Source organism: Roseburia intestinalis L1-82 (assembly GCF_900537995.1).
Taxonomy (GTDB): domain Bacteria; phylum Bacillota; class Clostridia; order Lachnospirales; family Lachnospiraceae; genus Roseburia; species Roseburia intestinalis.
In genome coordinates this window covers 320,344-378,014 of the sequence record NZ_LR027880.1, presented here as the reverse complement: position 1 = coordinate 378,014, position 57,671 = coordinate 320,344, and the positions used below count along the sequence as shown (strand labels likewise).

At 40.6% G+C, this 57,671-nt stretch carries 59 protein-coding genes and 6 pseudogenes (1 of these 65 running past the window's edge); 15 read left to right on the top strand and 50 right to left on the bottom strand.

The genetic code is table 11. The features are described 5' to 3' along the window. On the bottom strand, positions 1-74 hold the start of the coding sequence (locus RIL182_RS01885; protein WP_044999509.1) for a MerR family transcriptional regulator. 760 nt of this gene lie to the left of the window's left edge; only the first 74 of its 834 coding nucleotides appear in the window; the start codon lies at positions 72-74; the stop codon falls past the left edge of the window. Positions 75-210: 136 nt separating this feature from the next. Between RIL182_RS01885 and RIL182_RS01880 the strand changes: the two genes are divergently transcribed. Then, positions 211-1,539, top strand: coding sequence for an MATE family efflux transporter (locus tag RIL182_RS01880; RefSeq protein WP_006858882.1), 1,329 nt, complete (start codon positions 211-213; stop codon positions 1,537-1,539). On the opposite strand, the gene RIL182_RS01875 is transcribed toward RIL182_RS01880, so the two are convergent. Then, positions 1,530-1,940, bottom strand: a complete 411-nt coding sequence (locus RIL182_RS01875; protein ID WP_242655636.1) for a CBS domain-containing protein — start codon at positions 1,938-1,940, stop codon at positions 1,530-1,532. The genes RIL182_RS01880 and RIL182_RS01875 overlap by 10 nt on opposite strands. A 395-nt stretch (positions 1,941-2,335) precedes the next feature. Here RIL182_RS01875 and RIL182_RS01865 point away from each other — a divergent pair, with 395 nt between their 5' ends. Further along, on the top strand, positions 2,336-4,063 hold the full coding sequence (locus RIL182_RS01865) for an IS1634 family transposase (RefSeq protein ID WP_055195878.1): 1,728 nt from the start codon (positions 2,336-2,338) through the stop codon (positions 4,061-4,063). Positions 4,064-4,215: 152 nt separating this feature from the next. Here the strand turns inward: RIL182_RS01865 and RIL182_RS01860 are convergent, their stop codons facing one another. The 5 genes from RIL182_RS01860 to RIL182_RS01840 all read right to left on the bottom strand — a co-directional run bounded on the left by RIL182_RS01860 (position 4,216) and on the right by RIL182_RS01840 (position 9,998). Continuing rightward, a complete protein-coding gene (locus RIL182_RS01860; protein ID WP_006858883.1) occupies positions 4,216-4,584 on the bottom strand; it encodes a PBECR4 domain-containing protein in 369 nt (122 codons plus the stop codon). 608 nt (positions 4,585-5,192) lie between these two features. Next, the gene (locus tag RIL182_RS01855) at positions 5,193-6,161 is read right to left on the bottom strand and encodes a response regulator (protein ID WP_006858884.1); all 969 of its coding nucleotides are present in this window, start codon (positions 6,159-6,161) and stop codon (positions 5,193-5,195) included. Continuing rightward, the gene (locus RIL182_RS01850; RefSeq protein WP_006858885.1) at positions 6,158-8,473 is read right to left on the bottom strand and encodes a sensor histidine kinase; all 2,316 of its coding nucleotides are present in this window, start codon (positions 8,471-8,473) and stop codon (positions 6,158-6,160) included. Before RIL182_RS01850 ends, RIL182_RS01855 begins: the two co-directional genes overlap by 4 nt. Then, positions 8,439-9,674, bottom strand: a complete 1,236-nt coding sequence (locus RIL182_RS01845; protein ID WP_006858886.1) for a DNA cytosine methyltransferase — start codon at positions 9,672-9,674, stop codon at positions 8,439-8,441. The genes RIL182_RS01850 and RIL182_RS01845 overlap by 35 nt, the downstream gene beginning before the upstream one ends. Positions 9,675-9,692: 18 nt before the next feature. Beyond that, complete coding sequence (locus RIL182_RS01840; protein ID WP_006858887.1) at positions 9,693-9,998, bottom strand: hypothetical protein; 306 nt, start codon at positions 9,996-9,998, stop codon at positions 9,693-9,695. A gap of 414 nt (positions 9,999-10,412) precedes the next feature. Here RIL182_RS01840 and RIL182_RS01835 point away from each other — a divergent pair, with 414 nt between their 5' ends. Then, entirely contained in the window at positions 10,413-11,723 is a 1,311-nt protein-coding gene (locus RIL182_RS01835) for an IS4 family transposase (RefSeq protein WP_006858888.1), read from the top strand. 159 nt (positions 11,724-11,882) lie between these two features. Here the strand turns inward: RIL182_RS01835 and RIL182_RS01830 are convergent, their stop codons facing one another. The 3 genes from RIL182_RS01830 to RIL182_RS01820 all read right to left on the bottom strand — a co-directional run bounded on the left by RIL182_RS01830 (position 11,883) and on the right by RIL182_RS01820 (position 14,403). Then, positions 11,883-12,158 carry a hypothetical protein gene (locus RIL182_RS01830; protein ID WP_006858889.1) on the bottom strand — a complete coding sequence of 92 codons (276 nt, stop codon included), beginning with the start codon at positions 12,156-12,158 and terminating at the stop codon, positions 11,883-11,885. Positions 12,159-12,289: 131 nt separating this feature from the next. Next, positions 12,290-14,017 (bottom strand): IS1634 family transposase, encoded by a 1,728-nt coding sequence (locus tag RIL182_RS01825; RefSeq protein WP_055195878.1) that lies wholly within the window; start codon positions 14,015-14,017, stop codon positions 12,290-12,292. A gap of 116 nt (positions 14,018-14,133) precedes the next feature. Next, positions 14,134-14,403, bottom strand: coding sequence for a hypothetical protein (locus RIL182_RS01820; RefSeq protein ID WP_006859767.1), 270 nt, complete (start codon positions 14,401-14,403; stop codon positions 14,134-14,136). Positions 14,404-14,449: 46 nt separating this feature from the next. On the opposite strand from RIL182_RS01820, the gene RIL182_RS21070 reads away from it, so the two are divergent. Further along, positions 14,450-14,623 (top strand): hypothetical protein, encoded by a 174-nt coding sequence (locus RIL182_RS21070; RefSeq protein WP_006855274.1) that lies wholly within the window; start codon positions 14,450-14,452, stop codon positions 14,621-14,623. Positions 14,624-14,637: 14 nt separating this feature from the next. Continuing rightward, on the top strand, positions 14,638-16,317 hold the full coding sequence (locus tag RIL182_RS01815) for an IS66 family transposase (protein WP_134522998.1): 1,680 nt from the start codon (positions 14,638-14,640) through the stop codon (positions 16,315-16,317). Between the two features lie 101 nt (positions 16,318-16,418). Here the strand turns inward: RIL182_RS01815 and RIL182_RS01810 are convergent, their stop codons facing one another. From RIL182_RS01810 to RIL182_RS21545, 10 genes are all read right to left on the bottom strand, one after another. Then, complete coding sequence (locus tag RIL182_RS01810; protein ID WP_006855279.1) at positions 16,419-17,879, bottom strand: hypothetical protein; 1,461 nt, start codon at positions 17,877-17,879, stop codon at positions 16,419-16,421. A 31-nt stretch (positions 17,880-17,910) separates the two neighbouring features. Then, positions 17,911-18,207, bottom strand: a complete 297-nt coding sequence (locus tag RIL182_RS01805; protein WP_006855280.1) for a type II toxin-antitoxin system RelE/ParE family toxin — start codon at positions 18,205-18,207, stop codon at positions 17,911-17,913. 3 nt (positions 18,208-18,210) lie between these two features. Then, positions 18,211-18,459 (bottom strand): type II toxin-antitoxin system prevent-host-death family antitoxin, encoded by a 249-nt coding sequence (locus RIL182_RS01800; RefSeq protein ID WP_044998442.1) that lies wholly within the window; start codon positions 18,457-18,459, stop codon positions 18,211-18,213. A gap of 228 nt (positions 18,460-18,687) precedes the next feature. Beyond that, positions 18,688-19,074, bottom strand: coding sequence for a winged helix-turn-helix domain-containing protein (locus RIL182_RS01795; RefSeq protein WP_006855282.1), 387 nt, complete (start codon positions 19,072-19,074; stop codon positions 18,688-18,690). Positions 19,075-19,782: 708 nt separating this feature from the next. After that, complete coding sequence (gene gdhA, locus RIL182_RS01780; protein ID WP_006855284.1) at positions 19,783-21,141, bottom strand: NADP-specific glutamate dehydrogenase; 1,359 nt, start codon at positions 21,139-21,141, stop codon at positions 19,783-19,785. Between the two features lie 258 nt (positions 21,142-21,399). Next, positions 21,400-22,938 carry a fibronectin type III domain-containing protein gene (locus RIL182_RS01775; protein WP_242655438.1) on the bottom strand — a complete coding sequence of 513 codons (1,539 nt, stop codon included), beginning with the start codon at positions 22,936-22,938 and terminating at the stop codon, positions 21,400-21,402. Between the two features lie 119 nt (positions 22,939-23,057). Further along, positions 23,058-23,321, bottom strand: a complete 264-nt coding sequence (locus RIL182_RS01770) for a DUF4321 domain-containing protein (protein ID WP_006855286.1) — start codon at positions 23,319-23,321, stop codon at positions 23,058-23,060. Positions 23,322-23,478: 157 nt separating this feature from the next. Continuing rightward, positions 23,479-24,015, bottom strand: coding sequence for a sugar ABC transporter permease (locus RIL182_RS01765; protein WP_006855287.1), 537 nt, complete (start codon positions 24,013-24,015; stop codon positions 23,479-23,481). 200 nt (positions 24,016-24,215) lie between these two features. Beyond that, on the bottom strand, positions 24,216-24,593 hold the full coding sequence (locus tag RIL182_RS21550) for an ABC transporter permease subunit (protein ID WP_134522994.1): 378 nt from the start codon (positions 24,591-24,593) through the stop codon (positions 24,216-24,218). Between the two features lie 127 nt (positions 24,594-24,720). Then, positions 24,721-24,999, bottom strand: a complete 279-nt coding sequence (locus RIL182_RS21545; RefSeq protein WP_006855289.1) for a hypothetical protein — start codon at positions 24,997-24,999, stop codon at positions 24,721-24,723. Between the two features lie 203 nt (positions 25,000-25,202). On the opposite strand from RIL182_RS21545, the gene RIL182_RS01750 reads away from it, so the two are divergent. Then, the gene (locus RIL182_RS01750; RefSeq protein ID WP_006855290.1) at positions 25,203-25,580 is read left to right on the top strand and encodes an SdpI family protein; all 378 of its coding nucleotides are present in this window, start codon (positions 25,203-25,205) and stop codon (positions 25,578-25,580) included. Positions 25,581-25,607: 27 nt separating this feature from the next. Continuing rightward, complete coding sequence (locus tag RIL182_RS01745; protein ID WP_006855291.1) at positions 25,608-25,793, top strand: hypothetical protein; 186 nt, start codon at positions 25,608-25,610, stop codon at positions 25,791-25,793. 221 nt (positions 25,794-26,014) lie between these two features. Here RIL182_RS01745 and RIL182_RS01740 read toward each other — a convergent pair whose 3' ends face one another. From RIL182_RS01740 to acpP, 10 genes are all read right to left on the bottom strand, one after another. Further along, positions 26,015-26,968: an L-lactate dehydrogenase gene (locus tag RIL182_RS01740; protein ID WP_044998470.1), complete on the bottom strand. Its 954-nt coding sequence runs from the start codon at positions 26,966-26,968 to the stop codon at positions 26,015-26,017. 304 nt (positions 26,969-27,272) lie between these two features. Next, positions 27,273-27,728, bottom strand: a complete 456-nt coding sequence (locus RIL182_RS01730; protein WP_006855295.1) for a MarR family winged helix-turn-helix transcriptional regulator — start codon at positions 27,726-27,728, stop codon at positions 27,273-27,275. Positions 27,729-27,808: 80 nt separating this feature from the next. Next, complete coding sequence (locus tag RIL182_RS01725) at positions 27,809-28,813, bottom strand: beta-ketoacyl-ACP synthase III (RefSeq protein ID WP_006855296.1); 1,005 nt, start codon at positions 28,811-28,813, stop codon at positions 27,809-27,811. A gap of 70 nt (positions 28,814-28,883) precedes the next feature. Further along, the gene (locus RIL182_RS01720; RefSeq protein ID WP_006855297.1) at positions 28,884-30,632 is read right to left on the bottom strand and encodes an acetyl-CoA carboxylase carboxyl transferase subunit; all 1,749 of its coding nucleotides are present in this window, start codon (positions 30,630-30,632) and stop codon (positions 28,884-28,886) included. A 65-nt stretch (positions 30,633-30,697) separates the two neighbouring features. Further along, positions 30,698-31,126, bottom strand: coding sequence for a 3-hydroxyacyl-ACP dehydratase FabZ (gene fabZ, locus RIL182_RS01715; RefSeq protein WP_044998471.1), 429 nt, complete (start codon positions 31,124-31,126; stop codon positions 30,698-30,700). Positions 31,127-31,189: 63 nt separating this feature from the next. Further along, positions 31,190-32,425 (bottom strand): beta-ketoacyl-ACP synthase II, encoded by a 1,236-nt coding sequence (gene fabF, locus RIL182_RS01710; protein ID WP_044998444.1) that lies wholly within the window; start codon positions 32,423-32,425, stop codon positions 31,190-31,192. Between the two features lie 88 nt (positions 32,426-32,513). After that, the gene (fabG, locus tag RIL182_RS01705; protein ID WP_006855300.1) at positions 32,514-33,254 is read right to left on the bottom strand and encodes a 3-oxoacyl-[acyl-carrier-protein] reductase; all 741 of its coding nucleotides are present in this window, start codon (positions 33,252-33,254) and stop codon (positions 32,514-32,516) included. 60 nt (positions 33,255-33,314) lie between these two features. Beyond that, complete coding sequence (gene fabD, locus RIL182_RS01700) at positions 33,315-34,241, bottom strand: ACP S-malonyltransferase (protein WP_044998445.1); 927 nt, start codon at positions 34,239-34,241, stop codon at positions 33,315-33,317. Between the two features lie 119 nt (positions 34,242-34,360). Then, entirely contained in the window at positions 34,361-35,284 is a 924-nt protein-coding gene (gene fabK, locus RIL182_RS01695) for an enoyl-[acyl-carrier-protein] reductase FabK (RefSeq protein WP_006855302.1), read from the bottom strand. Between the two features lie 2 nt (positions 35,285-35,286). Further along, positions 35,287-35,517 (bottom strand): acyl carrier protein, encoded by a 231-nt coding sequence (gene acpP, locus RIL182_RS01690; RefSeq protein ID WP_015559405.1) that lies wholly within the window; start codon positions 35,515-35,517, stop codon positions 35,287-35,289. Between the two features lie 343 nt (positions 35,518-35,860). Here acpP and RIL182_RS01685 point away from each other — a divergent pair, with 343 nt between their 5' ends. The 3 genes and pseudogenes from RIL182_RS01685 to RIL182_RS21535 all read left to right on the top strand — a co-directional run. Next, the gene (locus RIL182_RS01685; protein ID WP_044998472.1) at positions 35,861-36,727 is read left to right on the top strand and encodes an SPL family radical SAM protein; all 867 of its coding nucleotides are present in this window, start codon (positions 35,861-35,863) and stop codon (positions 36,725-36,727) included. A gap of 298 nt (positions 36,728-37,025) precedes the next feature. Continuing rightward, complete coding sequence (locus RIL182_RS21540) at positions 37,026-37,199, top strand: hypothetical protein (RefSeq protein ID WP_006855305.1); 174 nt, start codon at positions 37,026-37,028, stop codon at positions 37,197-37,199. Between the two features lie 21 nt (positions 37,200-37,220). Next, positions 37,221-37,514: pseudogene (locus RIL182_RS21535) on the top strand (GNAT family N-acetyltransferase); the annotation flags it as partial. Positions 37,515-37,647: 133 nt separating this feature from the next. Here the strand turns inward: RIL182_RS21535 and RIL182_RS01675 are convergent. The 13 genes and pseudogenes from RIL182_RS01675 to tnpC (RIL182_RS01610) form a co-directional block, all read right to left on the bottom strand. Then, complete coding sequence (locus RIL182_RS01675) at positions 37,648-38,061, bottom strand: M67 family metallopeptidase (RefSeq protein ID WP_006855307.1); 414 nt, start codon at positions 38,059-38,061, stop codon at positions 37,648-37,650. 14 nt (positions 38,062-38,075) lie between these two features. Continuing rightward, positions 38,076-38,885 (bottom strand): HesA/MoeB/ThiF family protein, encoded by an 810-nt coding sequence (locus RIL182_RS01670; protein WP_006855308.1) that lies wholly within the window; start codon positions 38,883-38,885, stop codon positions 38,076-38,078. Continuing rightward, entirely contained in the window at positions 38,869-39,090 is a 222-nt protein-coding gene (gene thiS / locus RIL182_RS01665) for a sulfur carrier protein ThiS (protein WP_006855309.1), read from the bottom strand. The genes RIL182_RS01670 and thiS overlap by 17 nt, the downstream gene beginning before the upstream one ends. 40 nt (positions 39,091-39,130) lie before the next feature. Then, on the bottom strand, positions 39,131-39,451 hold the full coding sequence (locus RIL182_RS01660; RefSeq protein ID WP_006855310.1) for a thioredoxin family protein: 321 nt from the start codon (positions 39,449-39,451) through the stop codon (positions 39,131-39,133). An 8-nt stretch (positions 39,452-39,459) separates the two neighbouring features. After that, positions 39,460-39,711: a sulfurtransferase TusA family protein gene (locus RIL182_RS01655; RefSeq protein ID WP_022111933.1), complete on the bottom strand. Its 252-nt coding sequence runs from the start codon at positions 39,709-39,711 to the stop codon at positions 39,460-39,462. Positions 39,712-39,905: 194 nt separating this feature from the next. Continuing rightward, positions 39,906-40,772, bottom strand: coding sequence for a 4Fe-4S binding protein (locus tag RIL182_RS01650; RefSeq protein WP_006855312.1), 867 nt, complete (start codon positions 40,770-40,772; stop codon positions 39,906-39,908). 125 nt (positions 40,773-40,897) lie between these two features. Then, entirely contained in the window at positions 40,898-42,130 is a 1,233-nt protein-coding gene (locus RIL182_RS01645; protein WP_006855313.1) for an O-acetylhomoserine aminocarboxypropyltransferase/cysteine synthase family protein, read from the bottom strand. Between the two features lie 103 nt (positions 42,131-42,233). Continuing rightward, positions 42,234-43,442 (bottom strand): MATE family efflux transporter, encoded by a 1,209-nt coding sequence (locus RIL182_RS01640; protein ID WP_006855314.1) that lies wholly within the window; start codon positions 43,440-43,442, stop codon positions 42,234-42,236. A gap of 66 nt (positions 43,443-43,508) precedes the next feature. After that, on the bottom strand, positions 43,509-43,946 hold the full coding sequence (locus RIL182_RS01635) for a MarR family winged helix-turn-helix transcriptional regulator (RefSeq protein WP_006855315.1): 438 nt from the start codon (positions 43,944-43,946) through the stop codon (positions 43,509-43,511). Positions 43,947-44,089: 143 nt separating this feature from the next. Beyond that, positions 44,090-44,488, bottom strand: a pseudogene (locus tag RIL182_RS01630) (class I SAM-dependent methyltransferase); the annotation flags it as partial. Positions 44,489-44,615: 127 nt separating this feature from the next. Continuing rightward, positions 44,616-45,203, bottom strand: coding sequence for a cytidylate kinase-like family protein (locus tag RIL182_RS01625; RefSeq protein WP_006855317.1), 588 nt, complete (start codon positions 45,201-45,203; stop codon positions 44,616-44,618). 13 nt (positions 45,204-45,216) lie between these two features. Next, positions 45,217-46,584: an MATE family efflux transporter gene (locus RIL182_RS01620; protein WP_006855318.1), complete on the bottom strand. Its 1,368-nt coding sequence runs from the start codon at positions 46,582-46,584 to the stop codon at positions 45,217-45,219. 371 nt (positions 46,585-46,955) lie between these two features. After that, positions 46,956-48,182 (bottom strand): annotated as a pseudogene (tnpC, locus tag RIL182_RS01610) (IS66 family transposase); the annotation flags it as partial. Positions 48,183-48,267: 85 nt separating this feature from the next. Between tnpC (RIL182_RS01610) and tnpA (RIL182_RS01605) the strand changes: the two are divergent. From tnpA (RIL182_RS01605) to RIL182_RS01595, 3 genes and pseudogenes are all read left to right on the top strand, one after another. Then, entirely contained in the window at positions 48,268-48,606 is a 339-nt protein-coding gene (tnpA, locus tag RIL182_RS01605; RefSeq protein ID WP_006855327.1) for an IS66 family insertion sequence element accessory protein TnpA, read from the top strand. Further along, positions 48,599-48,952 (top strand): IS66 family insertion sequence element accessory protein TnpB, encoded by a 354-nt coding sequence (gene tnpB / locus RIL182_RS01600; RefSeq protein WP_006855325.1) that lies wholly within the window; start codon positions 48,599-48,601, stop codon positions 48,950-48,952. The genes tnpA (RIL182_RS01605) and tnpB (RIL182_RS01600) overlap by 8 nt, the downstream gene beginning before the upstream one ends. A 146-nt stretch (positions 48,953-49,098) precedes the next feature. Next, a pseudogene (locus RIL182_RS01595) lies at positions 49,099-49,526 on the top strand (transposase domain-containing protein); the annotation flags it as partial. 64 nt (positions 49,527-49,590) lie between these two features. Here RIL182_RS01595 and RIL182_RS01590 read toward each other — a convergent pair. Then, positions 49,591-49,815: a transposase domain-containing protein gene (locus tag RIL182_RS01590; protein WP_408638680.1), complete on the bottom strand. Its 225-nt coding sequence runs from the start codon at positions 49,813-49,815 to the stop codon at positions 49,591-49,593. 49 nt (positions 49,816-49,864) lie between these two features. After that, positions 49,865-51,220 (bottom strand): annotated as a pseudogene (gene tnpC / locus RIL182_RS01585) (IS66 family transposase); the annotation flags it as partial. A gap of 163 nt (positions 51,221-51,383) precedes the next feature. Between tnpC (RIL182_RS01585) and istA the strand changes: the two are divergent. Together istA and RIL182_RS01575 are read left to right on the top strand one after the other, a co-directional pair. Then, positions 51,384-53,009 (top strand): IS21 family transposase, encoded by a 1,626-nt coding sequence (gene istA / locus RIL182_RS01580; RefSeq protein WP_006855322.1) that lies wholly within the window; start codon positions 51,384-51,386, stop codon positions 53,007-53,009. Next, entirely contained in the window at positions 53,009-53,746 is a 738-nt protein-coding gene (locus RIL182_RS01575; RefSeq protein WP_006855323.1) for an ATP-binding protein, read from the top strand. Before istA ends, RIL182_RS01575 begins: the two co-directional genes overlap by 1 nt. A gap of 92 nt (positions 53,747-53,838) precedes the next feature. Here the strand turns inward: RIL182_RS01575 and RIL182_RS01570 are convergent. The 5 genes and pseudogenes from RIL182_RS01570 to RIL182_RS01540 form a co-directional block, all read right to left on the bottom strand. Continuing rightward, a pseudogene (locus tag RIL182_RS01570) lies at positions 53,839-54,129 on the bottom strand (transposase domain-containing protein); the annotation flags it as partial. A gap of 146 nt (positions 54,130-54,275) precedes the next feature. Then, complete coding sequence (gene tnpB / locus RIL182_RS01565) at positions 54,276-54,629, bottom strand: IS66 family insertion sequence element accessory protein TnpB (RefSeq protein WP_006855325.1); 354 nt, start codon at positions 54,627-54,629, stop codon at positions 54,276-54,278. Then, a complete protein-coding gene (tnpA, locus tag RIL182_RS01560) occupies positions 54,622-54,960 on the bottom strand; it encodes an IS66 family insertion sequence element accessory protein TnpA (RefSeq protein ID WP_006855327.1) in 339 nt (112 codons plus the stop codon). Before tnpA (RIL182_RS01560) ends, tnpB (RIL182_RS01565) begins: the two co-directional genes overlap by 8 nt. A 301-nt stretch (positions 54,961-55,261) precedes the next feature. Beyond that, positions 55,262-56,776 carry an MFS transporter gene (locus RIL182_RS01550; RefSeq protein ID WP_134522991.1) on the bottom strand — a complete coding sequence of 505 codons (1,515 nt, stop codon included), beginning with the start codon at positions 56,774-56,776 and terminating at the stop codon, positions 55,262-55,264. A gap of 192 nt (positions 56,777-56,968) precedes the next feature. Next, entirely contained in the window at positions 56,969-57,622 is a 654-nt protein-coding gene (locus RIL182_RS01540; protein WP_006859518.1) for a hypothetical protein, read from the bottom strand. Positions 57,623-57,671 lie beyond the last annotated feature (49 nt).

Here is a 57,671-nt window from a genome sequence, read left to right as displayed (position 1 = left end):
TGAAATAAAGTGTTTTTGGTGACGTGCATGAGCTTTGCAAGCTCACCAGTTGTCAGATATTGACTTTTGTCCACTTTTAATCTCCCCTCACGAAAAAAGTTCTTGACTATATGGTAACAATATAGTTTATGATAGCATTTGTGTCTCAAAACCGCAATTTCCATCCGCGCTGACACAACATTTAAAAATATTTCAAAGGAGGAACCCATTATGGCACAGTCCATTGGTCAGAAATTCACACCTGTCACTTTATTAAAATTCGCATTACCATCCATGGTCATGATGGTACTCATGTCCTGTTATACAATCACGGACGGGATTTTTATCTCGCGCTTTCTTGGAGATAATGCGCTGTCCGCAGTCAATATCGTCTATCCGGTCATCAATATCGTACTCGCCATCGGCGTCATGCTCGCAACCGGAGGAAGCGCCGTCGTTGCAAAGAAAATGGGCGAAGGGAAAGACGATGAAGCAAAAGATAACTTTTCCATGCTCGTGTTTACCGGTGTTGTGGCGAGTGTTGTCATCCTGATACTGACGATTTTATTTTTAGAGCCAATCTGCCGCGCTCTCGGTGCAAATGATTCATTACTTGCAAACTGCAAAGCATATCTTTTTACCGTTGTTTTATTTGCCCCAGCGTGCATGCTGCAGAGCCTGTTCCAGACGTTCTTCGTGACAGCGGGAAAACCGCACATTGGCATGACGTTAGTTATCAGTGCCGGCATCGCAAACGCCGTGTTGGACTATGTATTTTTATCGCCTCTCGGCTTTGGCATTGAGGGTGCCGCCTTAGCTACCGGTATCGGTCAGCTCATACCTGCAGTCGTGGGACTCTTCTACTTTTTCTTTGTCAGGGGAGATCTTTATTTTACAAAATTTCATTTTCATGGAAGTGTCCTTTCTACTGCAAGTTTTAACGGTGCATCCGAGATGGTAACGAATATTGCAAACGCTGTGATTACTTATGCATTTAACAAAATCATGCTGCGCCTTGCCGGCGAAAACGGTGTTGCCGCAATCACGATACTGCTTTATTCCCAATTTTTATTTAATGCGCTTTTTCTTGGATTTTCCATGGGTGTTGCACCTGTGATCAGTTACAATTACGGTGCAAAAAATACAGGCGGACTGAAAAGCGTCTGCAAAATCTGCAGACGCTTCGTGATCGTTTCTTCTATTATAATTACTATTTGCTGTAACCTGCTCTCCGAGCCGATCGTGCTCTTGTTTGTCGGTGGAAAAACAGCGACTTATGACCTTGCCGTCAGCGGTTTTTCGGTATTCTGTGTGACCTTTTTGTTCAGCGGATATAACATTTTTTCATCCGCTCTCTTTACGGCACTCTCAGACGGAAAAACCTCAGCGGTCATATCCTTTACAAGAACCTTTGTTTTTATCCTGCTGTCACTCCTCACACTGCCAGCCATTTGGGGGGTGACCGGTGTGTGGCTTGCAATCCCGGTGGCAGAGTTTGTGACACTGTTTTTATCGATTTTTTTTCAGCGGCGCAAACGGACGGTTTATCATTACGCCTGAGCAGCCGCTTTCTTTCCAAGGTATGCCAGTACATCTTTTCTGGTCACGATCCCGATAAACACCTTTTTATCATCCACAACCGGAACAAAGTTCTGGTTCATTACCTTGTCAAACAGATTCTCCATGGATTCATCAATCTTTACCGCCTTATTATCCCTTCTACGCTCAATCGATGTGATCGGCATGTCCTCAAGCAGTTTCAGATCCGGGAAATTGCGGTCCTTTAAAAACCATAGTAAATCTCCTTCTGTGATCGTACCGATATATTTTCCTTCCACGCTAAGCAGCGGAATAGCTGTGTAACCGTGATGTTCCATTTTCTCAAGCACCTGACGCATGGTGTCCGTCTCTTCCACATGTGCTACGTCTTCCTTCGGTGTCAGAAAAAATAAAATGTTCATATGTGTTGCCCCCATTTGTTTATTGATTTGTGTGTTTTGATTATACTACCATTTCGGGGGTTGGACAACAAGGGAGTTATAACCTTACTATTTTCATTCCTCATCCACTAAAATCATTTCAAATATTTCATCACTTACCCTAAGTTTATGCATACTCTGGTTCTTCGCCAGATATGGTAACACCATTAATTTCTGTTGCACTTTTCCTTTATTATCAATTTCGAAATCATACTCAGAAAGTTTTGATTCCAGGCAAGCCGCGGGAGTTTGACACATTGAAATCCAAAAAAGTACCACAAAGCCTTGAAATAGGCTTATTTTTTTGTCAAATTTTTATTTTTATTATATAGTAATATTTGGTGATATGTGGTATAATAGTGACAGAGGTGATTATTGTGCGTATAACAACATCAAAATCAAAAAATTCTGAGTCCTTTTACATCACTCAGTCCTATACAAATGCCAATGGGAAAAGTACTTCCAAAACCATCCGAAAATTAGGTACGTTAGCTGAATTATCGGCACAGCTCCACACGGATCGTGACGGAGTTGTTGAATGGGCAAATGAACAGGCTCGTCTTGAAACACTGAAATATAAAAGTGAAAAAGAGGATGCTACTGTCATGATTCCATTTCATTCCAACAGACTCATGGACTATAATAAGCAGAAACTTTTTTCTGGCGGATATCTTTTTCTTCAGTCTATTTACTATGGACTTAAGCTCGATTCTGTCTGCCGAAAAATCAAAAGCCGACATAAATTCGAGTATGATCTTAATGCTATTTTATCTGATTTAATTTATACAAGGGTTCTGGAACCTTCCAGCAAAAGTTCTTCCTTTCGAGCAGCAAAACAGTTCCTTGAGCCTCCAACTTATGAACTTCATGATGTTTACCGAGCTCTTTCTGTTCTTGCTTCTGAAATGGATTTTATTCAATCAGAAGTTTATAAAAACAGCTTTTTTCTTGGTGACAGAATGGATCGGATCCTTTATTATGATTGCACAAACTACTACTTTGAAATCGAACAGGAAGATGGAGATAAAAAATACGGAAAAAGCAAAGAGCACCGTCCGAATCCCATTATTCAAATGGGACTCTTTACAGATGGTGACGGAATACCTTTGGCTTTCTCACTCTTTCCTGGAAACCAAAATGAGCAGAAATCCTTAAAACCTTTAGAAACAAAGATTCTCCAACAATTCGGCTGTGATAAGTTTATCTATTGTAGTGACGCCGGACTTGCTTCTGAGGATAACCGTGTTCTTAATCACATGGGACAGAGGGCATTTATTGTCACTCAGTCCATCAAAAAGCTGCCTGCTGAAGATCGGGCATGGGCTTTAAAGAAAACTGGCTTCAAACGTCTCTCAGATGATAAACCTGTTGATCTCACAAAACTGACAGATGATGACAAGAACCAGCTTTATTATAAAGACGAACCATTGACAACAAAAAAACTGGATCAAAAATTAATCATAACCTACTCCCCTAAATATGCCGCTTATCAGAAAGCCATCCGTGCGGAGCAGATCTGTCGGGCAGAAAAAATGGTTGCAAATGGCTCTCTAAAAAAACAGCGTAAAAATCCAAATGATCCTGCAAGATTTGTAAATAAGGTAGCTGTAACCAACGAAGGAGAAAAAGCTAAGATCCACTATTATCTCGATACGGATAAGATTGCTGAAGAAGAAATGTATGACGGACTTTATGCGGTATGTACAGACCTGCTTGATGATGACGTTGCAGATATCTTAAAAGTCAGTGAAGGAAGATGGCAGATTGAAGACTGTTTCAGAACTATGAAAACAGACTTTGAAGCCAGACCCGTTTACTTAAACCGTGAAGATCGGATTAAAGCTCATTTCCTCACCTGCTTTCTTGCTCTGTTACATTTCCGGTTATTAAACCGCTCCTTGAAAGGGACTTATACCACAGAACAATTACTTCACACTTTAAAAGACATAAAATTTACGGATATAGAAGAACAGGGCTTCATGCCGGTATATGAACGTCAGGAAATCACTGATGATCTCCATGAAACCTGCGGATTCAGAACGGACTATCAATTCATAACAAAACGGAAAATGAAAGGAATTCAGAAAAAAAGTAAGCGGAGATAAAACATTACTATATTTCGTGTATGCAGATAAAAGTGCCACGCCCCTTGTATTTACAGGGATTGTGGCACTTTTTTAACTAATCAACTGTCAAAGATGAGATTATACTACCATTTCGGGGGTTGGACAACAAGGGAGTTATAACCTTACTATTTTCATTCCTCATCCACTAAAATCATTTCAAATATTTCATCACTTACCCTAAGTTTATGCATACTCTGGTTCTTCGCCAGATATGGTAACACCATTAATTTCTGTTGCACTTTTCCTTTATTATCAATTTCGAAATCATACTCAGAAAGTTTTGATTCCAGGCAAGCCGCATAAAATTGTTGTGCAGACAATCTTGTTTTCACACCAGTCATATGTAAAAAGTTCATATCCCGAAATCCTACATTTACTGTCTTTATATCTTTCCTTTCCCGATATATGATTAGAAACTGTTTATCATTCAGTTTTTCTTCGTATTGCTTTACAGCTTCTATCATAATCTTTAAAGCTGCTTTCTTGTCATACTTTGCCATCCATACCCCATTAACTTGAAAAAGGCTGCCCTTTCGGACAACCTTTTCTCTTTTCTTTTAATGCTGATTTTCTGTTGTCTGCCAACCGTCCGCCTCTCCATGTGCGGCTTAACTGTGGAGTTTTTCTGTTGCTCCCCAACCTGCCAGCCTACGAACTGGCTAAAATGTCAGATTTTTAAGGTGTCAGCGCACCCAGACAGATTTATCTGTCTGGGTACTATTATTATATGAACACCGTCTTTTTATGTCAAACAAAGCAATTTCTTTTCTGAAAATTTTGTGCATAATTACAACATCTGCACTAGCTACCCCTAATACAAATAAAACCCCCGTATACTACCGTTTCCAGCAATATACGGGGACATTTCTCAATCGTTATTTAACTGTAATCGGGACTTATCTGCTAATTGATTAGCAAACACCCTGAGCTAACATAGCAGCTTCTAAGGTGTCCGCAGATTTGCAGGGGTTTTGAGGTCGGTTGTATATCACGTGTATAGAGTGATTGTCTGACAATTTCGATGAATGAATATTTATACTATATATCAACTCACATTCACGGCATTTCTTCATTGCCTGTATCAATTATATGCTTCTCTAAAAATATCTCAGATTTGATTAAATGAGTTTTCCACAAGATTAATTACTTGTTGATATTCATTTAGACTTGCTCTCATTTGTCTAAATAAGTCTTCAGTAAAAATAAGTGGAGTTTTATCTATCTCACCAATAAAAACTTCTCTATCTGCATGCTCATTACTACGCATTGCATGTCCCAATGCATTTCTATACTTAATAATTTCATTATAATATACTTCTGCAAATTTGTTATATTTTTTGTCTATTACCAAGCCATACTCATCAACTAAAATTTTTATTACCCTTCCAACCAAGCGAGCCTTTTTATATGAATCCAAAAAATAGTCTGGTGCACTAATAATTGCCTTTAATGCTTCTGGATTACTTTCAATTTCATCTATCTTTCTTATATACTCGTTTTTTGCCGGCACTATGAGTTTATTTTTGGTATATTCATTCAAACTCTTAATTTGAGCCTGTGAAAACTTATTAGCTGTAAGAACTAGTATATTTTGCATTTGATTTTCAAAACCACTAACATTATCCAATACCACTCCTCGCAAATTAACAATATCCTGCATTCGTCTAACCACTTTGTCTACTACTTTTTGTAGCTTAGGAAATAATTCTTCTCTTTTTCTATCCGAAAAATAAATCCCATCAACAGGTTCAATATTCATTCCTTTTTCATCAATATTATAAAGCGCCTTAACCATTTTATTATAATTGCCAGAATAGAATACTACATCTGTATAAATATCAAATTGACGCAATTTCTTTATTAATATATTACCCATGGTTCCCCTAAGTTCATAATCCATAAGAATTAAATCATACTCTTTTTTTAATTCTTCTTCAGCATCTCCCTCGTCACCTTTTTTCCAAGTAATAATGGGTACAAGATTATGACTTTCTATTATCCTTTTCATACTTCTTTCTGAAGAAGGTCTCCAACCCATTTCGTCTTCAAACCATAAAACTTTAAAGTTTACATTCATCTTTTGATCCTCACTATTAATTCAAAGCCTACTTGACATTGTTGATTTATCTCAACATGTCCATTCATGTCTTCAACCAGTAATTTAACATGATTTAGTCCAATTCCATTTCCTCCTTGCACTTTGGTAGTTGTCATTCCCAAATCAAAAATCGAATAAGGGTCTTCTATCAATGGATCCAAACCTCTACCATTGTCAGAAAAATTAATACAGATGCCATTCTCTTCATTGGAAAACTTAATATGCAATATAGATGCAGCGGCCTTTTTTGCATTACTTACAATATTATCAACAATTATACCTACAGACGAAACATCAAATATGCACAAATATTTTTCGTTCGTATCTGAATCAAATTGTATATCTATGCCCTTATATTTTGACATTCCTACATACTGAATGATAAAATCTCTAATATCATTTTCTTCTTCTGTTGACTTTAAATTAAAATTGCCCTTAATAGCATATTCTGAGACCTTATTAATTTTCTGTATATTAATCATAATCTCCGATATATACTGTTGCACTTCTTCATCATCTGCATGCTTTCTGCGGAGAGCATCCATTAAGTCAAGCATACTTCCCTTTGCCCCTTCAGAATATGTTAAACTTAAATGCATCCCACTCAATAAAAATTTCTCGTTCTTATTCACAGCCTGCTCTAAAAAATAATTTTGCTGTTTTCTCAAATTTATTTCTTTATGTGCGGCTTCCAACTTATCTTGTGTATTCTCTAATTCAACGTCTGTTTCTCTTTTTTGTTGTAATATTTTATATGTATCACGCTTTACTTTATCTGCCAACTCTGACAACACTTCATTTTCTGTTTTGTTCGCAATGCTAATAAGCTTCTGTACAGAAGCTTCTATACCGTCAGACTTCTTTTCATTCATCTTCTCTATAAGAGATTTATTATACTCAAATGAAATCAATTCTTTTCTTTTAGCACTACTATAACCAGCAAATTGTTCTAGGATCTTATCTCCTACATCTCTGGGTAAGAGTCCCTGCTCTACCCCTTGTTCATAATCTTTTTTTTCTGGGTCTCCCCAATCTATTACATCAACAACATACTTTTCCAATGTTCTAAGAACTCTTCTTGTAAAAAAGTCATAAAATTTATTCACGGTATCATTTAGAACAAAACCACCATCCCGACTTGTGGTTTCCATAAACTCGTCATTTTCACCTAATATTAATATTCTTCCTATAATATCTCGTGTTCCTAGGTAACGATTTCGTCCCTGGCTTTTTCTCCTATCTATATAAAACAAATCTTCTCCCGGTTCACCATAAGGGTATATTCTAAAACCATTCTTATATACCATTACAGACCCATAGTTAACAGGAGTTATTCCCATAACAAGCGAAAAATTATATTTTGCACTTCTGTTTAGATAAAGTAATTTAAACTTGATATTTTTTAATTCAATATATTTATAATTTTTTTCCTCAAACTTGAAAATGAACTCTCCTCTATCCCATAGTTCAGTTTTTATAGTCTGGCCATCTTCCGAAATTTCCACTTCTATATTAGTTGTTTTTAATCCTAATTTTTCAATGATATCATTTTTTATTTTTCCATTTACCTTTTCATTATCTCTCTTCACTCCACGATCTGCGTTCAATTCGCTTGCGACGCTTAAATAAATTTCAAATATATCATCAGCCAAATCATTTTCAGGATTAATTAATTTCATTAATGCCCGTTTTAATGCAAGAAAATCTGCTCTCTTCCATGGTTCTCTCAATTCGCAAATTTCAAGTACCGTTCCCTGCTCAAATCCATCTGATTGTTCCGTAAAATAAGGAACCTTTACTTCCTTTATTTCACGTTCATCATTAATTTCAAATTTACTCCAATCTATACATAAACAATTAATATTTTCATCGTCTTTTGTTTTTGATTTTAAATTTACCTTTGCTCCCAAACGGTCACACGAAAATCTTCCTACCCCTTTTGCTCCCGCTGTCTCCCTTTTAAAATGTTCTCTATAATCTTTTTTGTCTGTATTTTTATTTAAAACCTCTTTTCTATTTTCTTTCTTTTTTTCTGAATAGGCAATAAAAAGCCATTTATCCCTTATGTCAGGCAAATCCATTCCTTTACCATCATCTTTAATGATCAGCTTAGAATTTAATGTATTTACATTTTCAAATATAATATCTACTCGCTTAGCCCCTGCATCATATGCATTCTTTACCAGTTCAAATACTGCTATGTATTTATCATTTATTAAATCTTTACCAATAATGCTTTTTAATGCCGTACTAACTCTAAATTGTAGATTTTTCCGATTCTGTAATTCCATTTTTCATCATCTCCATTAAAGCATTTCCTATTTGTTCTGCAAATAAAGGTGGAACGGCATTTCCAACTTGTGTACAACGAGGTACTTCTATTTTTCTTAACTGACCACCCGTAGTATATTTTCCTTTAAATTGAAAGCTATCTGGAAAACTTTGTATTCGCGCCGATTCTCGCACAGTCAATATTCTAGGTTCACAATAATGAACAAAATCATCCGGATGCGCTGTAACAGTTGGTGCCGCTTTACTTTCATCTAAAACCGTAACCCCCCGTTTTCTTAAGTTTTTAATCAAATTATCTTTTGGAGTTACCCGCTTTAACTTGGGACACTTTTGTAGCATTTCCTCATTCATCCGCTTAGTTTCTTCAGAATGTTTAGCAAATCTATGACTATCTGCTACGCATCCTTCCATATTATCCAAGCCTTTTCTCATCAGTTTTTGATAATTACTTTGTATCTCTCCATAAACGCCAGACACATAATTCTTAAAATCCGGCGTCGGTAATGTTCCATTTTCTTTTAACAAATCCCCAATGGCCTCTCCCACTGATACCTTTTCATTTAGCCCCTTCTTTTTCAAAAAATCTTTTTTTCTCTTATAAAGTATATCAAAAAACATTTCTGTTTTTCCTTGTAAAACACCAACCATAATATAACGCTTTCTGGTCTGCGGTACTCCAAATTCCGAGATATCTATCATTTTACCCTCTACACTATATCCCAGTTTTTCCAATTTTTCCTTCAAAATCACTGAGTAAGGAACACCCTTTTTTTCATTTTCGTCTTTGAAACCAATTGTAAATCCCTGAACATTTTCAAAAACTAAAAATTTAGGTTTCACAATACTTATAAATTCTATATATGAATCGCTCAGTGTGTTTCGAATATCATTCTTCTTACGCTGTCCCGCCATAGAGAAGCCTTGGCATGGTGGTCCTCCAACAACCAAAGTAACAGTTCCGGCAAGTTTTTCCAACTCACTTCTGTATTTACTAATTACCTCATTTATATCGTGTTCTGTTTGTGGTAGCCATTCATTCCAACCAAAATGTTGCGTTGTATCAATCAAATTATATTTCAATGTTTCAAAGGCATCTTTACTTTTTTCAATAGCAAATAGGCCTTTCCATCCTGCATTATGCAATCCAAGAGAAAGACCTCCACAACCAGCAAATATATCAATATAACTAAATTGACTCATCCTCAGTACCCACCATCCTCATTTTAATATTCCAACATACTGTGCATACAAACACATATTTGAATAAACTACTATAGGAACCTCTGTTGATAATATCAGCACGCAATTCCATTTACCTAAATTAACCACTCGCATTTTATCCAAATAGGGAAATAACCATTTTTGGTTCCCTTTAAAATCACTTAAAAATAAATTCAATTCAATATTCGTCAAACGAATCTTATCAATTATCTCTATCTCCATCGTTTTTTTATCATGACAATTTTTTAGAAAAACTTGCAATTCATTATAATTACGGACATTCGACGTCATATATGCATACATCTCTTTAACTCCTTTTCATATACATTATAGTATATCCATAATTATAGAATTCTTTCCAACTTATAATGCACTCCAAATAACTCATAGATAAAAAAATTCAATAGCTTAATATATTCTCTAATATTGGCAATATTCCTTATATATACATCATTATACCTCTATTTCTATATAGCATTCAACAAGTATTTCAAGCTGTTCCTTATACTAAACTTAGTTCGTTACTGTTCAGACCCAATGTCACTTAGTTAAGCTTATTGGTTCACTATGAGGCAAACCTCTAACAAAAATTTATAAATTATAGTTGACACATCAATCAAAATGTGCGGCCGCTCTCGTTGCTGATATATTTTTAAGGTAACGAGAGCGGTCCTTGAATTAGAACTATATTTCATTCTGATTCAAGGAGGTTTACCTATGACATTTCCTGAAATTGTCAAAACTACACTTTGGGACATTATTGATGAGATGTCCCACTCACTTTCTTCTTTTGTAAAAAATCCAGATAAGGATTTTATCCGCAAACGCAAACTTGATTTTAAGAAAATGATGCATCTGATCATTTCCATGGAAAGCGGAAGCCTAAATCATGAACTTCTCAAATTTTTTGAGTATGATTCCTCAGTTCCTACTGGCTCTGCTTTTTATCAACAACGTTCCAAACTTTCCGTTTCTGCATTCCGTCACCTTCTCAAGGAATTTAACCTTAAATTCCCCTTAGAAAAATTTCGCGGAAAATACTATCTTATTGCGTGTGATGGTTCTGAATTTAACATTGCCAGAAATCTTAAAGATGCAGATACTTTCCACGAACCAAATGGTAAATCGGTATCCGGTTTTAATATGGTTCATACCATCTCTTTATATGAGGTATGTTCTAAGCGGTACCTTGATTTAGAAGTCCAGCCTGGGCGTCTTAAAAATGAGTTTCAGGCTATCTGCAATCTTATGGATCGGTATGCCTATGGGGCTTCCCCCATTTTCATTGCTGACAGGGGATTTTCCAGTTACAACGTTTTTGCCCATGCAATCGAAAATAATGTTGATTTTTTAATTCGTGCTAAGGATTTGAATGTACAGCGTTTTCTTGGCGGCGGGACTCTTCCTGACAAACTGGATACAACCATAGAGCTGATTCTGACCAGAACACAATCCAAAAAGAAACATAAACATCCCGAAAAAGAATCACAATACCGCTATATTGGTAAAAACATAGCTTTCGACTATCTTAATCCAGCTGATATTTCCGATGAATATCTGCTGAAACTAAGAATCGTCCGCGTTGAAGTATCCGATGGGGTTTTTGAAAATATTATCACTACACTTTCCGAAGAAGACTTTACACCGGACGATATAAAATACTGTTACAATCTCCGCTGGGGCATCGAAACTTCTTTTCGCGACCTAAAGCATACCATTGGAGCTACTAATTTACACTCTAAAAAAACAGAGTATGTTGCATTTGAACTGTGGAGCAAGCTCATTTTGTACAATTTCTGTTCCATAATTATTTTACATGTACCAGTAAAAAGCAGGAATCGCAAATATGAGTACCAAGTCAACTTTTCTCTCGCAATGAAAATCTGTTTTGATTTTCTAAGAGGAGTCGCACCACCAAATGTAGAAAGCCTGATAAGTAAGTATATCCTACCTATCAGGCCCGATAGGAACTATGCCCGACAGCATAGAGTCCAAAAACCAATCAGCTTCTCTTACCGATTTGTATAACATAGAGTAACTGACAATTCTAGTATACACTAATTTTAAGGCAGATGAAAGTCTGTCTTAAAGTCGTGCCTGATATTTATATGATCTTTTTTGAATGAAGATTGTTTTACTCTTTTTTTGTTTACCACATCCTTTTCACGCTAGATGCACACAAATCCATTAATTTGTAAAAAGCTTAACTAAGTGACATTGGTTCAGACCATTGTAAAAACTGACGAAATTTAAAAAAATATATTTGTGGATAAACTCAAGCAGGAGGGGAAGTCTCGTTAACGACTTCCGAATCCTGCTTTTTCTTTTGAAATTATAAACAGTACCTGCATGTTTTCCTGCTTTTACATGGCTGGAATACGGATTTCCACTCCTGCTTCTTTCATTTTTCTGCCGGTTATCCACCGTCATTCTGCCAGTCCTGTAATTCGTCCGATTTCCCATTCGTCCCTGTTTCTGCTATACTTATCCTATACTCTCATCTTTGACAGTTGATTAGTTAAAAAAGTGCCACAATCCCTGTAAATACAAGGGGCGTGGCACTTTTATCTGCATACACGAAATATAGTAATGTTTTATCTCCGCTTACTTTTTTTCTGAATTCCTTTCATTTTCCGTTTTGTTATGAATTGATAGTCCGTTCTGAATCCGCAGGTTTCATGGAGATCATCAGTGATTTCCTGACGTTCATATACCGGCATGAAGCCCTGTTCTTCTATATCCGTAAATTTTATGTCTTTTAAAGTGTGAAGTAATTGTTCTGTGGTATAAGTCCCTTTCAAGGAGCGGTTTAATAACCGGAAATGTAACAGAGCAAGAAAGCAGGTGAGGAAATGAGCTTTAATCCGATCTTCACGGTTTAAGTAAACGGGTCTGGCTTCAAAGTCTGTTTTCATAGTTCTGAAACAGTCTTCAATCTGCCATCTTCCTTCACTGACTTTTAAGATATCTGCAACGTCATCATCAAGCAGGTCTGTACATACCGCATAAAGTCCGTCATACATTTCTTCTTCAGCAATCTTATCCGTATCGAGATAATAGTGGATCTTAGCTTTTTCTCCTTCGTTGGTTACAGCTACCTTATTTACAAATCTTGCAGGATCATTTGGATTTTTACGCTGTTTTTTTAGAGAGCCATTTGCAACCATTTTTTCTGCCCGACAGATCTGCTCCGCACGGATGGCTTTCTGATAAGCGGCATATTTAGGGGAGTAGGTTATGATTAATTTTTGATCCAGTTTTTTTGTTGTCAATGGTTCGTCTTTATAATAAAGCTGGTTCTTGTCATCATCTGTCAGTTTTGTGAGATCAACAGGTTTATCATCTGAGAGACGTTTGAAGCCAGTTTTCTTTAAAGCCCATGCCCGATCTTCAGCAGGCAGCTTTTTGATGGACTGAGTGACAATAAATGCCCTCTGTCCCATGTGATTAAGAACACGGTTATCCTCAGAAGCAAGTCCGGCGTCACTACAATAGATAAACTTATCACAGCCGAATTGTTGGAGAATCTTTGTTTCTAAAGGTTTTAAGGATTTCTGCTCATTTTGGTTTCCAGGAAAGAGTGAGAAAGCCAAAGGTATTCCGTCACCATCTGTAAAGAGTCCCATTTGAATAATGGGATTCGGACGGTGCTCTTTGCTTTTTCCGTATTTTTTATCTCCATCTTCCTGTTCGATTTCAAAGTAGTAGTTTGTGCAATCATAATAAAGGATCCGATCCATTCTGTCACCAAGAAAAAAGCTGTTTTTATAAACTTCTGATTGAATAAAATCCATTTCAGAAGCAAGAACAGAAAGAGCTCGGTAAACATCATGAAGTTCATAAGTTGGAGGCTCAAGGAACTGTTTTGCTGCTCGAAAGGAAGAACTTTTGCTGGAAGGTTCCAGAACCCTTGTATAAATTAAATCAGATAAAATAGCATTAAGATCATACTCGAATTTATGTCGGCTTTTGATTTTTCGGCAGACAGAATCGAGCTTAAGTCCATAGTAAATAGACTGAAGAAAAAGATATCCGCCAGAAAAAAGTTTCTGCTTATTATAGTCCATGAGTCTGTTGGAATGAAATGGAATCATGACAGTAGCATCCTCTTTTTCACTTTTATATTTCAGTGTTTCAAGACGAGCCTGTTCATTTGCCCATTCAACAACTCCGTCACGATCCGTGTGGAGCTGTGCCGATAATTCAGCTAACGTACCTAATTTTCGGATGGTTTTGGAAGTACTTTTCCCATTGGCATTTGTATAGGACTGAGTGATGTAAAAGGACTCAGAATTTTTTGATTTTGATGTTGTTATACGCACAATAATCACCTCTGTCACTATTATACCACATATCACCAAATATTACTATATAATAAAAATAAAAATTTGACAAAAAAATAAGCCTATTTCAAGGCTTTGTGGTACTTTTTTGGATTTCAATGTGTCAAACTCCCGTGACATTGGTTCAGACCATTGTAAAAACTGACGAAATTTAAAAAAATATATTTGTGGATAAACTCAAGCAGGAGGGGAAGTCTCGTTAACGACTTCCGAATCCTGCTTTTTCTTTTGAAATTATAAACAGTACCTGCATGTTTTCCTGCTTTTACATGGCTGGAATACGGATTTCCACTCCTGCTTCTTTCATTTTTCTGCCGGTTATCCACCGTCATTCTGCCAGTCCCGTAATTCGTCCGATTTCCCATTCGTCCCTGTTTCTGCTATACTTATCCTATACTTAAGGAGGCACAAATGAACGCAGATGATAAAAGCAAACTCAAAGCATATGAAGAACTTATAGGCAGTCTTGAGCATACAAACGGTCTACAGCACAGGGTCATCGAAACCCAGTCCTCATTGATCAAATCCCTTGAGGAACATAATGCAGAATTAGAAAAAATCATTGATGATCTGACAAACATTTAAGGAAAGGACGCGGCATGGGGATGGGGAATTCTTTTGAAACCATTACAGTACTTCAATACAGGCTGAAAGCAGCACAGGAAGAACTTGCAGTCTTTCAATCGGGAGAAAAATATATCCGAATGGAAAAACAGCACCTTACACAGGTGCGTGCCCTGGAACGCAGAATTGCAAAACTGGAAGCAGCTGTAGCAAAAGAACACAGCCATGCCATTACGATTCGGAATCAATGGTTTGAGATTTTTGAACAGCTGCAAAAAGAATGCGACCGTATGGTCGCCGAAGCAGTAAAAAAGGCGGATATGATGGAAAAAAGGGCCATCCGTGCAGAAAAACAGCGCGACACCGCCCTTGAAAAAGTAACTTCCCAGAGACGGGAACTTTACAAAGTAAAGACAGAGCTTGATGATGAAAAACAAAAAGTACAGAAACTGACGGCACAGATTAACCGGAACTATGAAAACTCATCCATCCCGTCTTCAAAATCTATCGCCCGCAAAAAAATATCCAACAGCCGCGAAAAAACAGGAAGGAAACCCGGTGGACAGCCAGGACACAGGGGGCACTGCAGAAAGAAACTCACCCCGACAAGGGAAATCTATCTTCCGGCACCCGAAGAAGTACTCCATGACCCTGACTTTAAGAAAACATCGAAAACCATTACAAAGCAGAAAATCGACATCAGCGTAGAAGTGCATGTGACCGAGTATCATGCCGATGTGTACTATAATTCCAAAACAGGTGAACGGATCCATGCACCATTTCCACAGGGAGTCATTGATGACGTTAACTATGGAGGAAATTTACGTGCTTTCCTGTTTCTGCTGAATAATGACTGCTGTACATCAATTGATAAAAGCCGCAGGTTTTTGTCTGATCTGACAGATGGAAAAATAAACATATCAAAAGGCATGATCAATAATCTCTGCCGGTCATTTGCCCCAAAAACAGAATCCCAGCGTAAAGAGATTTTCTGCGATATGCTGCTTTCCCCTGTCATGCATACAGACTGTACCAATGCCTGTGTAAACGGGGAAAGTTCGTATGTATTTGTATGTGCGGTTCCGGATGGCGGTGTGCTCTATTTTGCCAGGGGCAAAAAGGGACACGATGGAATAAAGGGCACGGTCGTTGAAGACTATCAGGGGACACTGGTCCACGATCATGATGTAACCTTTTATAAGTATGGAACCGGCCACCAGGAATGCCTTGCACATGTACTGCGTTATCTGAAAGACAGCATGGACAACGAAAAGGACCGTACCTGGAACAGGCAGATGCATTCCCTGATACAGGAAATGATCCATTACCGGAATGGTTTATCTGAATCAGAAGAGCCAGATCCGCAGACCGTCTCCGAATTTGAAGAACGTTATAAAACAATCCTGTCCATAGCTGGGGATGAATACGACTATGAGCCGCCTGGGAAATACTACCGTGATGGATACAACCTGTACAAAAGGATGAAAAAGTATAAGAAAGATCATCTTCTTTTCCTCCATAATAAGAATGTACCTGCCACGAATAACGAAGCCGAACGGCTGCTGAGAAAATATAAAAGAAAACAGGCGCAGGCTGTGTCATTCCGGAGTCCGTCAAGCATCGACCATCTCTGTAAATGCATGAGCATGCTGGTTTTGATGCGCAGAAAAGAGCAGACCAATCTGTTCCGCGAGATTGCAGAAATATTTGCATAAGAAAACCGATGGTTTTGACTACGATTAGTCTATACCATCGGTTCTTTTGTTACAAGTTTACCTCTGAACAGTAACCTTAGTTCAATCTCTCATCCCACTCTTTATTGTCTAATCAACACGCAGACATGATACAAAACAGTATCACAACCATTTCTATTATGTACAGTTTTCATTACTCGGATATCTGAGTATGGAAAATTCTCAACCCTAAAACTATCATCAGCTGAAAGTAACGGATAAAGATACTGATGTTCTTTTATGTGCTTGAAATATTTCTCACAAAACTTACTAAAATTGGATACACTAACATATGACAATATTATGTTAAACATATTTCCAACAGTATCGTATCTGTAGATTTTGTCTATATGCCTATCCAAGTAATGGGTATTAAGACTATCCAAATTTAATGCTTCGATTATAGTTACAGGCGAACCATCTTCTTCAATTAAAATATCAACTTCTCCAGCACATTTTTCAGTAGACGATATTCCTCTTCTGGTTTGATCTATCACATCATACTTCGCCATTTTTAGTAAATCTCTTACAAAGTCATTTCTTTGATTTTCTGATATTGCAAAATATGTAGAATTTGACTGCAATTTGACACATGCTGACAATAAATCATGTAATATTGTTACTTTACTATTCTCTCTTCTTTCTCTTCCCCTTTCCTTTATTACATTTTCTAAATTATCCCATATTGAATTAAATTCATTTTCAATGTTCTGTTCTTTCTTTTTCAACTCCAGATAATGCTTTTTATTAGCATCATCCTTTTCAAAGGAACTAAAATATTGTCTTTTCCATTGTCCAATCCTCTTCAAATCCTTTTTTATTCTAGAGTCGAAAATGTCATCTTTAACTTCCTTATACGATTGCACCTCCCGAAGTACCTTTCGAATAGCTACACATTGTTTTGAATTTTCCTTCTCTGCCTCGTTTTCCAGCTTCTCATATAAACAATAATATTCCTCAATTTTTCTATACTTTTCTAATTGCCCTTCAATATTTACACACTTTTTTCTATATTCCGCTATCTCCTCAACCATAGCCTTTATCATCACATAAATATCCGTACTTTGTCCTACAGGTATTACCTTATATCTATTTCCAATTAAGTCATACAAAAACAAACACGGAATTTCTTTCTCCAATATATTATAATTCATAGCAAATTCTGTAATTGTCTGTGAATGTCTTTGTTTCCAATCAATTTTATTATAGCCACCATATTGAAATTCAAATGAACCGTTATTATCCTCTACACCCCTTCCATTCAACAACTCGATAAATGGACACATTACTCCTTCATAGGGTTCTTTCCCTGGTATATGAAAAAAAGATGCTCTTTTTCTAGCTTTAGGTGTTGAAAATACGAATAAAATCTTATCACCTGTTAAATCATTCAACGATGCCCAATCTTTTTCTAATTTTTCATAAAGATCTTGTGCATCAGAATACCTTGCAATTAAGGATATAATCAAGAAATATCCTTTTCTTTTTGCTTTCGGAATACATCTTTGAAAATATTCACTTAACCCTATATACGTAACTTGCATAAGCTGTTCCCTTTATCATTTTAACTCTTATCTAAAATATCTTCGTAATATCCTGATACCGATTCACAACCCGGTAAACCCCCACATACTCTTTTCCAATCTTATCCAGCACAACATAATTCCCGCAAATCACATATTTATAATCCGTCCGGAAGCTGACCCTCTTAGCAAGATCAGCTCTCATATACGGAAATTGCTGTATATTCTCAATTCGAGCATATATCTCCTGAATGGTCTTTACTGCCATTTCTTCATTGTCTTCCTCAATATACTCTTTAATGTTCTTCAAGTCCTCTGCCACAATAGGGTTAATCCGCAATTTCATCATAGGCTATACCCCGACAGATTTCTTCAGTTCATCCAAACTCATCCAGGCACTTTCATCCTTAACGGCTTCTTCTGCTTCCTGTAGCTTCATCAACAGCTTTTTCTCCGCCTTTTCACGCTCATAGTCCTCAATATCCATAACCACAAACTTGCCTCTGCCATTTTTCGTCAAAAACACGGGTTCTCCAACCTGACAATTTTTCAACACTTCATTATAATTTCTTAAATCTGATACAGGTAATATATTCGGCACAAAATCAACTTCCTTTCCTTGATATAGCTTCTTCATTTACATATATATTATACGCAAGAAAGCTGTAAAATTCAACGTGGAATTTTACAGCTTTCTATTTTAATATTATACCCTTATCCGTAAAATGACCGTAAAGTGAACTTTTTTACGTAATGGAGATTTAAAATCCGCATAAAGTTCTATTCTTATCAATGCATTCCACATTAGCAACACTACTAAAAACAGATATTACAAACTCTCTGCTATACCTGCACATTTTAGCTTTTCATTTAATTTATATCCAACACCCCAAACCGTCTGTATGTAGATTGGCTTGCTTGGATTATCCTCTATCTTTTCCCGTATATTGCGAATATGGCTCATAACAATGTTGTAATCACCGAAATATGGCTCTTTCCAAACGCTATTATATATCTGCTCTTTGCTGAATACTATTCCAGCATTTTGAGCCAACAACAATAAAATTTCAAATTCTGTATATGTAAGTTCAATCTCATTTCCGTCACGAACCACAATCCGCTTAAACTTGTCAATACAAAGTCCTTCAAAATGAAGTTTTTCTTTACAGAAGTCATCATGTTTCAGAACTTCTATTTCTTCATTAGCATATGACAAAAGACGATTGAAAATATGCTCTTCTCCATCCTCAAATGATAGAATTAAAATCTTCCCAAATGATCACCCCATTTCACATCCTGTACAAGCCAATTATTTTTATGCAAATTGTTTTGTCTTATAAGATACCAATCCTTTTACCAAACACCCTATGGCAAAACAAATATTTATTCCCAGTACAATATACCATATCTCATATATGTCATTTACAATTCCCGTCATGACAAGAAAAATCGGCATAGAATCTACTATAAGCCAAATGATTCCCCCGAAAAACATCCTTATCAATACAGGAAGTCCCCAACATACAGCCGCAATAATTACTGCAAGGGAACGTACACCCATAAGACTTTAGAAGAACTTCTTACAGAAGTGAACAAGATATAAAACAATAAATCAAGACTGATTGCTGGATACACTTATGATATTTCTTTTATTTAACGTCACACTTATGTTCAGCCTAAATCATCTTGAAAAGCAAAGGATGAAATGCTTCCAAAAGCATTCAAAATCAGTAAAAACGAGTGTATACCACCTGTATATCACTTGTGTATCACGTGTATATAACGACCTCAAAACAACGTAAATTATCTTCTATTTATGAATATTCTGACAATTCTTTTGTCATTTCAGTACATAAAGAAAAGCCCCAGAAATTCAACATTTCCAGGACTTCTCAATATCTTATATTATCTTAGAAATTCTCGATTAGCATACACCCTGAGCTAACATTGCATCTACAACCTTCTCAAATCCGGCAATATTTGCACCGGCAACATAGTCAGTCTGTCCACCAACAGTTGCATTGTATCTCTTTGCAGCGTCAGAAATGTTAGCATAGATCGTCTCCATGATTCCTTTGAGTTTTCCATCAACTTCTTCGAATGTCCAGGAAAGTCTCTCGGAGTTCTGGCTCATCTCAAGTGCAGATGTAGCAACACCACCGGCATTGGCAGCTTTACCACCTACGAATAATACACCGTTCTCCTGCAAGTATTTGGTAGCTTCCAGTGTTGTAGGCATGTTAGCACCCTCTGTTACGGAAGTAACACCGTTTGCAACTAACATCTTAGCATCCTCAAGGTCTAACTCGTTCTGTGTAGCACATGGAAGAGCTAAATCTACTTTGTACTGCCATACACCGTGCTCACCATTCTGTTTTGCATGATACTCTGCAGATGATTTTGCAGCTGCGTACTCTGTCAGACGTGCACGTTTTACTTCTTTTACTTCTTTTAATAATGCAACATCGATTCCTTCCGGATCATAGATCCAGCCTGTAGAATCAGAACATGTTACAACTTTAACGCCTAACTGCTGTGCTTTCTCGATTGCGTAGATAGCTACGTTACCAGATCCGGAAACTGCGGCTGTCTTGCCTTCAAGACTCATGCCGTGATCTTTCCATAATGCGTTTGTCAGGTATAACAGACCATATCCGGTAGCCTGTGTACGGGCAAGAGATCCACCATAAGTAAGTCCTTTTCCTGTAAGAACTCCCTCGAAGGAACCACGGATTCTCTTATACTGACCGAACATGAAACCGATCTCTCTTGCACCTGTTCCGATATCTCCGGCAGGTACGTCAACATCTGCTCCGATGTATTTTGACAGCTCTGTCATAAAGCTCTGGCAGAATGCCATGATCTCTCTGTCTGATTTGCCCTTAGGATCGAAATCAGAACCACCTTTACCACCACCGATTGGAAGTGTCGTAAGTGAGTTTTTGAAAATCTGCTCAAATCCTAAGAATTTGATGATACCAAGGTTTACAGACGGATGAAGTCTTAAGCCGCCCTTGTACGGTCCGATCGCATTGTTAAACTGTACACGGAATCCTCTGTTTACCTGTACCTGTCCATTGTCGTCTACCCATGGAACGCGGAACATGATCTGACGATCCGGCTCTGTAATTCTCTCTAAGATTGCATTCTTTCTGTATAACTCTTCATTTGCATCAATAACAGGTCTTAAGGAATCAAGAACCTCTGTTACTGCCTGTAAAAATTCAGGCTGATCTGCATTTTTTTTCTTTACTACTTCGAGTACTTCATCAACGTATCCCATTTTACAATCTCTCCTTACTTAATTTAGTATATACTCCATACAATGTGCTTTACACTGCATGCTCCTAACGGTTCTCCCGCTGGTTTCGTTTTGACACACTTATTTTATTATAAAATGAATCCATGTGCAATATTTTTTTCTTTATTTCACTAAATTATTAAAGTTTCACAGTGTAACAAGCCATTTTTTGCAGGATTTCAGGTTCAATTATTCATTTTCCACAAAAAATTTTATATCATCTAAGTATCGTTTTCTTGTCTATTTTTTTGTTATTACGGTTTTTACGTCACTGTAAGCGCCTTTTATATTCTTTCCACAGGATTTTTTATAGGAACAGATTCTGACATAATATTTTTTACCGGCTTTCAGCTTTCCAATCTTCTTCGATGTCGTCCTGTTACTTGAAACTGTTGTGCTTTTCACATTCTTCTCAAAACGTTTATCGGTAGAATATTGTATGATATAGCCGGTCGCCTTCTTATCCTGTTTCCACTTTAACGCAAAACTGCCCTTTGCAGTCGATTTCAGCGAACCCGTTTTTGCTTTTACCGGCTTTACCGTCAACGTGATCGTCTTTTCAGCCGCCTTATAATTACCACTTGCAGCTACACGGATCTTAATTTTTGTCTCTCCGTAATTTTTAAGTGTAACTACACCTTTTTTACTTACAGCGGCGATTTTTTCGTCCGCAACCTTATACGTCATCTTCCCTTTTCCATTCGTTTTCGCATTGATGGAAAATGTTGTGGTGCTGAAGGTTTTTGTGATGTTTTTCGCCGTGATCTTCGATTCTTTCTGCTTTTCATCTGACTCCGCTGAACTGTTTACAGAAAAGAATTTCACTGTATAAGATACTTTCTGGTCAAGTCCTGTAATTTTTACTTCAAATGTATCTCCCGGCTGATAACTCAGATTTTCCGGACGGAAAATAATGCATCCTTTCTGTCCATAATTACTGTTTTCCACGTTAAAATAGCCATCGGCTTTCTTTTCTGAAAAAGCCCATTTTTTCTGATCCGACTGCCTTATGAGAGTCACTTTTACAGCAGATTTGTCCACATCTTTCCCCATGCTGATGCTCCATGGATAACTGCTGCCAAAAAACTCTACCGGCATATTCTGGGCCGGCCATGCCACACCATAATAATCCGTCGGTTCATACCAGTTGTCAAATGCATACATCGCCGCATAAGTTCCATGTGATCCATATACCCAGCCAAATCCTGTTTTTTCCATCGGCGGATTTAAAATCCATCTTCTGTGTCCGACGCGGTCTATATTGTAATCATCACCATCATTCATCCATGCTTTTACCAGATGATACCCGAGTCCGCATTTCCAGCTTGCATAAGAAAGATTGCCACTGGATGCACCGGACGCCCCCAGTTGATAAAGGCGGTCGTCCATTCCTGCCGGTTTTGATGGAAAATGTGATAAGGTTCCATTTGCTGAGTTAACCAAAGCTGCCGCCTGTTCCATTTTGGTATAAGAAGAATCAAGCCCCACTGCGTCAATTCCTGCAATATAACGGATCGCATTCATGGTATTTAATGCTGATTTCTGACTGCTCTCACTGATCGTACCCGCCTGATACGGCTTTACATCCGATGCCTTCTTACTGTAGGTCGTCTCTGCGTCAATATTTACCTTTTTACTTTTCAGGTAATCCTTAATTTCCTTCTGGCTGTGATAATTGACATTGATCCCCGTACTGGTGGCTGCATAACAGTTGACGGAACCAATGCAGAATATAACGACTGCCAGCATCACTGCATTCTTTAATAATAATTTTTTCACCCGAATTCCCCCCTTGTGATATTTTTTATTACTATAACACAGTCCGTTTTGATGAACAATCATCTGGCATTAAAAAATGCAGGCGCCCCATCTGCACCTGCATTTTAAACTTTTATTTTTTATAAAAACCGATAAATAATAATTGCGATTAATACACCAATAATGCTTGCGATCGTAATCTTGATACTGAGTCCGAATGTAATGACCAGGATTCCAAGATCCAGCACGATTGGATTTGCAAATCCAAATGTCTGCCCATAATTCAGCCAGCTTAAAAATGGCACTCCCGCTGCAAGGCTTCCGATAAAACCTCCAAGTACGATCCCTGCCAGCAATAGTAAAAACAATGCCCAGTTATTTTTTCCCGCGATTCCCTTACTCATACCGTTCCTCCGTCTTCTTTCGTAAACATCCTGTCACAGGCACTTTCTTCCGAAAAGTCTTGTCATCCCTTAAACTGCTAAGGAAATGTCATTGCAATGCCTGCGCCCATTTTAACATGAAAAAACGGATTCAACAATAACTGATTGTAAACCGTATCTAACCTTTTACCGCTCCCTGCGCCATGCCGTTCACCATATTTTTTACAAGAAAGAAATATAGGATAACGATTGGAACTGCAATAAAAACACTTCCGGCTGCGAATCTTGCAAACTCCGTTTCATCTAAGCTCATCAGTCCAACTGCAACGGTGTAAAGATCCTTTTCTTTCAGCAGAAGTTTCGGTAAAATAAAATCGCTCCACGGCCATGTAAAAGATGGCAACGCCGTATATACAATGATCGGTTTTGATAATGGCAGATTAATCCTTGTAAACACCTGAAAATTTGTTGCACCGTCGATCCTTGCCGCCTCATCAATTGCTTTTGGGATCGTATCAAAAAAACCCTTCTGTGTCAGATACCCCATCGGTGCACCTGCAGCATAAATCAAGATTAAGCCCCACAAATGATTGATCAGGTTAAACTGCGTCATCAGAAGATAAACTGCGATCATTCCCATAAAAGATGGAAACATTCCAAGTACCATCGTGATTTTCATCATTGGTTTTCTGGCTGCAAATGTAAATCTTGACATTGTATATGCAGTTAAAATCACAAGAAATGTCCCTAATATACAGCTTCCCGCTGCCACAAAAAGTGTATTAAAAAACCATCTCGGATAGTTATAAAGTGTCGTATCAGTAAAAAGCTTCTGAAAACTTGCAAAACTATATTCTTTTGGGAAAAAACCGTTAAATGAATAAATGGTTCCCGATTTTGAAAACGATGCCAGGATCAGCCAGAGACACGGGAAAAAAACACAAATGCTACGGCGGTGAGAATCAGATATGTTATGCCTGTATCCATCATTCTGCCGAATTTCCACTTTTTACTCATTGAAATGTGTCCTCCTCTCAGGAAATAAAAAATACCAAAGTTATTGAAATTTCCGATAAACTGTCCAAGTAAAACCGGCATCGTGGAAAACAGCATAAAAGGCATTGTCAGTTTTTCGAACTGTTTCCATCTGCCTGCCCCGTCGATCTTTGCAGCTTCATATAAAGAAACATCCCTGTTAGAAAGATTTCCAGTTGCAAGTAACATGATGGATGGAACGCTGATCCAGCAATTCACAAAAAGTCCGATCAGCCTTGCACTCCATTTCGCATCCAAATCCAGAAATCCAATGGCACTTTTCCCACAGGCTGCAATAAGCTGGATTAACCGGCCCTCCAGAATGCTTTTCCTTTTACACAGTCTTTATCCAGTAATAATGCCAGACCAAGTCCGGCAAAATAATTCAATGCTGTTGAGGTGGTACAATATCCCCGCCATAATTTGTAAATGCGATCAGGATCATAAATACAATCGGTAAAATGTTAAATACACATACCCCCAGTACCGGCAGTGCCAGCACAAGTATGTAAAATTTCTTATCAAGGAGCTGTCCGATTTCCTCCCGGAAAGTCAACCGGTGTTTCCCCTGTTCCATACGTTTTTGCATGGAACATACATCTTTCAGATTTAACCGATACAGCATAATAAAAACGCCAAACACGATCCATGCAAAAATTCCCATTCTTTCGGTTTTACAAAAGCTAACTGCCAAATCCAACTTTTAAATCAATTCGTTTTGCTCATCTCTCTAGAAAATATAATTTATTTTTGAAAGGAACTTTTTATGGAAAGCAAATCACGGACATTAGTTTGTATATAGTACTTTTTATCAACATGTGTTAGACTACTGTTATACAAATTGATGCGTGAAGAGAGGTGCGGTTTATGTGGTTTTGGTGGTTTATGTTAATATGTGATCTGATAATTCCTATTGCTATGGTCATTTGTGGAAGAATGATGTGGAAACATTGTCCAAAACATATGAATAGTATGTCAGGCTACAGAACAACTCGCTCAATGAAAAATATGGATACATGGAAATTTGCGAATGACTACTGCGGAAGACTTTGGTGGAAAATTGGATGGATAATGATTATACCATCTGCTTTGATACATATTCCGTTATATCATAGTGATAAGAATACGATTGGATTTGCAGGGTTGATTCTTGTGACAATTCAATGCTTTATTATGATTGTATCAATTTATCCGACAGAGAAAGCTTTAAAAAAACATTTTAATGATGATGGAATACGTAGATAACTATAATTTGACGAGAAGGTGATTTACATGAAAAAGAGTATATCAAGGATTATCGGTTTGATCATGCTGATTATAGCCATTGTATTTATAATGTTTGCATTGAATCATCCAGAAATGAGTTTTCCATGGAACAATACTATTACATGGTTGATGTATGGTGTATATTTTCTTGTGACAGTAGTGTTGCTTATTGCACCTAAAATGAAGAAGTGAGAAATTCCAGTTTGTTAATTACAGGTGACATTGAAAGAGTCAGCCCATTCAAGGTGCTGGCTCTTTCAAAAATTCCATTCTAATAAATTGCACGACAACCTAGAGTAAAAATGAATACCCATTAGTAAGAAATGAATAGAAAATGAATAAAAGTGTGGTGTTTCGTATAATTATGAGTTAATATGCATCAGACACACTTTTGTAAAAAGGGAGTTCAAAAATTACAAAACCTGCTCTGCCATCTCTTTTAAGATCTGCGCTGATTTCCGGAGCTGTTTCTGCTCATCCTCATCTAAAGAAATCGGAACCTGTCTCTCAATTCCGTTTTTTCCAACGATCGCCGGCATACTTAAGACAACATCCTCCACACCATACATTCCATGGATCATACCGGAAACCGGAAGGATCGATTTTTCATCGCGCACGATTGCCTCGCAGATCCTCTTTACAGACATCGCAATTCCATAATAAGTTGCATTTTTCTTTGCAATGATCTCATAGGCACTGTTGCGCACATTTGCAGCAATGCGTTCCATTGAGTCATCATGATTGAAATGTCCTCGCATCTCGCAGAATGTATTTAGCGGGATTCCGGATACATTTGCACTGCTCCATGCAGCGATCTCACTGTCACCATGCTCCCCGATGATAAATGCATGCACGCTCCGGCTGTCCACACCAAGATGCTCTCCCAGCTCATATTTTAAGCGTGCCGTGTCAAGCACCGTACCTGAACCGATCACGCGGTTTTCCGGCATTCCGCTCAGCTTGTGTGCGGTGTATGTAAGAATGTCGACCGGGTTTGATACGATAAGCAGGATTCCCTGATAATCTCTCTTTGCGATCTCCGGGATGATGCTCTTAAAAATGCCGACGTTTTTCTGAACCAGATCCAGCCTCGTCTCTCCCGGTTTCTGGTTTGCACCGGCTGTCACAACGATGATTGCTGCATCCATAATATCATCATAACCACCCGCATATATCTTCATCGGTCTTGCAAACGGGATTCCGTGGGAAATATCCATTGCCTCCCCTTCCGCTTTCTCTGTATTTGCATCAATCAAAACCATCTCGGAAAACAATCCGCTCTGCATCAGTCCAAACGCTGATGTCGCTCCTACAAATCCGCATCCGATCACTGCCACTTTTCTGTTGTTTAATTCTAACTGTTTCATGAAAACCTCCATTCTTGCGCTGCTTTTGCGCATCTTAAGTTTGTGCGCAAGCACAAATCCTGCGTGTGAAAAATCTTATTTTTCACACTGATGTCCTTGTCTCTGGTATCATATTAATTTATTTCGGTCAGATTGTATGTTGTAATTACAACATTTATTTGAGAAAATATATCATGACTGTGTTATCAGAAAATTGAAAAGCACTATCTGCCCTGGCATTCTTCTATAAAGAAAAAGGATGCCTCCCGTTTCCGAAAAACATCCATAAATATCTATATAATATCCATAACTTTGTCCAAACCCTCTACGATTCTTCATTCTCCCCGTATACCTGCTGGAAAAAATCCACCAGTTTTGCCAGTGAATAGATCAGTACCGTTGTCTCCTGTGCGTTAAGTTCTTCCTTAATGTGGTCGATCATACGGTGATGAAACTCTTCATGATGCAGATAAGCTGCCTTTCCTTTTTCGGTCAGGCATACCCAGACAACACGCTTATCCTGCTTGCTGCGCTCCCTGACAACATATCCCTTATCGGTCAGACCGTCCATCGCCTTTGTCAGCGTTCCGGTCGTAACGTTCATCAGCTTTGCCACCGTGCTCATGCTCTTTGGCTCTGACATTCCAATCGCTTCTATTACATGAAAATCATTATAGGTAAGATCCTTAAATTCATCCGTGAGCAGCGATTTCCCCTCGATCTCCATAATGTCTTTAAACAATTTTACCAATAATTCATTTAATGTTTCATCTGCCGTCATTCAAATATACTCCTATTCATGGCAGTACAGATTGCCTTTCACATATATGTAAACTGCAGCCAGTCTGTTTGCTGCTGCCTTTACCATACCAAAACCGTCGCGCCCCATGTCAGCCCGGCTCCAAATCCTGCCAAAACTATTTTTTTACCTTCACATATCATACCATGTTTATTGATATTATCAAGCAAAATCGGCACACTCGCCGCGGAAATATTACCGCACTCTTCCAGATTGGTAGGAAACTTTTCCATCGGCTGATGCAGTCTTTTTGCAACAGACTCAATAATGCGCAGATTTGCCTGATGAAGTACGAACAGATCAATATCCTCCACTTCAAGTCCCGCTTTTTTCACTGCCTCTTCTATCACCTTTGGCACCGTTTTGACTGCAAATTTATATACTTCCTGACCATTCATCGACACATAGGAAAGTTTCGTATCGTTGACCGCAAACGGATTATTGACCGGACGGTTATCACAGCGGAGGACTTCCCCCCGCGCACCGTCGGAACCCTGTACCATGCTTAGAATGCCGCTTTTGTTTGCTGCACCCGGCTGCTTTGCTTTACAATTTGTTTCGGAATCCACCTCAACGACCGCCGCCCCTGCACCGTCCCCAAACAATACACAGGTGCTTCTGTCATTCCAGTCCATGATCTTTGAAAGAGTTTCCGCTCCAATGACCAGTGCCTTTTTGTATACACCATTTTCCAGATACATCTGAACCGTATTTAACGCAAACAAAAATCCGGAGCAGGCAGCGTTTAAATCAAATGCAACTGCATTTTTTGCTCCAAGCGCACTCTGCACTTCACAGGATAAGTTCGGCAGAAACTTATCCGCCGTAACCGTTGCTGCAATGATAAGATCAAGTTCTTCCGCAGTCATTTCCGCATCTTTTAACGCTTCCTTTGCTGCTGCGACAGCAAGCCCTGTCGTCGTCTCCTCCACCGCAAGATGTCTTGCACCGATTCCGGTACGGCTTCTGATCCACTCGTCAGAGGTGTCCATCAGTTTACTTAAATCATCGTTTGTCACCCGAAGTTTTGGAACCGCACTTCCGGTTCCCTTGATTTTGATTTTCATACTTTTTCCTCATTCCAGAGTTTATTTTATTTCCATCTGCCCTCTGTAAAATAATCCAGTAACCTTTTTATCAGAACGCACGGAATCTCGCATAGCGCTCCTCGGCAAGCTGCTCTCCTGTCTTGCCATTCTGACGCTCTAAAAATTCTTTCATATGGCCTTTCATATATCTTGAGATTGACTCACATGCTTTTTCGTCTGCCGTGCCATACTCCGGGATTACCTGCTCCACAATATTTAACGCATACAGATCATGCGCCGTGATCTTCATGACCTCGCTGGCTTCTTTTGCACGTTTTCCATCTTTCCAGAGGATCGATGCAAATCCTTCCGGCGAAAGTACCGAATACGTTGCATTTTCAAGCATCCAGACTTCATTGCCGACCGACAGTGCAAGCGCACCGCCGCTTCCGCCTTCTCCGATCATCAGACAGAGGATCGGAACTTTGATGGCTGACATCTCATAGAGATTTCTTGCGATTGCTTCACCCTGTCCGCGTTCTTCCGCTTCTTTTCCGCAGAATGCACCGGATGTGTTCACAAATGTGATGATCGGACGGTTGAATTTTTCTGCCTGTTTCATCAGACGCAGTGCTTTTCTGTAACCTTCCGGTGACGGCATTCCGTAATTGTGACGCATGCAGTCTTTTAAATCTTTTCCTTTATGAATACCGATCACAGTGACCGGCTGGCCGTCAAGGTAGGCAACACCGCCCACGATTGCCGGGTCATCTGCGAACTGTCTGTCTCCGTGAAATTCCATGAAGTCGTCAAAAATATTGTCGATATAATCCACCGATGCAAGCCGGTCTGCACGTCTTGCCGCACGCACTTTTTCCCATGCGGAAAGAGGCTGTGCCTTTGTGGCGCGCTCTTTCATGACCTCTGTCGGCTCGTAACAGTCATCACTGCGCAATGGATCAAAGTTTGCATATCCTTCTGTTTTCTGATGCATTTTTAAGATGCGGTAAAGTGTCATTTTTAAATCTTTACGCTCCACGATCGCATCCACAAAACCATGCTCTAACTGGAACTGTGCCCTCTGGAATCCCTCCGGCAGTTTCTCTCCGATCGTCTGCTCGATGACACGCGGCCCTGCAAATCCGATCAGTGCCCCCGGCTCTGCAAGGATAATATCTCCTAACATTGCAAAACTTGCCGTCACACCTCCGGTCGTAGGATCGGTTAACACCGGCACATATAAAAGTCCTGCCTCGGAATGTTTCTTTAAAGCAGCTGCTGTCTTTGCCATCTGCATCAGGGAAACGATTCCCTCCTGCATTCTTGCACCACCGGAACAACAGAATAAAATAACCGGAAGAGAAAGTTCTGTCGCACGCTCTACCGCAAGTGCGATTTTTTCTCCCACAACATGCCCCATACTGCTCATCATAAACCGGGCATCACACACGCCGATCACCGTCTCAAGTCCATAGATCCTGCATTTTCCGACTGTGACTGCCTCATGCAGTCCTGTCTTTTCCTGTGCGGCTTTGATCTTCTCCGGATATCCAGGAAAATCAAGCGGATTTTTTGACTCCAATTCTTCAAACCACGGCTCAAAGGTATCCTTATCCGCAACCATGCGGATCCTGTTTTTGGTACGGACGCGGAAATAATTGCCGCACTCATAACAGACATATTTATTTTTTTCCGCGGTTTTCTTATTGATCTCTCTGCCACAAGCCGGACAGACGATCGTTGCCGGCGGCTCTGTATTAACTGTCTCTGCCTCTTTTTTTGCTGCCTCTACCGTTTTCTGTGGTTCTTCTACCGTCTCTGTTACTTCTTTTTTCTTCTTCAAAAAAAATGCTGCCATACTTTCCCCTTTTTGCCTGTTTACAGTTATTTATCAAACCTGCGCTGTTCCAGACTCTCTTAACTTCAACTGATCGCAAATGTCAGCTCCGCGATACATGCAATGTCATCCCCCACCTTCGCTGTGGCACGGCCGACACCGATCGGGCCTTTTTGCTTTATGATCTCTGTTTCCAATATCAACACATCTCCCGGCACTACTTTCCGTTTGAATTTTGCAGAATTAATTCCCGCAAAATATGCAGTTTTTCCGCGGTTTTCTTCCACCGAGAGAATTGCAACCGCTCCGGTCTGTGCCAGTGCTTCAATGATCAGTACGCCCGACATGACCGGCTCATTTGGAAAATGTCCGCCAAAGAATGGCTCATTGTAGCTGACACATTTTTTTGCAACGGCACGCATGCCGGATTCTAATTCTTCCACCGTGTCGATCAGCAAAAACGGCTGACGATGCGGAATGATCTCCATGATCTGTTTCGTTGTTAAAACGGACATAATTGCCTCCCTGTTTTCCAAAATAAAATTTGCCCACTGGTGAGCAGAGGCATTTCCTCCCAATTATTCACTGTATTTTTTCAGCAGGATACTTGCATTGTGTCCGCCGAAACCAAGTGAGTTGCTCAGTGCATACGGCACATCCATCTGTACCGCCTCTTTACAGTAATCAAGATCCAGTTCTTCATCCGGTGTCGTGTAACCAACGGTCGCATGTACAAAACTGTCCTGAATTTCTTTGACACAGGTTACAAATTCAATGGCACCGGCAGCACCGAGCAGATGTCCAACCATAGATTTTGTGGAATTGACTTTCATATCATATGCGTGATTGCCAAAAGCGAGTTTGATCGCACGCGTCTCAAACAGGTCGTTGTGATGCGTGGATGTTCCATGTGCATTGATGTAGGTGATTTCTTCCGGACGGATGCCTGCATCTTCCACCGCATTCGTCATGGCGCGGGCTGCACCGGCACCATCCTCAGCAGGGGAGGTAATGTGATATGCATCAGATGAAGTTCCGTATCCGGCTACCTCCGCATAAATTTTTGCCCCACGCGCTTTTGCATGCTCTAATTCCTCTAACACAACGATCGCTGCACCTTCTCCCATCACAAAACCGCTGCGGTTTTTATCAAATGGAATGGAACATTTTGTCGGGTCACTCTCGGAGGAAAGTGCCGTCAGTGAAGTGAATCCGGCGATTCCAAGCGGGCAGATCGCACCTTCCGTTCCACCGGCAACCATCACATCTGCCTCTCCGTACTGGATGCTGCGGAATGCCTCACCGATACTGTTTGTTCCGGTTGCGCATGCCGTTACCACGTTGATGCTCTTTCCTTTTAAACCGAATGCGATCGAGACATTTCCGGCTGCCATATTGGAAATGACAAGCGGTACGAACAGCGGATTTACTTTGGACGGTCCTTTTTCCAACAGTCTTTTATGCTCACGCTCAATTCCCCCAAGACTTCCGATTCCGTTTCCGACAGATACACCGACACGGTAAGGATCTTCTTTTTCCATGTCAAGCGCTGCATCCGTGATTGCCTCTTTTGCCGCTGCCACTGCATACTGGCAGAATAATTCCATACGTCTTGCCGCTTTCGCATCCATATACTGTTTTGCATCGAAATCTTTGACTTCCGCTGCAAGATGGCATTTGTATCCTTCCGTATCAAATTTTGTGATCTCCCCGAAACCGATTTTTCCTTCTTTTACGGACTGCCAGAACTCCTCTACACTAAGTCCGATCGGAGTGATCGCGCCCATTCCTGTTACCACTACTCGTCTGCTCATAACTTTTCCTTTCCATTTTCAAGCCCCAAATTCAGGCTTTTCCTTTTTGATCCGACACAATACCATGCGGTCAAAATGTTTTTACTGCTTATATGCTCATACCGCCGTCCACGGAAATTACCTGTCCTGTGATGTAGGATGCTTTCTCCGAGGCTAAAAATGTCACTACCTCCGCAATATCATCCACTTTTCCGACTCTGCCGAGCGGGATCTGCGTTTTCACTGCTTCCTTTGCCTTGTCTGTCATCTGCGCTGTCATTTCCGTATCAATGAATCCCGGCGCAACCGCATTGCAGGTAATCCCACGGGAAGAAAGTTCTCTCGCCACACTTTTGGTCAGTCCGATCACGCCCGCCTTGCTCGCACTGTAATTTGCCTGTCCTGCATTTCCAAGAATACCGGATACGGATGATAGATTGATGATCGTTCCGGAACGCTGCTTTAACAGATAGCGTGAAAAATGACGGATCGTGTTAAAAGTTCCCTTGAGGTTTGTCGCAATGACCGCGTCAAATGCTTCCTCGCTCATTTTCATCAAAAGATCATCCCGCGTGATACCGGCATTATTGACCAGAATATCCAGATGACCGTATGTCTCCATGATGTCTTTTGCCATTTTTTCACAGGCACCATAATCAGATACATTGCAGCCGTAAACTGCCGCTTTGCCGCCATCCGCTGTGATTTTTGCCGCAACAGCATCGGCACGCTCTTTAGAACCGTTGTAATTGATGATGACAAATGCACCTTCTTTTGCAAGACTTTTTGCGATCGCAGCTCCGATGCCGCGGCTTGCACCGGTAACCAGTGCCGTTTTATTAGTTAACATAACTTCTCCTTTTTTCTGATAGCTGCCAAACTTTTTTCACATCCAAATATGTGGCATATCTTATTTATTTTTGCTCTCAGCAACAAATTTCTCAAAGTCTTCATATTTATCAATATTGACTGCAGCTACATCACGGTTGATCTTGCGCATGAATCCTGTCAGCGTTTTCCCCGGTCCGATCTCTACAAATTTGTCTGCTCCGTCTGCGATCAGACGCTCGATCGTCTGCTGCCAGCGGACAGATGAGGACACCTGTTTTTCCAGTAATGGTTTGATATCCTCTTCTTTTGTCACATAGTCTGCTGTCACGTTTGCGACATACGGGATTGCCGGTGTATGGACTGTTACATGTTTTAATTCCTCGCCAAGTTTTTCTCCGGCACCCTTTAACATTGCTGAGTGGAACGGTCCGCTGACCTTTAACGGAACAACACGTTTTGCTCCGGCTTCTTTGCAGAGCTCTCCGGCTGCCGCTACGGCTTTTTCTTCTCCGGTAATGACGATCTGTCCCGGGCAGTTATAGTTTGCGATCGATACAATGCCCTCTGTTTTTTTACAGGCTTCCTCAATCTGCGCGGTATCCAGTGCCAGGACTGCTGCCATGGCTCCGCCCTCCGGCACTGCCTCCTGCATGTAGATCCCTCTTTTGCGCACCAGTGCAAATGCATCTTTTCTGCTCAGTGCTCCGCAGGCAATCAATGCTCCATATTCTCCCAGGCTTAAGCCTGCAGTCACATCTGCTTTATAGCCTTTTACCTCCAATGCACGCAGGATCGCAGCCTCGGCGGTCAGCATACAGATCTGTGTATACTCCGTGATATTGATCTTGTCGTTCTCCTCAAAGCATAACGCAGCGATATCAAGTCCTGACGCCTCGGATGCCTCCTCAAATACTTCTCTGCATTCCGGGATGGCATCGTAAAAATCCTTTGCCATTCCTATGTACTGTGCTCCCTGTCCAGGAAACATAAAAACCGTCTTTCCCATGTTAATCTCCATTCTTGCGCTGTCTTTTGCGCATCTCAAGTTTGTGCGTAAGCACAAATCTTGCGTGTGAAAAATCTTATTTTTCACACTAACCTCCGTTTTTTGCGCTTATTTTTGCACTATCTTCCAAGCAGTGACTCCGCCTGTGTCACAACGTCCTCGATGATCTCTTTACAGCTTTCTTCTTTTTTTACCATGCCGGCGCTCTGTCCTGCCATCAGGCTTCCGTTGACCACGTCACCGTCAATGACTGCCTTGCGCAGGGACCCAAGTGTAAGGTGCTCTAACTCTTCAAATGAAGCGCCCTCTTTTTCCATTTTTAAATATTCGCGGCTCATCTGGTTGCGAAGAACCCGGATCGGATGTCCGGTGCTCATGCCTGTCACTTCCGAGTCAATGTCTTTTGCCTTGATGACACGCTCTTTATAGTTCGGATGCACGATGGATTCTTTTGCAACCACAAATCTGGTTCCCATCTGTACTCCTTCGGCGCCGAGCATAAATGCCGCCGCCATACCTCTGCCATCCGCAATTCCGCCTGCGGCAATAACCGGTATCTGTACCGCATCTGCCACCTGTGGAACAAGTGTCATCGTCGTCTGCGCACCGATATGTCCACCTGATTCCATTCCTTCTGCAATCACTGCGTCCGCTCCGCCACGCTCCATCATTCTTGCCATTGCAACACTCGCAACGACCGGAATCACAACAACGCCTGCCTGTTTCCATGCATCCATGAATTTTCCGGGATTTCCGGCACCTGTGGTCACAACCTTAACGCCCTCTTCAATGACGATCTGTGCAACCTCGGCTGCATTTGGATTTAACAGCATGACGTTCACGCCAAACGGTTTGTCAGTCAGCTTCTTTGCCTCCCTGATCTGCTCTCTGACCACCTCAGGCGGTGCACTTGCCGCTCCAATGATACCTAAACCTCCGGCATTTGAAACTGCCGCTGCAAGATGATATTCCGCAACCCATGCCATACCACCCTGAATGACCGGATATTTCGTTCCCAGCAGTTTACTTACCCTTGTCTCCATACTTAAGCCACACCTTTTCCTTTTAAGTACTCGACAACATCATTGACAGTTACGATAGAAGGTAAATCCTCAGATGGGATCTCCACGCCAAACTCTTCCTCAAGAGCCATGACAAGTTCAAATAAATCTAAGGAATCTGCTCCTAAATCATCTTTGAAATTAGACTCTGCCTTGATTTCAGACTCATTCACATTTAACTGCTCTGCAATAATCGGGATCATTTTCTCTAACATATTTTTTCTCCTTTTCTGCGCATGCCTTATCATTTTTCCAGCGCCCTGCCCTTATTTTTATTGTGGGCTGATTTTATGTTCTTATTTTCTGATTCATGTAATCATTTGCCTTTCAAATAGTTTGATAGTCAAATAATTAGCTTTTCAAAGTATATGACTGTTGGAAATATTTGTCAAGTTAATTTAGTAAAGTTTTGCAAAATGGTACTTAGGTATTAGGGGGGTATGTATGGGCAGTTTCCTCATTATTTTTTATCTGGCGCTGATCACGATTGTGATTTTTGTTTACTTATGTTTTAATTGGATTAATCGGATTTTTAATTTTAACTACAGGAGATTTCTCATGCATTTTGTTCAGGCGAAGGGGCTTTTATCGAAGGATAACGGAATAAATATTTACCGGGGATGTTCCCATGGATGCATTTACTGCGACAGCCGGAGCAGGTGCTATGGTTTTACACATGCATTTGAAGATATTGAGGTAAAGGAAAATGCCCCGGAATTGTTAGAAAAGGCTTTGCGATCCAAACGTCAGAAATGTATGATCGGAACCGGTGCCATGTGCGATCCTTATCTTCATGTGGAGGAGCGCCTTTTGCTGACCAGGCGGTGTTTAGAGCTGATCGACCGGTACGAATTTGGTGTTGCGGTACAGACAAAGTCAGCCCGGATTTTAAGAGATTTTGACCTGTTAACGTCCATCAATGAAAAGGCAAAAGCCATCGTGCAGATCACACTCACCACTTACGATGAAGATTTATGTAAAAAGATAGAACCAGATGTTTCCACCACCAAAGAGCGCATCGACGTCCTGATGAAATGTAAAGAAGCCGGTATTCCCACTGTGGTGTGGCTTACACCGATCCTGCCGTTTATCAATGACACTGCTGATAACATAAAAAATCTGCTGGATGCCTGCGTGGACGCCGGCGTAAAGGGGATTATATTCTGGGGCATTGGCGTAACCCTCCGGGATGGCGACAGGGAGTATTTCTACCATGCCCTCGATAAAGATTTTTCGGGGATGAAGGAAAAATATATCCGCACTTACGGTAATGCCTACAACCTGCCAAGCCCGAATGAAAAAATGCTCATTCCAATGATCGTGGAACAATGCCAAAAGGCTGGCATCCTTTGTTCGCCGGATGAATGTTTTGCTTATCTGCATCATTTTCCGGAAAAATATGTCCAGCGGTCATTGTTTGAGTAAAAATCGATCATGGATTTTTGTCGATTGGGTATATACAGAAAAAATCTGCTGTTTATACCCAAAAATATGGGGATTTTGAGTGATTTTTCACTGATATTGGGCATAGCAGATCAGTTTCTTTCATTATATACCCAAAACACGGGAAAATCAGGGGTTCTTGTGGGTATACAGCTACAATTTCTTTGCTATATGCCCAATCTGCGATGTTTCAATATCTTATGATGTCAGATACACTTTGACAGTCATCATATTGTATAAAACTATTGAACCACAATATTATAATGGAGGATCTATGAACATGAATATAAATATAAATTCGTTATCACAAAAATACTCTGTACGAAAACTCGACGAAAATGATGTAGATATCATCTATGATATGAGCTGCAAAAACGATATCTTTTATCAATATCATCTGCCCTTTGTCACAAGGGAAAGTATCTTAGATGATATGGCAGCCTTACCACCGTGAAAAGACTATGATGATAAATTCTATATCGGTTTTTTCGAAAATGATTCACTGGTTGGACTCATGGATTTAATCCTTGATTATCCTAATAAAGAAATTGCCTTCATAGGATTATTTATGACAGACACTCGCTATCAGAACAGAGGGGTTGGTTCGCAAATCATCAGTGACATGATCTCTTGTCTGAAATCATATGGATATCAAGAAATCCAACTTGGCGTTGACAAGGGAAACCCACAGAGCTATTCTTTCTGGATAAAAAACAAATTCACTCCGATCCGTGAAGATACCTATATTTTAATGGGTCTTCGGATATGACCTGAAAAGAACGGCTGCAACAGATTTTATTGTTTAAAGAACTGGAATTTCCATTAAAAGAAATCAAAAAAGTGTAAAAGAATTTTTTTCTCCTTTTACACTTTTTTTCGTCTATGATTTTATTTTTAAAGTTTTACGCTTCGATCACAAGCTCTTCTTTTGTGACCTCTCCTTTTTCGATATGGAAGGAATTGAGCACCAGCTCCTCCGGGTTCATCAGGGAGAGGATCAGGTAATTCATCTTCGGATCATACGCTAAGCGGATATCTTCCTGTGAAGGGCGTGACGGCGATTCCGGGTGCGAGTGAAAATTGCCGAGAAGTACGCCTTTTTTCTGGCGGATATCTTTGATCGCCGCAAGCTGCTCTGCCGGATCCATGGAAAAATGTTCCCTGCTCTCGTCTACGTTGCGAAGCAGATACACGTCTGTCACCACACGTTTGTCACCTTCCACATAGCCGCCAAGCAGTCCGCATGCCTCGTTCGGGAGTCCTTTTTTTGCATGATCCACGATTTTATTGTAATCTTCCTGTTTTAAAATCAGCATATGCGCCTCCTAAGTTAAATACCGTCTGTGCAGACAACCTGCTCGTAGTCGATCAGTTCTGTGATTGTCGGATGTTTTCCACATACTGCGCAGCCATCAGTATTAGACGGCAGTTTAACTTTGTGGAACTCCTGATTGATTGCATCGTAGGTTAAAAGATAACCGGTTAAAAGTTTTCCTACACCGAGAATGTACTTGATTGCTTCCATTGCCTGTAAACTTCCGATCACACCGCCCATGGCACCGATGACACCTGCCTGTTTACAGGTCGGCACTGCATCCTTTGGTGGCGGGTTTTTGAATACACAGCGGTAGCATGGTCCTTCTCCCGGAACATAGGTCATAAGCTGTCCCTTAAAACGGATGATTCCTGCATGGGAAAATGGTTTTTTTGCCATGACACAGGCATCATTGATTAAAAACTTTGCCGGGAAATTGTCCGTTCCGTCAATGATAAAGTCATAATCTGCAATCAGATCCATGATGTTTTCGCTTGTCACAAACTGGCGGTAAGTTTTTACCGTTACATCTGGGTTCATTGCATTGATCGTCTCTTTTGCGGATTTTACTTTTGCTTTTCCGATATCGGCTGTGCCATGGATGATCTGACGCTGTAAATTGGAAAGATCGACCTCATCTGCATCTACGATACCGATGGTTCCCACGCCTGCTGCACCAAGATACATTGCTGCAGGTGCGCCAAGTCCGCCGGCTCCGATGATCAGCACTTTTGCATTTAAAAGTTTTTTCTGTCCCTTTGCGCCGACTTCTTTTAATATGATATGTCTTGAATAACGCTCAATCTGCTCATCTGTTAACGCCATAGCTGCCTCCTCCCATGAAATATAAAAATTCTACGTTGTCGCCATCTTTTAATACCGTTGATTCCACCTGCTCGGATGGAACGAATTCCTCATTGATGGAAACGGTCACATACTCCGGGGTTTCCACCTGCTCTAACTCGAACAGTTCTGTTAACTTTAAGTCATCTTTTACTTCTTTTTTGTTTCCTGCTACTGTGATCTGCATGTTTCTCCTCTTTTCCGCGGAACCTTTTTTTGTCTGCCCGCTATTTTAAATTTTCATCGATCCACGCCTCAATATCAGCTTTTCCTGCTGCACCGGCTCTCTCTGCTTTGACCTCGCCCTGTACAAACAACCGCAGTGCCGGTACACCCATGACGTCATATTTTTCAGCAAGCTCCATGTCATAGTTGACATTTACTTTATATACAGAAAGTGTGTCTTCGCGTTCGTCCTCGATATCCCCAAGCACCGGTGATAACTGCTTGCACGGAATACAACTGTCCGAATAAAAATCTACCAGAACCGGCAGCGGACTTTTCAGGACTTTTTCTTCAAAATTGTCTTTATTGATTCGCTGTGCCATGATTCCTCCTATCCCTCTACCTTGCGGACGATCAGGTTATAAGTTCCATCTTCATTGTCCACCAGTTTTAAGATCTGATGTCCCTCTTCCTTGACACTGCGTGGTACGTTCTGTACCGGCTCACCATCGTTCATGCGGATGGCAATGACTTCGCCATCATCTAATTCCTCCAGCGCTACCTTTGCTTTTACGAAAGTGAGCGGGCATACTTTATCGGTAATATCTACTGTTTCGTCGATTGCAATTCCTGCGATTTCCATTTCTTCCCTCCTGTTTCTTCTTATTATATATGCTGCATTTTTGATTGCTCCAGATTGTTTTCTGTATGCATGCTTTTGCTGCATCTATTTGTTTACATGCTTATTTGTTCTTGCATGCATATTTTTTTGTGACATATCTATTTGTTTTTATATACAATTTTTTCCTGCATACATGTTTTTTCTGCCCGAAATCCTTACTTTCCCTCGTAGGCTTCTTTGATCTTCTTACGGAACTCTTCCTCGCCGACGCGCTGTAACGTCAGGCGGAAACGCTCGCCCGGGTTTGCATGATCTCTGAAAAAGGCGATCGCTGCATCGGTGACACGGAACAGTGTCTCTTTGTCATGTACGATTGGGAGAAGCTGCTCCCCTTTGTAGATCTGATTTCCGAACAATCCACCGAAGGAAACCAGATATCCGCTGTTTCCTTCCCACGCATCCGTCGGACAGGACTTCACGCAGCGGCCGCAGTAGTTACACTGATCGCGGTTGATCGTCACTTTGTTTCCTTCACATTTGATTGCACCCTGACGGCACGCCTTTTCGCAGACACCGCAGCCGATACATTTATCCTCAACCCAGGAAACTTCCATGCCGCCTTTGATTCCGATATCATTTTCCTCTGCCTTTAAGCAGTTATTCTGGCATCCGGTCACACCAAACTTGAACTTGTGAGGAAGTTCACGTCCAAAATAATGTTCATCTAACTCCTGTGCCAGTGAATAGGTATCAATACATCCGCTTGGACAGATCTCCGAACCCTGACAAGCTGTAACGGTACGGACTCTCGGTCCGCAGACACCCGGTTTCACGCCGCCTTTTGCAAGCTCTGCTTTTACTTCCTCGATATCCTCAAAATTGACAAACGGTATCTCAATTCCCTGTCTGGATGTCATATGTACATAGCCTTTGCCGTACTTTTCCGCAACCTCTGCCACGGTCTTAATATTTTCTGCAGTCAGATTACCTCCGACCACCTGGATTCTGAGTGAGAAAAATCCTTTCTGTTTCTGCCTCATGAATCCGCCTTTTTTTAATGCTGCATAATCAACTCCCGCCATCTTTACACTCCTTATCTTTTCTGATTTTTCAATATCCTGGTATTCTACTGTGCTTTTCTATTGTAACACTTTAAAGTGCCCGTTTTAAAGTATTACTGTAACACTTTGGTATATTTTTTCGTTTTTTAAGAAAGGCTCTCGATCGCCTGCTTAAAATCCCAGATCAGATCATCAATATCCTCGATTCCGACGCTGACGCGCACCAGATCATCAAATACACCGCCCGCTTTCTTTTCTTCCTCCGTGCTGTGTACACTGATGGTCGATTCCGGATGGATGACAAGTGTTTTGGTATCGCCGATATTAGATACCTTAAGCGGATATTTTAATGCATTGATAAATGCAAATGCCCGCTCCTTACTGCCAAGCCTTAAGGTAAAGATGCCGCCGTAATGACCGTCAAACTGGCTCTTTGCAATCTCATGCCAGTTGCTCGTCTCTAACCCTGCATAATTTACCGTAATGTCTTTATAGTTTTCTTCAATATAAGCCGCAAGCTGCATTGCATTGTCGCAGATACACTCCATGCGGAGTCCTAACGTTTCAAGCCCAATGCTGTTTAAAAATGCATTTTGCGGCGAGAGACAGGCTCCGGTGTTGCGGAACAGTCCGTTTCTCAATTTTGCAGTGTAGGCAAACGGTCCGAATTTTACAAAATCACGCATACCCGGATATTTTTCGGTATCCCACTTAAATGTTCCGCCGTCTGTGATAACTCCGCTGATCGAGTTGCTGTTTCCATTGATGTATTTCGAAGTGGAATTGACTACAATGTCTGCGCCCAGTGAAAGCGGTTTTACCAGATATGCGGTGGCTGCTGTGTTGTCGATAATGAGCGGTACGCCATTCTCATGTGCCAGCTTTGCCAGCGCTTTGATATCTGTCACATCCAGCCTCGGATTTCCAAGTGTCTCTGCAAAATAGAGTCTTGTGTGTGCGTTGGTCGCTTTGCAGAATGCATCGAGATCGTTGTTTTCGACATAATGAGTCGTGATACCAAATGCTTCAAGATCCCGGAAGAGATCAATGCTTCCACCATAGAGGCTCGCACTCGATACGATCTCATCTCCCGCCTGTAAGATGTTTGCAAATGCATTAAACATCGCTGCCATTCCGGATGCGCATGCAACGCTCGATTTACCGCCCTCTAACACGGTCATCCTTTTCTCAAATGCTTCCACCGTCGGATTATTGATCCTCGTATAGGAAAATCCCGGAGCCTGATTATGAAATATCTTTTCCAGACGTTCTGCCGATTCCTGTTCAAATGCACTCGACTGGTAAATTGGTGTTAATGTTGCTCCTGTCTGCGGTTCACCCCGAAAAGCACCGTGCAGCAAAGATGTATTAAATTTCACGGTATCGCTCCTTTCATTTCCTACTTGTCATATAGGAATATTATGTTTTAACTGAGTATAGCAGTAAAGATAATAAATTGCAAGAAGTTTTTTCCACTTTTTTCTATTTTTGCGGATTGGATGACTGGAAGCGGTGTCGGACATTACGAATTACTGTTACTGTTTCACTGATTAGGAAGCTCCACCATATTCCATTAATTCCAATCGCTTTACCCAGAATTGATGCAAGAGGAAGTAAAATAATAACCTGTCTTAATGCAGAAATTATCAAGCTGGATATTCCTCTCGAAAATCCCTGTAATGCATAGCATGTCATAACAGATACTCCTCCAAAGACAAAACTAAACCCAAGTATGCGTAATGCCGTCACACCAAGTGAAAACATTTCCTCTGATGGTGCAAATGCTGATATTAACTGTACTGGCAGCATTTCCATAATAATCAGCCCTACCAGACCAATCAAAGCTGAATACGCCCCACTAAGACGGATAACCTTCTTAATCCGGTCTGCATGTTTAGCTCCAAGATTAAATGCTACAATTGGAATCAAGACATTGTTTAATCCAAAAGTCGCCATATATACAAACGTCTGTAATTTGAAATATGCACCAAATACTGCTGTTGAAGTTGTTGAAAAATTCAGAAGAAGTTTATTGATTCCAAAACACATGATGCTGGACATTGACTGCATAATAATTGTTGGAATTCCAACAGTACAAATTCCCTTAAAATAATAGCTCTCTAATTCGATTGATTTGAAATTAAACTGTACATCTGTATTCTTTGTCAGATTAAAATATAATCCTAATAACATTGCTATAATCTGTCCTACTACGGTAGCTATTGGTGCACCTTTTGTTCCCATTTCCGGTAATCCAAAATATCCAAAAACACAGATAACTGTAAGATAATCTACTCCCATGGAAATAATTTCAGTATCATTGGTTTGAACCATATAGAAACCTTTTACACAGAAAATGCCAAATAATAATACCAGTATATAAAACCCAATGCCTAGAATAATGCCATGCAAAGCTGTCTGATTTACTTTCTTCTGTTTCTTTTCGCCTAAAAAACGGGATAGCAATGCATTAATTCCGACACCGATTCCGGTTCCTGTTGCAATAATAATATTCTGTATCGGAAAAGCTAAAGATACCGCTGATAGAGCATTCTCTCCATAGTGGCTTACAAAAAGACTATCTACCACATTATACAAAGCACCTATCAGCATTGATAAAACCATTGGTGCCGCCATTGTAATCAACAGTTTATTAACCTGCATTGTTTCCATTTTATTTTCGTTCATCATATCCTCATTTAGGTAGTGTACTACCTATTTATCTATTTTTAAAGTGTACCCACACATGTGAGTACACTATTTTTCAATATTTTCAAGCATTTTTTCTGATGCTTTCAAAAATGTTTGTATATCTTCTTCCGGAATCCCTGCGCAGATTTTGTTAAAAATCTCCCAGTCCATTTTCTTAAGTTCTATGTGAATATTCTTATACTCATCTGCGCAGTTAATCTTTTTGTAGCGTGCATCAACCTTACTCTGCGTGCAGATAACAGCTTTTTTCTTTTCCAGTCTTTTAATAATTTCAGTCATTGTCGGATGCGTCACAGCAAGTGCTTTTTCCAAATCTTTCTGATTAATTTCACAGGCTCCCATTGACTCTGCGCGACTTAATTCACCCAGTACTCTCAACTGTACAGCCGTTAGTCCCATCCGATTTGCGCGTTCTTCCAGTTTCTTCTTAAATTCTCTGTCTAATATAGAAAATCGAAGCCCCGGAGCAATATTCGTTTCCATAAGCCCCTCCGTATAAGTAGTACGCTACTTATTATAATTGTTATCTTTCTTTTGTCAATATCTATTATATTTTCTATCTACAATAATTAATCCTGGATTATTCATGATAAAATCACATACAATCCAGGATTATCTATATTTTTTTAATACCATTTTGTCATTGGAATTTCATTATTTATGTCATTCGTAAAAATAATCTGATGCAGATCAATAATTCCATTCATGAAAGTAGCAGCACACGCACACAGGTATAATTCCCACATACGTGCAAATCGTTCGTCAAACATCTCTACTACTTCCTGACGATGATCTTGAAAATTTTTATTCCAATACAACAACGTATGATTATAATGTCTGCGCAGACTTTCTGATCCAACCGTGTAAAATCTCTTATCTCCTGCAATATACATAATTTCACGTAAGCCAGGTACAACACCGCCTGGAAAAATATACTTCTTAATCCAGGCATCTCCCGGATATTCTTTTAAAGCACTGATAAAATGCAATAGGAAAATTTCTCCTTGTTTTAAGACAACCTTTACATATAGATATACTTGTGATAAGTAAATCCATTGGAATCTTTTCCTTTATACTCACAGTGAATTCCGGCATTCCCTATTGTCCTCCTGTTTTTACAGATATATCACATCATAAAATTATCACTTCCAGTTATTTACCACATTCCATAATTATCTTCTCACACCTGTCATATCCAAGCTGTGAACTGTTCAGGCACAACGTATAATTACTGGCTTTTCCCCATTTCTGCTCCGTGTAAAAGCTATAATTTGTCATACGTCTTTTATCTGTGTCTGCCATCATTTTGACGGCTTCCTTCTCTTCAACATTATATAAGCCCATGATACGCTGTGTTTTTTCCGGCATATCCCCATGAATAAACACATTTAACACATCATCCCTGTCTTTCAGAATGTAATCAGCATTTCTTCCAACGATTACACAAGGCTCCTTTCCAGCCAACTCCAAAATAACTTTTCTTTGTGCTTCATATACGATATCTTCTATGGACTTTCCTGTAATGTCACGTCCGGCAAAGGCATATGCAAATAAACCTTTCTTTGGAGATAACTCTGCATTTTCTTTAATGTACTCTGGTGACAATCCTGACTGTTCTGCAATCTGTCCAATGATATCCTTGTCATAATATGCAATGCCAAGTTTCCTTGCCACCTCTTCACCGATGAAACGTCCACCGCTTCCATACTCTCTGCTGATTGTAATAATTCTTTTTGCCATTTACGGTTCCTCCTTAATTTAAAACATCTATTTTATTCTTTCTGATTCTCTTTAAAAATACATATCCTGCCAGACATGAAATAACCTCAGTTATTGGGAATGCCCACCAGATCAGGGAAACTCCCATCTGACCATTTCTGACAAACACAGAAAAAATTCCAGCCAGTGGCAGAATAATAATAAGTTGTCTCAGAAGAGAGATTACCAATGATTCAATGCCGCCATCCAGTGCCTGATAAATTCCCTGATAAGCAACATTTATCCCGGCAAACAGAAAGCTTATTGAGATTATCCTCATTGCTTCGATAAAATATTCCCTTGACTGTCCTGCATTGAACAAAGTTGCAAAAGCTCCGGGGAAAAATTCTGTAATTGCAATTCCTGGAATCATTAATACAATGGTATAGAGCAGTCCATACCTGATTCCATCCTGAATTCTCTTTTTACTTCTCATACCATAAGCAAATGCAATAATCGGAGTGATTGCATCTCTAAGCCCAAAGGCAAGGAATAATACAAACTGCTGTACTTTATAGAACAATCCATATGCAGTCTGTGCGGAAGGACTGAATTTCAAAATCAGATTCATCACATATACCATGATAGACATAAGTGCCTGTGCAATAATTGCAGGAAGTCCAATTGCATATATTTCCTTGATTATTCCGCTATCCGGCTTCATATACTTTACATCATGTTCAATTTCCTTATTCAGTTTCATATGAAATACAAACAATAATATTGCAGACGCAACCTGTCCAATAACAGTTGCATATGCAGCTCCCTTCACTCCCATTTCAGGAACCGGTCCAATACCATAAATCATAATCGGATCAAGAATAATATTCACTACTGCACCCACAACCTGACCGATTGTAGAATATAGTGAACGTCCTGTTGCCTGTAAGAGTTTTTCAAATAATGAAAAGAAAATAATTCCAAATGAAATTACGCAGCATATTCTTAAGTAATCTGTTCCCATTGAAATAACTTCAGGGTCAATTGTCTGTGATGAAATATATGCTCTTACTCCAAAAAATCCAAACAACAGACACACCGCATAAATAATCACCCCAAGAAACAAACTGTTTCCCGCAACTTTTGCTGCTTTTTTACCATTTCCCTGTCCAAGTGTTCTTGCAAGAAGTGCATTTGTTCCCACACCTGTTCCGATTCCAACTGCTACCATGAGCATCTGAACCGGAAACACCAGTGTAAGTGCATTAAGTGCCGCCTCACTTCCTGATCTCATGTTTCCAACAAAGGCACTGTCTACAATGTTGTAAACCGCCTGCAATGCCATAGATAAGATCATCGGTATTCCCATCTGAACCATGAGCTTATTTACTGGCATCTCCTTCATCTTGTTACTTTCTGCCATTTTATAATCCTCCTTGTTTTGCGAAGCAAAATCCGAGCCCCTTGGCGAGGAGAGGATTTAGCCTCCTTGTTTTGCGAAGCAAAATCCGAACCCTTTGGTGAGGAGAGGATTTAGCCTCCTTGTTCTGCATAAAAAAAGTGTGTACTTACCTCATAAGCTGGACTTACGCTGATAAGCTACACACTTTAAAATGCGTTATATATTTTCATAATGTGCGACAGCATGCGCACAAAAAAACGAGCAGCAAAACTGGATTTACGCTAGTCTGCCACTCGTTTACAAATTATTATATTTTTCTTTTTAAAAGTAAGTACGTAATCATCTGTACCTTGCCTTTTTAAAAAACATGCCGCCCATCAGGGCGGCACATTTTATTTCTTCTTTTTGGTTCGAAATCCTTCCGGTAATTCATTTGACCATGGCAAAAGCCGATTTAGATCATCCGGCTTTGGAAAAGGTCCCATTTTACGAAGCTCGTCTAATACATAGGAAAGATATACATACGGCTTCAGACCATTCAGCAGGGCTGTTTCTGCGATACTATAAACAACAGCACTGGCATCTGCACCACGGATACTCTTGGCAAACAGCCAATTCCGGCGGCCTACTGCAAAATTTTTGATTGCACGCTCCGCACTATTATTATCAATGCTCAGATGCCCGTCATCCAAGTACCTGCGAAGATAGTTTTCCTGATTCAGCGTATATAAAATGGCATCACCAATAAGGGAAGATCTGTCTACAGAATCTTCCATCGAATGCAGCCATTCAAACAGAGCTTCCACTACTGGACGCGACTGCTTCTGGCGTTCCTGATACCGTTCTTCCAGTGTCTTATCTTTGATCAGTTCCTCTACTTTATACAGGATTCCGATCCTCGTCATTGCCTGATATGCAACTGTTTCTTTCAGCTGCTCCTTTGTGAAATCCTTTTTTAATGCCGTGAGCGCAGCATCAAAACGGCGTCTCGCATGGGTAAAGCATCCTGTTACGGTAATGGAATCGTTCAGTCCATGATACGCCTGGTATCCATCACACGTCAGATATCCATGAAATGTATCTCCAAGGAAGTTTACCGGGTGATATCCGGCACGCGTTCTCTCATAATCAAAGAGAACCATCTGTGGGGATTCACTGTAATGATCTGTCAGATATACCCACATCCAGTTTTGAGATGATCCTTTCTGATCCGGTTCATCAATCACCTGGATCCTGGTTTCATCGCAATGGATGTATCTGCTCTTTAGGAATTCTTCCTTCATCTGCCCATAAAGCAGTCCCAGATACCGGTCTGCACAGCTGATGATCCAGTTTGCCATTGTTTTTGTTGAAAGATTTAAGTCATACCTTGCGAATTCCCGTTCCTGTCTTGCCAGCGGCATGCCATTGACATACTTTGCATTCATGATTCCGGCAACCAGCGAAGGTGTAGCAATGCTTCCCTTGATCAGCGGAAACTCTTTTTCCGGCCGGATCATAGCACCACATTTTGGACAACTGTATACATAGGTTACTTCTTCAACCACTTCAAAGGTGGAGGGGATGAATTTCAGTCGTTTTACGACTTCTTTTGTGACGACTTTATACTTTGTTCCACAGTAAGTACGTAATCATTCGTATCTGTCAGCAACTATATTTTTCTGATACACTCTTTTCATAACAAAGAAAGGAAACTGTATCATTATGAAAACAGATGAAAAAATCACGCTGTGGTCTGAACGAATCCATGAATTTCAATTCAGTGGGCAGACTTGCAAAACATGGTGTCAGGAACATCACGTTCCAGTCTCTACAATGAATTATTGGATGCGCAAGCTGAAAAAATTGGACGAACAATCAGATACAGATATGATTTTTGCAAAAATGCCAACGGAAAAAGAGATTTCAAAGAATGAGACTTTGAATATCAGCCCGTCTCCAGTCCGCATTTTTATCACAAACGCTATTCGGATTGAAGTGATGCCTGAATGCCCGCCGGAATTTTTTCGTGTTCTGATCCAGGGGCTGAAAGATCATGCTTGATCTGGCAGGTGGCACAACCGTTTACCTTGCCTGTGGAGCTACCGATCTGAGAAAAAGCTATCACGGACTGGCTGCAATTATCAAGCTAAAATTCAAACTTGATCCCTATTCGCGCTGCATGTTTGCGTTCTGCAACCGCAGGCGGACTTCTATTAAGATTCTGCAATGGGACGGATCCGGTTTCTGGATTCTGATGAAGAGGCTTGACAAAGATTCCTTTCACTGGCCGGATACTCCGGATGAATTACAGAAAGTGACCCTGAAAGAGATGCATTGGCTGTGTGATGGTCTTTCACTTACTCCGAAGGGAGCTTTTGAAGAAAGACATCCAAAGATTGTTGTATAAAGAACGGATTTGTCAATTCGCAAAAAGCACGAAATACTCGTGGATATCGGTATATATTCCTACACAGTAAAACGTTGATTTTTCTCGAACAGCTGGACTTTCTATGCTATACTGGAATTATCATATAAGAGTTTGGAGATTGCCGGATGGATCCGTTTTTTACAGAGGAACAGCTGAATAACATGAGCCGTGAAAACATGATGGAAGTTATGCGAATCATGCAGAATCAGGTTCAAAAAAAGAGACCGAGGTACAGCTTCTGAAAGACAAGCAGAAAGAACTGGAATTTATGAACGCAATGCTTTCAGACCGTCTTGCGCTTGCACAAAGAAGACGTTTCGGTTCTTCCAGTGAAAAATACGCAGATGGATATGAACAGATGGATCTGTTTAATGAGGCTGAAGTCAATGCAGATATGGATACTGCTGAGATTGAAGAGGAAATCGTGATTCCATCGCACAAACGGAAAAAACGCACCGGCAAAAAAGAAGAAGATCTCTCTAATTTCGAAGTAACAGAAACAATCGAATATAAACTGACCGGCGAAGACCGCTATTGTCCGGACTGTGGAACGTAAGTACGTAATCATCTGTACCTTGCCTTTTTAAAAAACATGCCGCCCATCAGGGCGGCACATTTTATTTCTTCTTTTTGGTTCGAAATCCTTCCGGTAATTCATTTGACCATGGCAAAAGCCGATTTAGATCATCCGGCTTTGGAAAAGGTCCCATTTTACGAAGCTCGTCTAATACATAGGAAAGATATACATACGGCTTCAGACCATTCAGCAGGGCTGTTTCTGCGATACTATAAACAACAGCACTGGCATCTGCACCACGGATACTCTGTAAGTACGTAATCATCTGTACCTTGCCTTTTTAAAAAACATGCCGCCCATCAGGGCGGCACATTTTATTTCTTCTTTTTGGTTCGAAATCCTTCCGGTAATTCATTTGACCATGGCAAAAGCCGATTTAGATCATCCGGCTTTGGAAAAGGTCCCATTTTACGAAGCTCGTCTAATACATAGGAAAGATATACATACGGCTTCAGACCATTCAGCAGGGCTGTTTCTGCGATACTATAAACAACAGCACTGGCATCTGCACCACGGATACTCTTGGCAAACAGCCAATTCCGGCGGCCTACTGCAAAATTTTTGATTGCACGCTCCGCACTATTATTATCAATGCTCAGATGCCCGTCATCCAAGTACCTGCGAAGATAGTTTTCCTGATTCAGCGTATATAAAATGGCATCACCAATAAGGGAAGATCTGTCTACAGAATCTTCCATCGAATGCAGCCATTCAAACAGAGCTTCCACTACTGGACGCGACTGCTTCTGGCGTTCCTGATACCGTTCTTCCAGTGTCTTATCTTTGATCAGTTCCTCTACTTTATACAGGATTCCGATCCTCGTCATTGCCTGATATGCAACTGTTTCTTTCAGCTGCTCCTTTGTGAAATCCTTTTTTAATGCCGTGAGCGCAGCATCAAAACGGCGTCTCGCATGGGTAAAGCATCCTGTTACGGTAATGGAATCGTTCAGTCCATGATACGCCTGGTATCCATCACACGTCAGATATCCATGAAATGTATCTCCAAGGAAGTTTACCGGGTGATATCCGGCACGCGTTCTCTCATAATCAAAGAGAACCATCTGTGGGGATTCACTGTAATGATCTGTCAGATATACCCACATCCAGTTTTGAGATGATCCTTTCTGATCCGGTTCATCAATCACCTGGATCCTGGTTTCATCGCAATGGATGTATCTGCTCTTTAGGAATTCTTCCTTCATCTGCCCATAAAGCAGTCCCAGATACCGGTCTGCACAGCTGATGATCCAGTTTGCCATTGTTTTTGTTGAAAGATTTAAGTCATACCTTGCGAATTCCCGTTCCTGTCTTGCCAGCGGCATGCCATTGACATACTTTGCATTCATGATTCCGGCAACCAGCGAAGGTGTAGCAATGCTTCCCTTGATCAGCGGAAACTCTTTTTCCGGCCGGATCATAGCACCACATTTTGGACAACTGTATACATAGGTTACTTCTTCAACCACTTCAAAGGTGGAGGGGATGAATTTCAGTCGTTTTACGACTTCTTTTGTGACGACTTTATACTTTGTTCCACAGTCCGGACAATAGCGGTCTTCGCCGGTCAGTTTATATTCGATTGTTTCTGTTACTTCGAAATTAGAGAGATCTTCTTCTTTTTTGCCGGTGCGTTTTTTCCGTTTGTGCGATGGAATCACGATTTCCTCTTCAATCTGCATATTGCGAAGCTAAACGGCCGGATTTGCGGAGCGAAACGGTCGCATTCCGTTTTTGAACAGCCGAATTGCTACCAGTCTGTGTAATCTAATCCTTATAATGATAGTAACCATCCCAAGGATGGTGAATACATCATTTTAAGGAGGATAATGTATGCAGTTGGATTACAAGGACATCATCATCAAACACTACGCGCTATCAATGTCCGGTAGCGAAATAGCTCGTCAGGCTGGTTTCAGCAAGTCTGGTGTTAATGACTTCTTGAGAGCATTCAAGAAGTGCGAAGATCTGAGCTATCCATTACCAGCAGGCATCACTAACTATGGTATTGCCCTGAAGGTGTATGGAGCTGTACCTGGATCAGGAGGACGAAATGAGAACATCGAGTTACCTGATTATGAAGATGCTGCCAAGCTTATGGCTACCCGTAAAAACATGACACTCATGTTTCTTTGGAACCGCTATAAGAAAAAGTGCGAAGAAGAAGGCGCTCGTTTCTATCAATACAGTCAGTATTGTGAGCTCTACAACAAGTGGTGCGAAGAGAATTATGAGACCGCCCACTTTGATGCTGTTATCGCACAAAAGATGGAAGTTGACTTTGCTGGACAGACGTTCTCCATGACAGATCCTCTTACCGGTGAGATTATGACCATCGTCGTTTTTGTAGCTATCCTGCCTTATTCACAGTATATCTATGCAGAAGGAATGCTCTCAACAAAGGAACCACAGTGGATTGATGTCAACAATCATGCCTTGGATTACTTTGGTGGAGTTCCTGCATTAGTAGTCTGTGATAACTGCAAACAGGCTGTTGTCGTTAATCAAGACTGGATTGAACCTGAACTAAACAAAGATTATGCTGATTGGGCTGACCACTATGGCACCGTTATTCTTCCAGCGAAGGTTCGTAAGCCGAAGTTTAAAAGTTCTGTAGAAAACGCAGTAGGCATTCTCGAGAAGGGCTTCTTCCACAAACTTGAAGAACGCCAGTATTTCTCACTGGAACAGTTTAATAAGGATCTTTGGAAGGAACTGGAGGCTCTGAATAAAGAACCATTCAAGAAGAAAGAACACAATAGATACTATTATTGGGAAGAAGAGAAACTTGAATTGATGCCGCTCCCCTCCATGCATTACGAGTACATGGAGAGAAAAACGGCAAAGGTGTCAAGTGACTTCCACGTACGCTTTGACAATGCTTATTATAGCGTAGATAAAGCGTTTTTGCATAAGAAAGTATCTATTAAGGCATCTTCAACTGTTGTTCGTATTTATTCTCTTACCGGAGAGTTCCTTTGCGAATGGCCAAGGGCAACCCGTAAAGGTCAGTGGTCAACAAATCCTGATCACCTGCCGGACAACTATAAAGGGTTTACCCAGTGGAATGCTCCTTACTTTATCCAGAAAGCGCAGCTCATTGGCAAGAATACAGAGACTGTTATTCGTACGATTCTCAAATCCAGACCATATGAAGTACAGACCTATCGTATGTGCCTGGGTATTCTGAACTTTACAAAGAAGTACAGTAATAAGGCTCTTGAAGAGTGCTGTAAGCAGGCGATTGCTCTGAATAAGCAGAAATACACCTTCATCAAGAATACGATATCTGTTGTAGCAGACGATCTCGGAGAGGCGGGATACCATCATTCCACATCGGTAAAGAAAGAACCGGTACGCGGCGGGTATGTAATGCCGCCGGAAGCTTCCAGTATAGACACCCTTTTATCTCGCAGCAGAGCCCTTGCTGATCAGATGCGCGAGGAGGTGGATGACTGATGCTTACAGGAACCGCTCTCATGAACGAGCTTGTCGATGAACTGAATGAGCTTAAACTTTCAACAATGGCAGCCACCTTAGATGATCTGTATCACAGACCCGGCTTTTTAGAGATGGATCGTCTCACGCTTATTGCAGAACTGATTGGTCCGCAGTTTCAGGAAAAAGTCAGTACGACACTGAAGAATCGGCTGACAGCAGCTCATCTGAAAGGATCTCCGGAGGAATTGGCGGATTGTGTGGACTCTGACAAGCGTGAGTATCTGCCTGCAGGTATAACCGAGGTGCTTTTTTCCCTTGACTTTATCGAAAGAGGCTATAATCTCTGCATTCTAGGAGAATCAGATGCTGGAAAGTCTTATCTTGCCAAAGCTATCGGCATAAAGGCCTGCAACCGGTATAACGTCGGTTACTTCCACAGCGAGGAGCTTCTGGAAAGCATGGTAGCCCTTAAAGAACAGGATTATGATAAATATGCTCGCAAGATGAAGAAGTATCTCAAATGGGAACTGATCATCCTAGATGATTTCCTGCTCCACACGATCACTGACGAACGGGAAATAAAAATCCTGTTCGAGCTGCTCGAAAAGAGGAACGAACAGAGAAAAAGCACTATCGTATGCTCCCAGCGTGATCCGGATAACTGGAAAGCAATGATTCTCAACGATGAGGTATCTGCTAATTCCATTATGAAGAGAGCCACAAAGCACTACACTATCAAGATCAACACACGATAAGTGGTGATCTTTTAACTAAAAATGGGCGGCCGTTGGCTTCGGAAAACGGCCGTTCTAAAACAGAATGGAGACCGCTGGGCGTCGTAAACTGCATCAATCTCAGCAGTATCCATATCTGCATTGACTTCAGCCTCATTAAACAGATCCATCTGTTCATATCCATCTGCGTATTTTTCACTGGAAGAACCGAAACGTCTTCTTTGTGCAAGCGCAAGACGGTCTGAAAGCATTGCGTTCATAAATTCCAGTTCTTTCTGCTTGTCTTTCAGAAGCTGTACCTCGGTCTCTTTTTTTTGAACCTGATTCTGCATGATTCGCATAACTTCCATCATGTTTTCACGGCTCATGTTATTCAGCTGTTCCTCTGTAAAAAACGGATCCATCCGGCAATCTCCAAACTCTTATATGATAATTCCAGTATAGCATAGAAAGTCCAGCTGTTCGAGAAAAATCAACGTTTTACTGTGTAGGAATATATACCGATATCCACGAGTATTTCGTGCTTTTTGCGAATTGACAAATCCGTTCTTTATACAACAATCTTTGGATGTCTTTCTTCAAAAGCTCCCTTCGGAGTAAGTGAAAGACCATCACACAGCCAATGCATCTCTTTCAGGGTCACTTTCTGTAATTCATCCGGAGTATCCGGCCAGTGAAAGGAATCTTTGTCAAGCCTCTTCATCAGAATCCAGAAACCGGATCCGTCCCATTGCAGAATCTTAATAGAAGTCCGCCTGCGGTTGCAGAACGCAAACATGCAGCGCGAATAGGGATCAAGTTTGAATTTTAGCTTGATAATTGCAGCCAGTCCGTGATAGCTTTTTCTCAGATCGGTAGCTCCACAGGCAAGGTAAACGGTTGTGCCACCTGCCAGATCAAGCATGATCTTTCAGCCCCTGGATCAGAACACGAAAAAATTCCGGCGGGCATTCAGGCATCACTTCAATCCGAATAGCGTTTGTGATAAAAATGCGGACTGGAGACGGGCTGATATTCAAAGTCTCATTCTTTGAAATCTCTTTTTCCGTTGGCATTTTTGCAAAAATCATATCTGTATCTGATTGTTCGTCCAATTTTTTCAGCTTGCGCATCCAATAATTCATTGTAGAGACTGGAACGTGATGTTCCTGACACCATGTTTTGCAAGTCTGCCCACTGAATTGAAATTCATGGATTCGTTCAGACCACAGCGTGATTTTTTCATCTGTTTTCATAATGATACAGTTTCCTTTCTTTGTTATGAAAAGAGTGTATCAGAAAAATATAGTTGCTGACAGATACGAATGATTACGTACTTACATATAATTAACTCCTGCTATTTTGGAAATTACCTTGATTTTATCTTTATCAATATTCGTAATACTTTTTGTACATATACTATATTCTGTCATATCTTGATGTATTTTATCAATATATGTTGTTAATGTTCCCCACCCACAAACCGGACATGACCATCCTTGTACTGAATTCTCACAAACATGAATCATATTTGTTTTACATTTTTCACATAGCATTTTATTGGCTTCCTCCTGGTATAAATAATTTAAATATGCCCAATTCGCTCATATTAGGACCTTTTTGATTTGTCATTCCTGCCACAAAATAATTTCCATCTTGTGTCGCCCATAAATAATTTGTTGGTGCGTAAACCTCCACATTAAGTTGATTTGCTAAGTTTTGTGCAAATCCATCATCCAGAGCACCTGTATTGCAAGATAATAATCTAATTCCTTGACCATTATATCCATCTGCATTTTGAATTAATCTTGCCGCGGTTCTATGATCAACAATCATATGTTGACCATTATGAGTGATTTGTATTCCATTGGGAGTACCATGTGCTATAATATCATAATATCCATTGGCATCAACATCTGCTCGTTTCTGAATATACCTAAAAAAACTATCATCAGAATCCATAAATGTAGCATCTCCAACAGAATATGAACCACCCTTATTCCAAGGCAACTTCTCCCTTACCGCCGAAACACCTTTAAACGCAAAGTGCATTGCCACACCAGTAATAAAGTCTACTCCCATCTGTTTCAGGTCAAACACATACGCTAACTTTTCCTCCGTAGACATATCCGGATTCAAAAGGGCATACATTCCTCTGGTCAATATGCCACTTCCTACATCTATTAGCCCTTCTCCAAACCACTTCATTGCCGGAAATGCTGCGCCGATTGCTCCGGTAATCGCTCCGGTAATCATTGAAATTACCATATCTTTTGTGGCTTCTCCAAGACTTCGCACATTTCCACTGGAATAATCGCTTACTGCCCCGGCTACTGATGCTGAAATTGCCCCCATTCCTGCACCAAATAGTGCTCCTGCAGCAACAGTTCCTATTCCCGGCAAAAATACAGCCAAAGCTATGCAGGCGGCTCCTACCGCAAGACCCATTACAAGATTTCTTGCAAATCCGCCCCAGTCAAATTCACCCTTCTGAGGTGCATCCTCATATGGATCATACCCCTGATATACCGTTCCCGCCAGACCTGTTCTCATGCCAAGCATGTCCACACTGCCATTCACACAAAGACTGGATGCTCCTTCTGAATACAGTGCCATGATATCCGACATTCCCTGCATGACAATCCCGGTCATACTCTCCAACCGGATTCCCTCTTTTGCCATCAGAACCAGTCCGCCATTACTTTCTATGGTGGTTCCTGTTTCATCCTCAAACGTAATCTTTCCTGTCTCCCCGCCATCTAATCCCATGCTCTGCGGATACAGGTCCATTCCTTTGCCATGCTCTGACCGGAAACTTTTCTTCTCTGGACTTCCCGTTCCTTCACAGGTGCTTCCATTGGTACGGATGCACCCTGTCGCTATTCCCTGTGCCTCATCTCCATTTCCTATATATAATGCGGTTTTTGTTCCCTTCTGCGGCATACAGTACATCAGGTTTCCTGTCGCCGGAGCAAATCCATAACTGTTTCCACCTGCCGCACTTTTATCAATATCAAATGCTACTTCTACCTGCTCCCCCTGCGTTCCGACAATGAATCCGACAAATGACATCCCCGTATAGTCCGGGTTATCCTCCCATGGAACCCACGTATAACTGTTTCCCGCAAGGCGGTATGTAAAGATGACCTCCCCTCCTGCCAGTTCTGTTTTTTTCCGAGAAACAAGCAGCTCCCTTCATTCACATGTTACCCTGTCCCCCAGCGACAGGCTTGTCCTCGTAACAACATCATAACAAATGAAATCTCACCTATTAACAAGGCATTTTCCACTGACTGCATAATAACGCCCATCGAAGCACATATCGCAGGACAGGATTTCTCCCAGTTCCTTTTTCTCCCCTTCCGGCAGACCAAGGTAAAAACGGGGATAATAATAGCTGATGTCTGGCACTAACGGAAGTCCAAGCTGGGATGCCATTCTTTTCAGGAAGTTCCAGTCCGTTTCCTGATACTGTATCAACGTTCCCCCTGTCTGCATATCACTGCCCGGCAATATACAGGCGCTGTGCTCGGTGTCTGCTGTTACGGTATTGGCAATCCCCATATAGGTCTGTGCTTTTTTCTGAAATACCCGGTTGCATTTTTTCTGGTCTAACAGAATTGTTCCAGATACAGCCTGTACATCTGCAATCCTGTATCTGCCTTCTTCTTTGATTTCCACCTTTTCCGGATATCCGCAGAACAACGCTCCTGCGGTATTTCCATGTCCACAAAGCTGAATGGGCTCATTCATGCCGTTTATGCCTGTCTCATTTTCTGACAGCAGAAGCCGAAAATTTCCTCTGGCATGCTCCCCCGGTATTTCCCATGTCTGAAAATCAAGAATTTTTCCCATGGCAAAAGCGCTGATAAATTGTAAATCGGCATATTCAATTTTCTTTTGTATTCCTTCTGCCATAAGCCTTCTCCTATTCTTCTTCCTGACCTGACGAAATAGGTTCTATCAA

Excerpts from the sequence above, each read along its gene's own strand:
- fabZ (WP_044998471.1), bottom strand. The coding sequence starts at position 31,126 with ATGTCCGTTTTAACAACGAAACAGATCATGGAGATCATTCCGCATCGT.
- RIL182_RS01880 (WP_006858882.1), top strand. The coding sequence starts at position 211 with ATGGCACAGTCCATTGGTCAGAAATTCACACCTGTCACTTTATTAAAA.
- RIL182_RS01835 (WP_006858888.1), top strand. The coding sequence starts at position 10,413 with ATGACATTTCCTGAAATTGTCAAAACTACACTTTGGGACATTATTGAT.
- RIL182_RS01590 (WP_408638680.1), bottom strand. The coding sequence starts at position 49,815 with ATGATTACGTACTTACAGAGTATCCGTGGTGCAGATGCCAGTGCTGTT.
- RIL182_RS01750 (WP_006855290.1), top strand. The coding sequence starts at position 25,203 with ATGTGGTTTTGGTGGTTTATGTTAATATGTGATCTGATAATTCCTATT.
- RIL182_RS01860 (WP_006858883.1), bottom strand. The coding sequence starts at position 4,584 with ATGGCAAAGTATGACAAGAAAGCAGCTTTAAAGATTATGATAGAAGCT.
- RIL182_RS01730 (WP_006855295.1), bottom strand. The coding sequence starts at position 27,728 with ATGACGGCAGATGAAACATTAAATGAATTATTGGTAAAATTGTTTAAA.
- RIL182_RS01840 (WP_006858887.1), bottom strand. The coding sequence starts at position 9,998 with ATGTATGCATATATGACGTCGAATGTCCGTAATTATAATGAATTGCAA.
- RIL182_RS01675 (WP_006855307.1), bottom strand. The coding sequence starts at position 38,061 with ATGCTGATTTTAAAACAGGAAGATTACAATAAAATCGTGGATCATGCA.
- RIL182_RS01740 (WP_044998470.1), bottom strand. The coding sequence starts at position 26,968 with ATGAAACAGTTAGAATTAAACAACAGAAAAGTGGCAGTGATCGGATGC.
- RIL182_RS21540 (WP_006855305.1), top strand. The coding sequence starts at position 37,026 with ATGAATATAAATATAAATTCGTTATCACAAAAATACTCTGTACGAAAA.
- RIL182_RS01660 (WP_006855310.1), bottom strand. The coding sequence starts at position 39,451 with ATGGCACAGCGAATCAATAAAGACAATTTTGAAGAAAAAGTCCTGAAA.
- tnpA (WP_006855327.1), top strand. The coding sequence starts at position 48,268 with ATGAAAACAGATGAAAAAATCACGCTGTGGTCTGAACGAATCCATGAA.
- tnpB (WP_006855325.1), top strand. The coding sequence starts at position 48,599 with ATGCTTGATCTGGCAGGTGGCACAACCGTTTACCTTGCCTGTGGAGCT.
- fabD (WP_044998445.1), bottom strand. The coding sequence starts at position 34,241 with ATGGGAAAGACGGTTTTTATGTTTCCTGGACAGGGAGCACAGTACATA.
- fabK (WP_006855302.1), bottom strand. The coding sequence starts at position 35,284 with ATGGAGACAAGGGTAAGTAAACTGCTGGGAACGAAATATCCGGTCATT.
- acpP (WP_015559405.1), bottom strand. The coding sequence starts at position 35,517 with ATGTTAGAGAAAATGATCCCGATTATTGCAGAGCAGTTAAATGTGAAT.
- RIL182_RS01625 (WP_006855317.1), bottom strand. The coding sequence starts at position 45,203 with ATGGCAAAAAGAATTATTACAATCAGCAGAGAGTATGGAAGCGGTGGA.
- istA (WP_006855322.1), top strand. The coding sequence starts at position 51,384 with ATGCAGTTGGATTACAAGGACATCATCATCAAACACTACGCGCTATCA.
- RIL182_RS01670 (WP_006855308.1), bottom strand. The coding sequence starts at position 38,885 with ATGGCGTTAACAGATGAGCAGATTGAGCGTTATTCAAGACATATCATA.
- RIL182_RS01815 (WP_134522998.1), top strand. The coding sequence starts at position 14,638 with ATGGGGATGGGGAATTCTTTTGAAACCATTACAGTACTTCAATACAGG.
- RIL182_RS01720 (WP_006855297.1), bottom strand. The coding sequence starts at position 30,632 with ATGGCAGCATTTTTTTTGAAGAAGAAAAAAGAAGTAACAGAGACGGTA.
- RIL182_RS01550 (WP_134522991.1), bottom strand. The coding sequence starts at position 56,776 with ATGTCATTTGTCGGATTCATTGTCGGAACGCAGGGGGAGCAGGTAGAA.
- RIL182_RS21545 (WP_006855289.1), bottom strand. The coding sequence starts at position 24,999 with ATGGGAATTTTTGCATGGATCGTGTTTGGCGTTTTTATTATGCTGTAT.
- RIL182_RS01850 (WP_006858885.1), bottom strand. The coding sequence starts at position 8,473 with ATGGAATTACAGAATCGGAAAAATCTACAATTTAGAGTTAGTACGGCA.
- RIL182_RS01805 (WP_006855280.1), bottom strand. The coding sequence starts at position 18,207 with ATGATGAAATTGCGGATTAACCCTATTGTGGCAGAGGACTTGAAGAAC.
- RIL182_RS01575 (WP_006855323.1), top strand. The coding sequence starts at position 53,009 with ATGCTTACAGGAACCGCTCTCATGAACGAGCTTGTCGATGAACTGAAT.
- RIL182_RS01820 (WP_006859767.1), bottom strand. The coding sequence starts at position 14,403 with ATGGGAAATCGGACGAATTACGGGACTGGCAGAATGACGGTGGATAAC.
- RIL182_RS01765 (WP_006855287.1), bottom strand. The coding sequence starts at position 24,015 with ATGTCAAGATTTACATTTGCAGCCAGAAAACCAATGATGAAAATCACG.
- gdhA (WP_006855284.1), bottom strand. The coding sequence starts at position 21,141 with ATGGGATACGTTGATGAAGTACTCGAAGTAGTAAAGAAAAAAAATGCA.
- tnpB (WP_006855325.1), bottom strand. The coding sequence starts at position 54,629 with ATGCTTGATCTGGCAGGTGGCACAACCGTTTACCTTGCCTGTGGAGCT.
- RIL182_RS01725 (WP_006855296.1), bottom strand. The coding sequence starts at position 28,813 with ATGAAAATCAAAATCAAGGGAACCGGAAGTGCGGTTCCAAAACTTCGG.
- RIL182_RS01635 (WP_006855315.1), bottom strand. The coding sequence starts at position 43,946 with ATGGAAACGAATATTGCTCCGGGGCTTCGATTTTCTATATTAGACAGA.
- RIL182_RS01540 (WP_006859518.1), bottom strand. The coding sequence starts at position 57,622 with ATGGCAGAAGGAATACAAAAGAAAATTGAATATGCCGATTTACAATTT.
- RIL182_RS01745 (WP_006855291.1), top strand. The coding sequence starts at position 25,608 with ATGAAAAAGAGTATATCAAGGATTATCGGTTTGATCATGCTGATTATA.
- thiS (WP_006855309.1), bottom strand. The coding sequence starts at position 39,090 with ATGCAGATCACAGTAGCAGGAAACAAAAAAGAAGTAAAAGATGACTTA.
- RIL182_RS01640 (WP_006855314.1), bottom strand. The coding sequence starts at position 43,442 with ATGATGAACGAAAATAAAATGGAAACAATGCAGGTTAATAAACTGTTG.
- RIL182_RS01875 (WP_242655636.1), bottom strand. The coding sequence starts at position 1,940 with ATGAACATTTTATTTTTTCTGACACCGAAGGAAGACGTAGCACATGTG.
- RIL182_RS01650 (WP_006855312.1), bottom strand. The coding sequence starts at position 40,772 with ATGGCGGGAGTTGATTATGCAGCATTAAAAAAAGGCGGATTCATGAGG.
- fabF (WP_044998444.1), bottom strand. The coding sequence starts at position 32,425 with ATGAGCAGACGAGTAGTGGTAACAGGAATGGGCGCGATCACTCCGATC.
- fabG (WP_006855300.1), bottom strand. The coding sequence starts at position 33,254 with ATGTTAACTAATAAAACGGCACTGGTTACCGGTGCAAGCCGCGGCATC.
- RIL182_RS01855 (WP_006858884.1), bottom strand. The coding sequence starts at position 6,161 with ATGAATGTAAACTTTAAAGTTTTATGGTTTGAAGACGAAATGGGTTGG.
- RIL182_RS01770 (WP_006855286.1), bottom strand. The coding sequence starts at position 23,321 with ATGAGTAAGGGAATCGCGGGAAAAAATAACTGGGCATTGTTTTTACTA.
- RIL182_RS01845 (WP_006858886.1), bottom strand. The coding sequence starts at position 9,674 with ATGAGTCAATTTAGTTATATTGATATATTTGCTGGTTGTGGAGGTCTT.
- tnpA (WP_006855327.1), bottom strand. The coding sequence starts at position 54,960 with ATGAAAACAGATGAAAAAATCACGCTGTGGTCTGAACGAATCCATGAA.
- RIL182_RS01620 (WP_006855318.1), bottom strand. The coding sequence starts at position 46,584 with ATGGCAGAAAGTAACAAGATGAAGGAGATGCCAGTAAATAAGCTCATG.
- RIL182_RS01830 (WP_006858889.1), bottom strand. The coding sequence starts at position 12,158 with ATGGGAAATCGGACGAATTACAGGACTGGCAGAATGACGGTGGATAAC.
- RIL182_RS21070 (WP_006855274.1), top strand. The coding sequence starts at position 14,450 with ATGAACGCAGATGATAAAAGCAAACTCAAAGCATATGAAGAACTTATA.
- RIL182_RS01810 (WP_006855279.1), bottom strand. The coding sequence starts at position 17,879 with ATGCAAGTTACGTATATAGGGTTAAGTGAATATTTTCAAAGATGTATT.
- RIL182_RS01655 (WP_022111933.1), bottom strand. The coding sequence starts at position 39,711 with ATGGAAATCGCAGGAATTGCAATCGACGAAACAGTAGATATTACCGAT.
- RIL182_RS01685 (WP_044998472.1), top strand. The coding sequence starts at position 35,861 with ATGCATTTTGTTCAGGCGAAGGGGCTTTTATCGAAGGATAACGGAATA.